The organism is Sphingobium sp. SA2 (assembly GCF_032227065.1).
Lineage (GTDB): Bacteria > Pseudomonadota > Alphaproteobacteria > Sphingomonadales > Sphingomonadaceae > Sphingobium.
The window spans coordinates 950,554-1,006,808 of sequence record NZ_JAPMXX010000001.1 but is presented as its reverse complement, the minus strand read 5'-3'; the positions used below and the strand labels follow the sequence as shown (position 1 = coordinate 1,006,808).

Here is a 56,255-nt window from a genome sequence, read left to right as displayed (position 1 = left end):
GACACGTCTTCGGTCGCCGAGAGCTTGACGGTCCCACCGGCGCCCGGCGCGCGCCGACGCAACCGGATGACGGAAGCGATGCGGCTGGAATTGATATAGTAGATTTGCCGCGCAGGATCGATCGCACCCGCCCCCCAGTTCGCGCCACCCGAAGCGGCGGGGTAGGTGATCGTCCCGCGTTCGCTGATCGGGGTAAACAGCCCTTCGCTGCGATAGCGGGCGATGAGGTCGCGACATTTCCCGCGGTCCCAGGCGGTAAAACCCCATGCGTCTTCCGGCTTTACGGATTGCGGTACGATCGGCTTGGGCAATCTTGGTCGCGGCTGCGTCGGTGACAGCCACTCGCCCGGCATGCCGCCTTGCGGCACCGGCACTTCGTCGATGGGAAATAAGGGCGCACCGGTGCGGCGGTCGAGGATGAAGACATAGCCTTGCTTGGTGGGCTGGACCAGTGCCGGGACCGCGCGACCATCGCGCTGGATGTCGACAAGGGTCGGTTGAGCGGGCGTATCATAATCCCAGATATCATGATGGATCAGCTGGCGCGCCCAGACGAGCGCACCGGTTCGGGCATTCAACGCCACGACGCTGTTGGCATGCCGGTTGTCACCCGGACGCTGGCCACCATAATAGTCGGGCGATGCACTGGACGTGGGCAGGAAGACCAGCCCGCGCTGCGTATCGGCAGATATGACCGACCAGACATTGGCAGCACCGGTTTTCAGGCGACTATCGCCCATCCAGTCGCGATCGCTGCCACCCGTCTGGGGAATAGGGTCGAATGTCCAGCGCGGCTGCCCCGTCCGAACATCATAGGCGCGAATGATGCCGCGCGGGGCGCTGGCGCGGACATTGTCCAGAACCGACGTGCCGACCACGATGCTGCCCGCCGCGATCGCTGCAGGTGCGGCCAGCTTGACCTCGCCAGGATGATGGAGTGGCCCCGGATCGATCCGCACCGTACCGTTTTGGCCAAATCCGGGGCAGGTCCGCCCGGTGCCGGCATCCAGCGCGATCAGGCGCATGTCGACTGTGGCTAGGATAATGCGCTCGGCGCACAGCGCGCCCGATGCCGCTTCGGGATCGCGCCATTGCGATACGCCACGACAGATATATTGATCGGGCAGCTTGAAATTCGGGTCGATCTTGGGATCGAATGTCCACTTCTCCCGTCCCGTGGCCGGATCAAGCGCGATGACGCGGGAAAAGGGGGTGCATGTCACCAGCGAACCCGCGGCCAGTATCGGCGTGGTCTCGCTGGTGCTGTTGGCCAGTATCGCCTCCGGGCGACGCGACAGTTCGCCCGTCGAATAGCGCCAGGCGACCTGGAGATGGCCGACATTGCCCGGTACGATCTGCGCCGCTTCCGTGTAGCGCGTGCCGGCCGCCGTAGCCCCCCATTGTGCCCAGGCGGTCTGGGCGGGCAGGCGGGTAGGAATGAACAAAGGCGGCAACGGCGGATGCGCAATGCGCCACCACAGGCCCGCACCTGCAAGGGCGACCAGCAAGATGAGGCCGCTAATGGCCCACCGCCGTTTGCGCCATGTCCTTGGCATGTCAGACCAGGATCGTCGCGATGTGGCTGCGGACATCGGCGGATTCGCCTTCCGCCACCAGAATGTCGGTCAGGGTTCCCGAACCGGGTGATGGCACTTCGACGGTTGCTTTGGCCGCTTCCACTTCGACCAAAGGCTCGCCTGCCTCGACCTTGTCGCCGACACCCTTGAGCCATCGGACGATATCGGCATCCTGCATTCCCATCCCGAACTGGGGGAGCAGCACCTTCATGTTGGCCATGATGACGTCCTCCTATGCCGGAACGGGTCGGGCCGCACCGACAAGGGTGCGAGCGGCCGCAACGATGCGGTCGACGGTGGGATAGAGCCCCTTTTCGATGGCGGGCGAGAAAGGCAGGTGCGTATCGGCTGTCGCGACCCGTAATACCGGGCCACGCAGCGCGTCGAACGCCTGCTCGACGATCAGGGCGGATATCTCGCTGGCGGCGCTGCATGTCTGATGGGCGGGATCGACCGTGATCGCGCGGCCGGTCTTGCGCACCGATCTCAAAATGAGGGCCTTGTCGAGTGGCACCAGACTGCGTGGATCGACGACTTCGATCGATATGCCCTCCTTCGCGAGCACTTGCGCGGCCTTGAGCGCTAACGGAACCGCGCCGGCAACGGCGATCACGGAAATGTCGGTGCCTTCCCGCTTGATGTCCCCCTTGCCCAACGGAATGATGAAATCTGGATCGTCGGGCATCTCGGACTTGCTGGTCCAGCAGGTGCTGTCTTCGAAACACAGGACCGGGTCATCATCACGGATTGCGGTCTTCAACATGCCTTTCATGTCATAGGCGTTGGACGGCACCATGATCTTGAGACCTGGAACGTTCATGAACATCGAATAGGGTCGGTCGCTATGCTGCGCCGCGTTGGAATTGCCGTAGAACAGGCATGTACGGATCACGAGCGGCAACGTCGCCTGTCCGCCGTAAATATAGCGGGACTTGGCGATAATGCTCATGATCTGATCCATGGCAGGATAGAGGAATGAGGCGATGGTCGCATCGACGATGGGTCGCATCCCCACCATGCTCGCACCGGCCGCCGCGCCGATGAATCCATTTTCTGAAATCGGCGTATCGCGCACGCGCTCCACACCGAAGGAATCGACGAAGCCGGTGGTGGTGCCGAACACGTTGCAGATGATGTCCTCACCCATGATGAAGACGCGTTTGTCGCGCGACATTTCCTCATGTTGTGCCTGGCGGATCGCTTCGAGATATGTGGCCTTGGTCATGAACTGGTCCTTGCCTTCAAGCGGTCAGGTAATCGGGGATGGGCAGACGATCGACGAACACATCGTCAAACGCATCGGCCTGTTCGGGATAGGCGCTGTCGCGCGCGAACTGCAGGGCGTCGGCGACTTCGTCGGCCACCTCCTGCTCCATGCTATCGAGTATGGCGGCGGTGACTCCCGCTTCCAGCAGGCGCGCACGATAGAGCGTGAGCGGATCGCGTTTGCGCCACTCGTCTACCTCCGTCCCCCGATCCAGCAGGATGCGGCCCATGTTCACGGCATGGTCGGCATAACGATAGGTCTTGGTCTCGACCAGGGTCGGCCCACCGCCGGTACGGGCACGCTCCACAGCTTCCGTCACGGCCGCTTCCACCGCATCGACATCCTGCCCATCGACGATGATTGCGGGCATGGCATAGGCTTTTGCCCGCTCGGCTATGTCCTTCACCGGCACTGCGGCGGAGGCTGGCGTGGAAACGGCATAGCCATTATTCTCGCACACGAAGATGGCTGGCAGTTTCCACACCGCCGCCAGGTTCATGCCTTCGTGGAAAGCCCCTTCGTTGGTTGCGCCATCGCCGAAAAAGCACAGCGCGACGCGATCGTTGCCTTGCAGCTTTGACCCCAGCGCCGCACCTGCTGCAACCGGTATGCCGGACCCGACAATGCTCGTTTCGCCCAGGCTGCCGACGGAAAAGTCGGACAGGTGCATCGAGCCACCCTTGCCTTTGCAGATGCCCGTCGCCTTGCCGAGCAGTTCGGCCATCAACGGGCGTAACTTGGCCCCTTTGGCGATGGGATGACCATGGCTGCGATGCGTACCCACCATATAATCGTCGTTACGCAGCGCGATGCAGGCACCGACGCCGGAGGCTTCCTGCCCGGCATAGGTGTGGAGTGCGCCAGGAATTTCGCCGGCAGCATGAATGGCTTCCGCCTTGTCTTCGAAATGGCGGATACGCAACATCCTGCGGTATTTTTCAAGGCTGCGATCGTTGGGTCTATCGGTCATGACTATTCCTTCAGGGGATAAGGACTTTCAGGCAAAGGCGGCTTCGGCGGAGGCAGAGCTGCGGTCGGCCACGAACAGTTCGAGTGGCGCGGCGTACATGGGTTCGGGTCCATCAGCGGTGATGGCGTAGACATTTTCCATGTGGCACGGGCCGAGCTTCGCGCCGAAGAACAGGCTATCGAGGCTGATGAGCATGCCCTCTTCCATCACGAACCCCTGCTTCACCCCCGCCAGCCCGGCAGCGGGATAGGGAAGCGGTATTTCGAGCGGCATCAGGCCGATGCCATGGGCGACAACCAGCAGCTTTTCCGGTGCAGCGACGCCGTGCGCCTTGAGATGGTCGTAGCCGATCGCAGGCAGGCTGTTGGTCGATACGCCTGGACGCAGCATGTCCACCATCTTGAGAAAGCCATCGCGCAAGATGTCGTGCAGCCGTTGATAGTCCTGTGGGGGCGTCCCGATGACGGCGGTCCGGTTGATATCGATCCAGAAGCCGTCGAGGACTCCCTGTGTTTCGAGAATGACAATGTCGCCCTTGCGCAGCGGGCGATTCCCTGCGGTGCGGAACAGGTCGGGGATAAAGTCATCGCCATCATAGCTTCCGCCAAAGAGCATCGCACCTTCATCGACGGGAATGACCTGGTTGCGGACCATGAAGTCGCAAATGCCCGCCTGGACATGGTTCCAGTCCGCCCCTTCGTGAAGCAGCGACCCGGCATGCGCGATGACGCGATCGGCCATCTTGCCCACCGTGCGATAGCGCGCCAGTTCCTCCGGCGTCTTCACCACGCGCACGCGCATCATCAGGTCGAGCGCGTCGCGATAGACATGCGGTGCCCCCGACATGGCGGCAGCGGAGAGGCGATGTTCGTCGAAGCCGATCGTACATCCGACCAGCCCATGATCGACCATCGCCGCCGTCACGGCCGCGGCTATGTCGGGCTGGCATGTGCCGCGGATGGCACCCGCAATCGCCATGGCATCATCGGCAAGGCGACTGCTTGCGCGATCAGGATCGACATAGCGGCTCACCTCGCAGAAGTTCAGCATGTCGAACGTGCGGATCTCGTCGAAAGTGCAGGTGGGCGCGTGACGGTTGAGGACCGCGACGATGCCCAGATTGGCTTCCGGGATCACTAATATGGTGGGCTTGGCCGGATCGGCGAATAGGATCGCTGCGGCAAACGGCTCCATCTGTGTCCAGCGTTCCAGCACCGAATGATAGCCGGTAGCGTATCGGACATCATGCGGGTGACTGAGGACGACGGCACTCAAACCTTCTGCGGCAAGCTGGGCGCGCAGGCGCGCAACGCGGGCGTTGGTCATGGTCAAGCCGCCGCCAGGGCAGCGTCGGTGCCCTCGTTCGAGATGTCGGAGACCAGCGCGCCTTGGGCGAGGTCGCGCAGAAATTCATGGTTCAGGATGAAGCGTACGTCGCCGTCCGGGCCGGTAAAGGCGACCGCGCCATGGCCCATGAACAGATATTCCGTCACTTGCTCGCACCGGGCTTCGTTGTGGCGCGACCCGATCGGTTCATAGCCGTAGGTTCCGGCTGGTGCCGACCCGACATCGTAGAGCAGTTCGCCCTTCGTGACGAAATATTGGCCATGCCCCAGATGCCAGTGCGGTGCGAATGTCGCGCCGGGCTGCATTTCGACCCACAGCACCCAATCGCCCGTCTCCTCGCTGTAGCGCAGCAGGCGAATGGTGGTCCCCTGTCCCAACTCATGTGCGCGGGCATCGGCGATGCTTACGATAAGATCGCCCGTTTTTCCGGCGTCATGCTCGATGGTCATCTTCAATCTCCTCGAATGGAATTACATGGTGGCGGTCAGGCCTTCGTCGGCGGCGATCACAGCGCCATGGACCGCGCTGGATTGGGGACTGGCCAGATAGAGAATGAGGTCGGCAATCTGCGTCGGGTCCATGAAGAACTGGCGCCGGGGGCTGGGAAGGTTTTCCATCAGCGCCGCGATCGCCTGCTCGCCCGCCGGTGTGCGCAGGCCAGCGGTCAGGGGCGTCGCGACGGCGCCGGGGCATACGCAATTGATGCGGATGCCTTTTGGTCCCTGTTCGGCCGCTAGGGTGCGGGCCAGCATGGCGACCCCGGCTTTCGATGCCGAATAGGCGCTATCGCCTGCACGACCCGCAATCCCGCTGACCGAGCTGACGAAGATGATGCGGCCTTCGCCCCGCGCGATCATCGCGGGAAGCACTGCTTGGGTGACGTAGAAGCTGCCTTTCAGATTGACGTCGATATGCCGGTCGAACAGCGCGATCGGACTGTCCGGCACCGGATTGGGCTGCCAGATGGCAGCGTTGTTGACCAATATGTCGGCGGCGCCGAGTTCGGTTTCGATCGATGCTACGGCGTGCGCCACCGCATCGGCATCGGCGATATCAACCTGCCGGGCTGCCGCGACGCTACCACTCGCTATCGCGGCGTCGAGTTCATCCTGGGGGGCGTTGGACAAAATGGCGACTTTCGCGCCCTGCGCCGCGAAAGACCGCACAACCGCTTCGCCGATCCCCGACGTGCCGCCGGTGACCAGCGCAATCTGTCCGGCAAAGCGGGTCATTGCGCGGTATATCCGCCATCGACCACCAGTTCGGAGCCATGCATGTAGCCGGACTCGTCGGAGGCCAGGAAGCGCACCGTCTTGGCGATGTCGATAGGATCGGCCATGCGCCCAATCGGATGGGCGGGGGCAAGGCCCTTGGCGGCCTCCTCCACCGACGCCGCGAACCCATTATCGACGATCCGTTGCAGGATGTGATCGACCATGGTGGTGTTCACACCGCTGGGGTGAACGCTGTTCACCCTAATCTTGTAGCCAAGCGCCGAGAACTCCATCGCGCAGGCTTTCGAAAATAGCCGCACGGCGCCCTTCGATGCGCAATAGCCGGTATGCAGCGGCGACCCGATCATGCCCGCTACCGACGAAATGATGATGATGGAGCTGCCGAAGGGACGTTGGGCACCGGTACGCTGCATCAGGTCGGCCGCGACTTTCGTGCCCAAAAACGGACCATCGACATTGACGGCCATCTGTTTGCGCCATTGTTCGATGCTGGTGTTCTGCATCTTTTCGACCACCACGATACCCGCGACATGCACCAGAATATCCAGCGCGCCATGGTCCGCCTCGACGGCGGCGACCACCCTCTGCCAGTCGTCCTCGTTGGTGACATCTAACGGGTGATATTGGCTGTTAGCTATGCCTTGGCTCCAGGCGGTTCCGTCGGCAGCGATATCAGCGCCGATAACGGTAGCGCCTACCTCGGCCAATGTGCGGCAGATTTCCGAACCGATGCCACCGGTGCAGCCTGTCACCAGTGCCACCCGTCCTTCGAGCGAAGCGATCATTATGCGTCTCCTTGAATGTGATGATCGGTCAATGGCGTGAACAGGCGGATGTCCGGATCACCCTCGACACAGGCCCAGCCTGCGACCGACATCGCCTTGTGATAGGGCATGTCCGCATGGGCACGCCGTGCCGCTTCATTCGCGAACACTTCGATGAAGACGAACAGCGCGGGGTCGTCCTGGCTGCGCATGACCTGAAAGATCGGGACATCGGGTTCATTCGCCCGCACGTCCTTTTGCAGTTGGGCGACGAGCGCGGCAAAGCTGTTTGACTTTTCCGGCTTCGTGCGGACATGCATGAGTACGCCAATCATCTGTGAGGCCTTTCGATCAATGTATTCGGATTTGCTGGATAAGGCGGTCAGGCTGGCGCAAGGGCCAGATCCGGCAGCGGCCCGGCCGCATATCGCGGCGCTGCTGGCTCAGCGCCATGATGATCCCGATGCTCTCACGCTGCTGGGACTGGTCGCCCAGCGCACGGGAGACGATGCCGCAGCGCTGGACGCCTTTGCGCGCGCGCGGGCCGGTGACCCGGACAATCCCGCTCGCCTCGGCAACCACGCCATTGCGCTCAAGAAGGCCGGGCGATTTGCGGAGGCGATCGAGACGTTGCAACGGTCGCTTGTCTTGCGCCCAGGATCGGCGGTGACGCTTGCCAATCTCGGTTCCTGCCTGATCGCCGCGGATCGCGCCGAAGAGGCCGAAACGCCATTGCGTCAGGCTATCGCTGCCAATCCTGCGCATTTCGAAGCATGGAACAATCTGGGTGTCGCGCTTGCGCGCACGAGGCGGCAGGGCGATGCGATCGCTGCCTATCGCAAGGCGCTCTCGATCCGCCCCGATCATGTCGAGGCGGCGCTTAATCTGGTCGACGCGCTGTCCGCAGAAGGGCGCATGAGCGAGGCCGAAGCAAGCGCGGTGCAGATGGTCCAGCGCCTGCCGGGACATACGCGCGCGGCCAATCAGCTCGGCGGACTGCTGGAAACGAAGGGCAATCTGCAAGAAGCGGTTGCTATTTATGCGACCGCATTCGCAACCGGGCCGATCAACCACCCCGTGGGCGTCAACCTGGCGCGCGCCTTGATCCGCATGGGCCGATATGATGACGCCGTCGGCGTGACGGATCGTCTTATTGCGGCATTGCCAACCGTGACGACCCCGCTGGCTCTCAAATCGGCTGCCCTCGATCATTTGGGTCATGCCGAAGAACGGCGCGAACTCATCGGACTTGATCGGTTCGTAAAGGTCGTGGATGTCGACAGCGCGCCAGGTTTCTCCACCATGGCCGCTTTCAACGCCGCCTTGGAAGGCGAACTGCGCAGCCACGCTTCGCTGACGTTCGAACCGGACGGTCTTGTGACCCGCAAAGGGCAGCAAAGCGACGACCTTGCGAAGGCCGACACACCGGCGTTGCAAGCCTTGGCGCAGATTGCGACGGGCGAGCTTGAGGCCTATCTGGCGGGTCTGGTCCGTAGCGCACACCCCTTCGTACAAGCGATGCCCGATCGTTGGACGCTGACGATGTGGGGAACGATATTGTCGCCGGGCGGCGCCGTGGAACCGCATATCCATGCGCCCAACTGGCTGTCGGGGGTCTATTATCCCGCCTTGCCGAAAGAAACGGTCGAAGGGCAGCAGGGTTGGTTCGCGATTGGGGCCTTGCCCGACAGTCTGGGCGGTGGTGGCACACGCCACGCCTACGAACCACGGGCGGGGCGGATGATCCTGTTCCCATCCTATCTGTGGCATACGACCTTGCCCTTCGGCGGTGCGCAAGACCGGATAAGTTTTGCGTTCGATCTTGTCCCTGAAGGCATCGGGCGCGCCCACAGCCTGAAAAATTTGCCGGGTCGGCCACGCTGACCCGGCAGGTATGTCCAGATCGCGTCGGACAATGACGGCGATCGGGAGGGGACAGGCTAAAGTCATCTTGTGGCTCAGAATTTCGCGGCAAATTCGACACCAAAGGAGCGCGGCGGCGCATAATTGGTGAAGTTGAACAGCCCTGCGACGGAATTGGCGGAAACACGGTAGACCTTGTCGAGCAGGTTGCGTCCGTAAACCGACACTCGGTATTTTTCCGACGGATCGGACCAGTGGATGCTGGCCCCGACCAGCGTTCGCGCCTGCCCCTGCGTGAAGGGTGCGTTGAGCGTCACCGATTCATATTCCGACTGGTAATTGGCATCTGCATTCAGGCTGATCTGCCCCCATGCTGCAGGTGGAAATTCATAGTTTGCGGTGACATTTGCCGTAATCTTCGGCACGTTGCGCAACTTGAGGAAAGACGCATCCTCGTTCGTGCCGTTGCCATCGATATCGGTAAAGAATTCGAGATATCTGGCTTTCTGATAGCCCATCGAAGCGCCCAGCGTCAGGCCATCGACCGGCACTGCACCCAGTTCCAGTTCCAGTCCGTAGACCTCGGCCCTACCGGCATTGGTCGTGCGTGTCTCCTGGCCGGGCAGACCCGTGATGGGGTCGATGAACGGCACGACCGTGTCACGCTGCAGATCATTATATTTCACGTAGAAGGCAGCGGCGTTGAAGCGCAGGCGACGATCGGGCGTTTCCGTTTTCAACCCCAGTTCGAAACTGTCCGCCGTCTCCTCCCGAAAGGGCAGGGCAGAGGTTGCCGACATCGCCTGCTCATTATAGCCGCCCGACTTATAGCCCTGGCTGTAGGTGAAATAATTGTTGATCCCGTCGGCAATTTCCCAGCGATAGCCTGCTCTGATCGTCGGCTTGGAGAATTTGGCACTATCGGAATATTCCGGCCAGAACCCCGTTGCGATCGTGGACCTGCGGACCTGCGGCCGGATGGAGAAGCTCTTTTCCTCCTTCGTATACCGTCCACCCAGGAACAGCGAGAAGGCGTCCGCCAGCTTATATTCGGCTTCGCCAAACACGGCATAGCTATCGACCTTATAGTCCGCCGTCGACTGGTTCGGATCGGTGAGCGCCGTGGGATCGCCAAGGAAACGCAGGAAGCCCAGCAGAGACGTCGCGTTGGCGTCCAGCGTCTGTCCCCAATACATGGCGCCTACCGTCATCTTCAGCCTGTCCGAAAAATCGGAGCTGAAGCGGGTTTCCAGACTATATTGCTCGCGCACATCGTCGCGGGTCGACACGAAGAGAAAGGCGTTCTCGCCGGTATAGTCAGACGGCAGGATCGATTTCACACGGCGGTATCCACCCACCATCGTTATCGCACCGACACCATCTATCCTGTGCTCGCCCCGCAGATATAGTCCATCGACATCGATGCGATGCCCCCGCAACGTGCCGGGGCAGGTCGGCGTGGTAGCATTGCCGACATTGTTCGCGTCACCCGCACATAATGTCGTGCCGGTCTCAAAAGGGCTTTTTCCGGTTGTCTGGATGCCTGGAAAACCAACGACGTCGAACAGAAACCCGGCGGGCGTCTCATTGACACTCGGCGGTGAATCGCCGCGATCGCGCAGCATTTCGTAGGTCAGCATTAAATCGGTGTCGGGCGTTGGTTCCCAGAGCAGTTTGGCCCGGCCGCTGAAATAGCGGCTGCCACTGCGACGCTTTCCCGTGTGTCAACGGCGGTCGGATTTTAGGCCAGCATGGCGGAGTAAAAGCAGGCCAGTGAATGTGGCGCGGATGATATGCAAAGGGCCCCGATCGGGGCCCTTTGCATATTGGCCGTTTTCGGCATTTCAGTCGGGCGTGGTGGCCTGGTTTTGGTCCGCCCCGGCGGTGCGGCGGCGGCGGGCAGACTGCTTGAGCCGGTAGCTGTCGCCATTCATGGCCAGGATGCTGACGTGGTGGGTAAGGCGATCAAGGAGCGCGCCAGTCAGCCGCTCAGAGCCCAGGACCTGGGTCCAGTCCTCGAAGGGTAGATTTGAGGTCACGATCGTGGAGCCGCGCTCGTAGCGCTGGGAGAAGGTTTCGAACAGCAGTTCGGCCCCCGTCGGCGAGAGCGGGACATAGCCCAGTTCATCGACAATCAGCAGTTTTACGGCGGCAAGTTCGCGCTGCATCCTCAGGAGCCGCTTTTCATCGCGGGCCTCCATCAACTGGTTCACCAGGGCGGCAGCGGTGGTGAACAGGACGCTGAAGCCCTTCTGGCAGGCGGCCAAGCCCAGGGCGAGCGCTACATGGGTTTTGCCTGTCCCGCTGTTGCCCAGCGCGATGATGTTTTCCCGCCGCAGGATATACTCGCAACGCGCCAGTTCGAGCACGAGCATCTTGTTGAGGCTGGGGATGGCCGTGAAGTCGAAGGTGTCCAGGCTCTTGACCGCCGGGAACCGGGCGGCGCGGATACGGCGCTCCACCGTGCGCCGCTCCCGGTCGATGAGTTCCAGCTCGATAAGGCGCAGAAGATAGCGGGTATGATCCACGCCATCGCGCGCACATTCCCGGGCCAGCTTCTCATACTCGCGCAGCACGGTGGGCAATTTGAGCTGCTTGAGATGATGCGCCAGCAGCACCTGCGGCGTGCCCGCCGTCGTGCCGATGGGCATCTTGTCATCCCCCGCCCGGCTCATGCAGCGATCCCCGGCAGCAGGCTGGCATAGTCGGCAGCGCGTGTGGTCTTGACCTCCATCCTGGGCAGGTGCGGATACGCTTCCAGGTCGAGCCGGGCGGGTCTACGCTCGATCCGCGCCAGTGCGATCTGCTTGACCGCATCGAAGCCGATAGCCCCGATGTGGATGGCCTCTTTCACCGCGAAGGTCACCACCTCCATCGGCATTGCCTCAAGCAGGCGCAGGACCTGAATGAACTCGCGCTTCCCCTTGTTGCCCATCCGCACCTCAAGGAGATGCCGCAGGTGCTGGAAGTCCTCCGGCAGGGTCCAGTCCTGAAGCGCGGCGGCCTGATCGAGCGCGCCTGGCTTGGTCTCGATCAGCGCTAGATAATGCAGCGGGTTTGCCACAAACATGGCCTCGCCATAACAGCGCGGATGACGGGCAATCTCCTCGCCCCCGCACAGGATGGCAACCCGGTCGACGAAGCCCTTCACTACAACGTCCTGGAAGCCATAGCAGGTCGGCACCGAGTAATCGTTGGTGCGGTAGCGCACGAGCGCGGTCGAGGAGACGCGTGCCCCCTTGGTCTCGCATGGTTCGAACGTGCCGGCGGGCAGCGGGCGCAAAGCCGCCAGATCTGCCGCCAGGCGCTCCCCGATCGTCTCGGTGTGGCGCCCGGCTCGCTCTTCCTGCCGGGCCCGGCACCGCCGTTCCAGCTCTGCGTTGAAGTCGTCATAGGTCGCCGCGCGCGGGATCGGCACCATGAAGTGCGAGCGCGCATACTTCACCAGCCCTTCGACCTTCCCCTTGTCGTTGCCCTTGCCTGGGCGGCCAAAGCGATCGGCAAACAGGTGGTGGCTGACCAGCCCCGTGAAGGCCTGGGTCCGCTCACGCTTGCCATCCCCGCAGATTTTGGCGACCGCGATCTTGGTATTGTCGTACAGGATCGAGAGCGGCACCCCGCCAAAGAAGGCGAACGCGCAAACATGTCCGTCCAGAAAGGCTTCCGTCGTCTCGGCAGGATAGGCCTTCACAAAACAGGCATCCGACTGCGGAAGGTCCATGCAGAAGAAATGCACCTTCTGCCGCACTCCACCGATCACGCCCACCGCTTCGCCAAAGTCCACCTGAGCGTGCCCTGGCGGATGCGCCAGCGGCACGAAGGTCTCGCGGCTGCGCACACGGCTCTGCCGCACGTAATCCTTCACCACCGTATAGCCACCGCCGTAGCCATGTTCATCGCGCAACCGCTCAAAAATCCGCTTGGCCGTATGCCGCTGCTTGACCGGCGCGACGTAATCCTCAGCCAGTATCCGGTCGATCACCGGCAGCAACAATCCTAGCTTCGGCTTGGCGACAGGCTTGGAGCGCGTGTAGCCAGGCGGCAGCGAGAAACGGCACATCTTCGCGATCGTCTCTCGGCTCAGGCCGAAAACCTTCGCTGCCTCCCGCTGGCTGTTCCCTTCAACAAACACAAAGCGGCGTACCGCTGCATAGCTCTCCACGGCAAACATCCCCGGCCGCTCCAAAAAGAGCAACCTTACCAATGGCTGGTTTTTACTCCGCCGCGCTCAGCAATTTGCCGGCGCTCCATTGGCCTGGTTTGTCACCGCCCTGCACACCCGTGCCCGGCAGCCCCTGTATGCCATCGACGCCATTATTCTTCGACAGGCGGTAATAGCCATCGCCTTCCTGGAAGGAGCCGGCGACGCGAAAGAACAGATTGTCCGCAAGCGGGATGTTGAGCGACGCCTTGATATCCTTGGTATTGAAGCTCGAATAACCCACACGCAACTCGCCGCCAAAGGTCCGTTCGGGGCGTTTGGTGAGGACATTGACGACACCGCCGACGGTGTTCTTCCCGAACAAAGTTCCCTGCGGGCCGCGCAGCACTTCGATGCGCTCTATGTCAAAAAGGTCGAACAATTGGGTCTGCACATGCGCCAGCACGAAATCGTCAACGACGACACCGATTGCAGGCTCGAAGGTCAGGATGATATCGCCTGTGGATTGCCCGCGGATGCCGATCGAGGCGGCGTTGAAGCCGGGCACATTGGTGATGACCACGTTCGGCACATCGCCGGCAAGTGCGCGAATATCCGTCGCGAACTTGCGATCGATGGCCTCCGATGAAAAAGCCGTGACGGCAATCGGCGTGTCCTGAAGCGATTCCGACACACGGCGGGCGGTAACGACGATATCTTCGAGACCCGACACCTGGCCGCGCTCTTGCGGCGCTGACGCTGGCGGTGGGTTTGAAGCGACTTGCCCTGCATCCGTTTGCGCCACGGCAATGGTGCTGACGCTTGAGAATAGCAGGCCTGCGGCTGCCCCGTAGACGTAATTCGACCGTTGGCGGAATCCACCCATAGCATCCTCCCTCTCAAATCCCGGTCGCTTGTGTTGCGACTCGGAATGGTGACCACTGCCAATGCAGCGACATCCATAAAAGAACATAGATGTTCGTTTATTGAAAGACCAAAAAGACAATCATGCTTGCTTTTTATATGAACACTGTCCTGACAATTATTTATCGATGAATTTGAACATGTTACATGTAGTACGGAAAGGTGACGGGTTTCGCCCACGCGCGGTATGCGGCCGCCAATTCCGGTTCCGCGCAAGCGAAGTACGCACGGGATCGCGCACCCTGGCTGTTCCGATGATCTTGGATGGCCCTAGTTTGCCGGGCGGCGCGCGCAGTCGCAAATAATGGTCGGATCGCTTGGCTGCGATCGTCATCGACTTCCGCTTACCCTGTGGCGCAGCGCGGAGGCGTCAAAGCCTTGGTCGCATTGGCTGCCCTTAGGCAGCAGTTCGACGAATATCAGTCGTCTGGAATGTCGGCGTATATTTCCTCACCGATCAATTCGGTTTCATACACGGCGATCGGCTTTTTCGTGAGCGTGCCGTTAGGTGTGCCGTCACGCATGTTGAAACGGATACCGTGCAGGGGGCAGAAGATATACGGTCCCTTTACCTTCCCACCCTCCAGCAGGGCATAGGCGTGGCTGCACATATTCTCGATCGCGAAAACACCGGCGCTGGATCGGCACACCAGGACCGAACGACCATCGACGTCGAACGCCTTGCTCCCTGTTTCGGGCACATCATCCAGAGTGGCGAGCCGATGTCGCGTCATACAATATCCTGTTCCATATCATCCGTAATGGCATGGTATAGCGGCCGTAAAAAAAGACAATCCTGAATGTTTTATCTGGACGCACGGATCGCCTGCGTTATCGTAGGCATCATACAGGGCGTGACAATGCACGCTGGATCAGGAGAGTGATATGGGCCGGGTAGAAGGCAAGGTTGCGTTGGTCACAGGCGGCGGTTCGGGCCTTGGTGCCGCGGATTGCGTCGCGCTGGCACGAGAAGGAGCCATGGTGGTCGTAACCGACGTCAAACTGGAAACCGCCCAACGCGTTGCGGACCAAATCGGCGGCGACGCAATGGCACTGGCACTCGACGTAGCGTCGGAAAAAGACTGGATTACCACCATGGAGGCCATCGAACAGCGGTTCGGGCGGCTCGACATATTGGTGAACAATGCTGGCGTCGTGTTGAGCGCCGATGTCGAGGGCACCACGCTGGAACAATATCGCTGGGTCAATGCGGTGATGAGCGAAGGCGTCTTTCTGGGATGCAAATATGCGATCCCGTTGATGAATCGGAATTATGGCGGGTCCATCATCAACATGTCATCCACGGGCGCGCTGCTCGGCTATCCGATCTTCTTCGCTTATTCCGCTGCCAAGGGCGCGGTGCGGTCGATGACCAAGTCGATTGCGGTGATGTGCCAGGAAAAAGGATATAAGATTCGCTGTAATTCGGTGCATCCCGGCTCGATCGAAACGCCGATGGTGCAACAGGCGGAGGGGCGGCCCGGTCATGAAAAGACCGTTCCCGCCGGTGTCTTGAAACCCGGCGAAAGCGGCGCGCCCGAAGATGTCGCGGCGATGATCATATTCCTGGCGTCGGATGAATCGCGCTTCGTCACTGGCGCGGAGATGGTGGTCGACAATGGCGTGACCATCCGGCCTTTCTGACCGGACGGCACGGGGCGCGTTGGACCCGCCCCGTGCCTGGGTTCAATCCGGCTTGCTCATCCACTGGTCGAGATGGTTGTGGAAGTGGCGCAGGCGCGCTTCCTGCTCTCCCCATAGCGGCCCGCGAAAACCGCGTGAGCGGGCACCGGCCTGAACGATAGGGAGAAGGTCGGAATCCTGATCGAGCACTTCGCCCATTCCCGGCGATTCCCCTAGGGCGGTATGCACCACGTCAGGCCGTGTCCCGCCCGACATATCGACATCGTCCGCCAATCCCATCCACAAGGGCGCACCATAACCGGGCACGTCGATGTGGCGATATAATATCGTGGTGTCGTAGGTGAACTGGTTCGGGTCGTCGGCATGCGGTTTGAACCGATGCAGGAACACCGCTTCGGGATGACAGCCGATCTGGGCATTGGGGAACACGCCGAATATGGTGGCGTCCGTCAGCTGCGCGTCGCTGAACCGGTCATAGTCGAGGCCCAGGCGCTTGGCCCGGTCCCGCTTGGCCATGGCGATGGCCGACCGGCTATCAGCGGCGGTGCCGTCAAAACGCTCCGGATCAAGCCCCGCATCCTGAAGCATGACGGCGATACCCGGATTGATCCCTTGTTGATCGGGGAAATGCGAATTGGGCTGGCCAAAGGGCACGAACTGGCGGCTCATGCCATTTTCAAACAGGTCGATATGAGTGCGGTCGTCCAGCATCCCCATGGTCTGCGGATGAATGGCGTGAAGGTGATAGCTTTCGTAAAAAGCATCTACCCCGCCTTTCCAATTGGCAGCCCAGTCGGACCGGCGATGCTGAACCACATACATCTGGTCCATTTCATAGGTTTCGAGCATGGGCAGGATGGTGCCCAGATAGTCGCGCAGCGGGGGCACATCGTCCGACATGGAAATGAAGACCAGCCCGGCCGCTTCCTCCACGCGCACCGACGACAGGTTGATGTCGTGGCATAACACTTCGGGCCGGAATGTCTCGGCGTCGGTCACGGCGATGTTGCGACCGTCGAGCGCGAATTTCCAGCTGTGGAATGGACAGGTGAAACTGCTCTGCGATCCGACATCGTCCATCACCAGTCGGCTGCCGCGATGGGGGCATACGTTATAATGAGCGGCCAGCGCCCCATCGTCACCGCGCACGATGATGAAGCTTTCGACGCCGATGTCGAACCGCATCCAGTCGCCTGGTTCGCGCACGTCGCTGACTGGCCCTGCCAGCAACCAGCATTTGGTGAAGACCCGGTCCCATTCCTTGGCGGCAAAATCGGCGTCGGTGTAGCGGGCCGGGTCGGGCACGGCTGTGCCATTATCGACATAGGGGGCAGGCGCATCAAAGGGATGCACCGACCCCTTATGCACGGCCCAGCTTCGGGGATCATAATTCATGACCGTGGCCCCTGTGCCATGCGCCGGTCCAGTTCGGCATGAAAATGGCGCAGCCTCGCTTCCTGTTCGCTCCACAAGGGACCGCGGAAGCCGCGTGAGCGTGCGCCCGCCTGGACGATGGGAAGAAGGTCGGAATCCTGATCCAGCACTTCGCCAAGGCCCGGCGGCTCGCCAAGGCCGGTGTGGACGATGTCGGGCCGGTCATCGCCGGTCAGGTCGATATCGTCGCCCAGCCCCATCCATGCAGGCGGGCAATAACCCGGTGCATCGACGTGGCGATACAGGATGCAGGTGTCATAAGTGAACTGGTTCGGATCGGTCGCGTGCGGGAGGAAGCGGTGCAGGAAGATTGCTTCGGGGTGGCAGCCGACCTGCGCGTTGGGAAACAGGCTATAGACCGTCGAGTCACTCAGTTGCGTATCGCTGAACCGGTCATAGTTCAGGCCGTGTCGCGCTGCGCGCTCCCGCTTGGCCTGCTGCACCGCTGCCCGCGTGTCATGGGCCGTCCCCTGATAGCTGGCGGGGTCGATCCCGGCGTCCTGCAACATCATGGCGATGCCTGGATTGACGCTATCCTGGTCAGGGAAACGAGGGCTGGGTTGGGCAAATGGCACGAACTGGCGGCTGAGGCCACCGGGATAGAGATCGATCTGGGTGCGGTCGTCCATCAGACACTGGGTCTGGGGATGGACGGCATGGAGATGATAGATTTCGGCAAAGGCATCGACGCCGCCCTTCCAGTTGGCACCCCAATCGGACTTGCGATGCTGGACGACATGCATCCTATCGATTTCATAAAGCTCCAGTTGCGGCAGCACGGGGCCGAGCCATTGCGCGACCGGCTCGATGTCGGGGTCCATGGAAATGAAGACCAGACCAGCGGCCACTTCGCAGCGGACAGAGGTCATGTTCAGATCATGGCATAAGACCTCCGGGCGGAATGTTTCAGGGTCGGTAACCGCGATATTATGCCCTTCCAGATCGAACTGCCAGCTATGGAAGGGGCAGGTGAATTGCGCTGCGCTACCCGTGTCGGCAAGCACCAGCCGACTGCCGCGATGGGGGCAGACATTATAATGCGCATAAACATCGCCATTATCGCCGCGCACGATGATGAAGCTTTCCGGCCCGATGTCGAACGTGGCAAAGTCGCCCGGTTCGCGGACGTCGGACAGGGGGCAGGCCAGCAACCAGCTTCGGGCGAATACCGTTTCCCATTCTGCGGCGGCGAATGCCTTGTCATGATAGCGCGCGCTGGTCGGGCGATCGGTGCCGTTGTCGATCGGCGGAGCTGGATCGTTAAAGGGGTGGGGTGTCCCGACATGGATATTCCACAGGCGGAAGTCGACCGTCATCGCATCTCTCCTTTGCGACCTTCATTGTCGCTGCGAGTCCGTTCTGAAGCGGCTCGACTTGCAATAAAAAACATGCATGATTGTTTTGCAAGCTTATTCGCTTTTTGGCCGGTGCGGCACAGGCGCAATGAGACAATATGAGAGGATGAAGCGATGAGCCAGACATTCGGGCCAGTGTTCCAGATCGCCTATGTGGTGCCGGACGCGATGGCAGCGATCGACCATATGGTCCGCACGATGGGCATTGGCCCCTTCTTTCTCTTTCCTCTGCCATTGCAGGCCGAATGGATCGAGGTGCGGGGCCAGCGCGTGGCGCCGGATTACGACCTACTGGGACAGGCGGCGATATCCTATAGTGGCGATACCATGATAGAGATCATCCAGCCTGGCAGCGCGCCATCCATCTATCGGGAATTTCTGGATGCAGGACGCAGCGGCGTGCATCATCTGGGCACGATCGCCACCGACTATGACGCACAGATGGCGGCGGCCCGCGCTGCAGGGATTGGCGTCGCCTTGGAAGGTGTGCTGCCCATATCGCGCTTCGCCTATCTGGATACCGACAGGCTGTTTCCCGGCACCATGGTCGAACTGATCGAAATGGGCGAACCAATGCGGGCATTATTCGCCGATGTGAAGGATGTGGCGGCACGATGGGATGGCAAGGATCCGGTTCGGTCGCTCTAAAAGGAGGGGCGGCCCATCAGGGCCGCCCGTTGCGCAAGTCGTCCGCTCGTGTCCGCATATAGTGGCGGATATTTTCACGGTCCTTGGCGCTTAATTCCTCGAACTGGGGCATGCCGTTGGAAACCAGCATCCCATCATGCAAGATCGCGGTCAGTGTCTCCGCCGACAGGATGACGCCCGATGTCCGCAGGTCAGGCGCAACGCCGCCTGCCACAGCCCCGCCGCCATGGCATACGGCACATCGCTGGTTGAATATGCCTTCGCCCGCTTTGGCCGCCGCCGCATCGGGGCGGAAATCCGGGTCCGCCGGCGCCGTGGGGGTGTAGGGGGTCTTGGGTGGCAATGTGCCCTTGCCATCCAGGGCAAAGGTCAGGACGCGGCGCGCCTGGGTGCGATAATCAATGCCGAACTTAGTCATCAAGGGACCGAACAGCCCGGCGCTCGTACCCATGCCTGCGATGACGGTGACATATTGCGTGCCATCGACCCAATAGCTGATCGGTGGCGCGACGATCGGCGCGCGCGCGTCGAAATCCCACAGCGTCTTGCCGGTCTTGGCGTCATAAGCGTTGAACCGGGAATCGGGATGCCCCTGAAACACCAGGCCGCCGCCCGTCGCCATCACGCCGCTGTTGAAATGGCCAGGTGTGGGAATGCGCCATGCTTCCTTCTGCGTCACCGGGTTCCAGGCGACCAGATAGCTCAGCACCGTTGCGCCTGCAGGAACGCGAATGTCCGGTCGCACGCCATAGTCGAGGGCCATGCCACCGGTGCGTTTCCAGTTCTTAGCCGTAATGCCGCTGTCGTCGAACGTGACTTCCAGGTCGATCGCCGGAATGTAAGTCAGGCCCGATTGCGGGCTGAACGCCATCGGCACCCAGCTATGCGCGCCGACGGGCGTCGGGCGGAAAGTCACCGGCCCATTTTCGTAGCGGACATTGGCGATTTCCACCGGCCGTCCGGTCTTCAGGTCGATGTTCTTGGCCCATGTCGTCGTAACGAAGGGCTTGGCCGAGATGAGTTTGCCGTTGGTCCGGTCGATGACGTAGAAGAAGCCGTTCTTCGGCGCCGTCATCACCACTTTGCGCAGCTTGCCGTCTATCGTCAGGTCGGCGAGCTGCATGTCCATCGCGGCGTTGAAGTCCCAGCTTTCGCCCGGATTGATCTGATAATGCCATTTATAGGCACCGGTCTTGGCATCGACCGCAACGATCGAGCAGAGAAACAGATTGTCGCCCTTGCCCGCGCTGCGGATCTTGCGATTCCATGGGCTGCCATTGCCAGTGCCCAGCAACAGCGTGTCGCTTTCCTCGTCATAGGTGATGGCGTTCCACACCGTACCGCCGCCGCCATGTTTCCACCATTCGCCGAACCATGTCTTGGCCGCCATTTCCATGGCTTTGTCTTCAAACCCGTTGGCGGGATTGCCCGGCACCGTGTAAAAACGCCATTTCTGCGCCCCGGTCTCCGCATCATAGGCCGTCGCATAGCCCCGAATGGCGGCTTCGTCCGCGCCGCCATTGCCGATAACGACCATGCCGTCGAACACACGAGGCGGGCCGCTGATGAAACGATAGTCGTCCTTGCCCATCGTCTGCGCGGTCCAGACCGGCTTGCCGGACTTTGCATCGATGGCGATCAGACGACCATCCTGTGTCCCGGTATAAACCTTGCCATTCCAATAGGCTATGCCACGGCTACCCCAGCCCTGGCGTAGCTTGTGCCCGGACGCTTCGGGTGCCTTGGGGTCATATTGCCATAGCAGCTTACCCGACCGCACATCGATGGCATGAACAATGCTGTAGCCCGATGCAAAATAGAGAATGCCGTCTATTTCGATCGGCCCGGTCGCAGGATTGCCCACCGGCAGATCATAGGACCAGGCAAGGCCAAGCCGCTTGACCGTGTCGGCGTTCACCTGATCCAGCGGGCTGTAATGTTGTTCGCCATAGGTGCGGCCAAATGCCGGCCAGTCGCGCCCGTCACTGCCATCGGTCAGTTGGGCGCGCCAGACGCTGGTCGCTTCCCTTGGCTCTGCGGTGGCATCTAGCGCTTCACCATCCGCTCGGCCGCACGCCGTCAATGACAGCGCGAGCGCGAGCGGAGCGAACAATATCGATTTCATCGGCCGAACTTCGTCCCGATTTCCAGACCGAAATAGCGTGGCGGACCAAATTGACTGTTGAGCCACAAGCCCGCGACATTTTGCGACGCGATGCGATAGCGCTTGTCGGACAGGTTGCGACCGATCAACCGAGCGAAATATTTGTCATTCACTTCCGCCAGCGTGATGGAAGCGTTGAACAACGTACGCGCATTCAGGAAGGTGTTGCCGCGCGGATCGTCGATCGCCTGCGTGGACAGGTTGCGCCCGCTATAGGCCGCATTGCCGTTCAGAACGACCTTCCAGTCCGCACCAACCGGCACCTCATAGGTGCCATCCACCGTCCATTGCCATTTGGGCGCGCGATCCAGCGGCGCGGTCGCCAGGTCATAGCCAGCACCGGGCGCATTATAGGTTCCGTATTTCGCGTCCTGATACCCCATCACACCGCGCAGAGTGAAACCCTGAAACGGCGTAGCCGATGTTTCCAGTTCCAAGCCGTTGACGGTCGCGCTTGCGGCATTGACGAATACCGTCACCTGATTGGGCTGCCCATTGACGGTGATCGGCACGTTTAGCTGCTTTTGCAGATCCTTATATTTCACATGGAAGCCGGTCAGGTTGAAGCGCAGGCGACTATCGAAAAATTCGCTCTTGATGCCGGCTTCGAAGCTGTCGGCGGTTTCCGGGCGGGTCGCTGCGGCCGCTGTCCGAAAGGCGTCGAGATCGCTGCCAAATGCCGCAAATCCGCCGATCTGATCGTTGAACCCGCCGCCCTTGAAGCCATGGGAGAATGTGCCGTACAGGAAGACATCACGCGTTGCCTGATAGCCCAAGCTGGCGCGGTAGGTCAGTTCGCGGGCGCGCGCATCGACGCTGACGACGCCTGCGGGATAGTTGAACACGCTGGCGTCCAGGGCGTTGCCGATTGTGATCGTCGGATCAAATCCGCCGCCAAGAGCTGGGATAAAGGTCTGCTGACGGCCAAACCAGGTTTTGTTTTCCCAGCTATAGCGCGCGCCGCCCGTCAATGTCAGACCGGGCATGATCTTGAACGTGCCTTCGGCAAACACGGCCTTGGACTCGGATTTTTGCGCGTTGCACAAAATATAGGGCGTGTCGTTCCAGTTGCCAAAGGGCAAGGGACCGCTGGTCAGGTCGAGAAAGCCCAGAACTTGCCCGACGCAGAAGTCGATCTTTTCCTTCTGATAAAAGCCGCCGAAAACCGCATCGAAAGGCCCGCCGGTGTCGGTCGCAAAGCGCAGTTCCTGCTGCCAGGTCTTGCGGTCATCGTCACGAGTCGCGTCGAAAAAGGACAGCGACTGGCCGTCGGCTGCAACGGGCGCAGCGCCTGCATAGCTGTTGGGCAGGCGCGATCGCTGGAACCGATAACCCGAAACCGATGTCAACGTGCCGATATTGAAGTCGAAGTCGAGATTGAGGTAGATCCCGTCCACGCTGATCCGCTGGCCTAGCCCCATTTTCAGAAGAGCGTCGCTGCGGCCGGTATAAGCAGCGTTATCGAGTGGATCATTGCTGTTGGGATTAGGGATGATGGTTTTAAGCAGGTCCGTCAGGAACGGCGCAGACCCCGTGTAGAGCGCATTTTCGTTGACGGAAGGCACGACGTCGGAGGTGTCGCGAATCCATTCATATTGCAGCAGGGCATGGACCCTATCCGTCGGCTCGAACAACAGCTTGGCTCGCGCCTGCCAGACATCCTTACCGCCCAGGCGTTCGCCACTAAGGCATCCGGCTGCGCCGTCGAATTTGCTGGGGACAAATCCCTGTACGGGGCCGTAGCAGGCGCCATTGCGATAATAGCCCTCGCTCTTTTCATAGCCGCCGACAAGGCGGAGGGCGAGAATATCGTCCACGATCGGCACATTGACCGCCGCCTGTATCTTGCGCGTGCCAAAGCTGCCCGCTTGCGCGCGCGTTTCGATGGACAGTTCATTCATGACCGGCCGTTTGCTGCGCACGGTGACGGCGCCGCCCGTCGTGTTCTTGCCAAACAACGTGCCTTGCGGTCCGCGCAAGACTTCAACCTGCGCGATGTCGAACGTATCGAGCAATTGAGTCTGGACGCTGGACACGACGAAGTCATCCATCAGCACCGCGACGGGCGGCTCGAAATAGACGATGATGGTCGTCTGGCCGACCCCACGCATGGCAAAGGATGCGGCGTTGAAATTGGTGATCGTCCCGGCCGAAAAATTCGGGACATAGGCCGCCAGGTCGCCAATATCGCGGGGGCTGGCCTGTTGGATCAGGGTCTGGTCGATCGCGCTGACGGCAATCGGCGTATCCTGAAGATTGGTGGCGCGACGGGTCGCGGTGACGACTATGTCCTGAAGGCCGACATTGTCGGTCTGCGCGGCCTGCGGCGCGGTTTGCGCATTGGTCGTCTGCGCCGATGCCGGTGCTGCGACGACAGCGGCAGCCAATGCCCCACAAGCGGAACTCACGAGCCAGATTCTGTTGATCATGTGTTTGTCCTCTCCCTGCGCCGAACCGTTATCGGTTTCGTTCCCCAGTTGCTGGCAGATTAAACGAGAAGTTGGAAAAGGCAATCAGGCATGTTTGTTTTTTATCATGGCCATTTTGACGCTGGGCTTGAACTTTGTTGCGATGCAGCAAAGTGATCGGCGCGTCTCTTTTTCCTTGTAGATACAGGCATGATTGTTTTTAATCGAATGGCGGGGCGCGCGCCGATCCGGTCGACCCGCTGCGGAAGGAACTGCACCATGGCCTATAGTTTTCTGTCGCGCTTTCAGGTTTTGCCTGAAAAGGAATCCGAGTTTGTAAGTCTCGCCCGCCAGATGGAAGGGCTCGTCGATCGTGAACCCGGAACGCTCGCCTTTCAATTTTTTCGCCTGGCGGGCGAAGGCATGTTCGCGGTCTTCGAATCCTTCATCGATGAAGCTGCGGATAAGGCGCATATGGAAACAGCGCATGGCAAACCGCTGATCGAAAAGATGATCGGTTGCATGGCGGGCGGCTACGAGCGCGAGATGCTCTATGACCTGGAAGGGGAAACGGTATGAGCGGCAAGAGCTTTATTGCGCAATTGCGCAGCAAGCCGGAAAAGCGCACCGAACTTATCGCGTTGCAGGGGGAACTCAAGGCGCTGGTCCACGCGCGGGAACCCGATGCGATCGTGTATGAACTGTTCCAGTCGGAGACGGACGCCGATCTGTTTCAGGTCGTGGCGACGTTCCGCGACGATGCAGCGTTCGACCATCACATGCAGATCGATTTTCATGAGCGGCTGGTGCCGTCGATCCTGGCGTGCGTCGATGGCGACATGCAGCTGGACTTTTATCGGTCGCTCGGCTGAGCAGTCAGGATCGGGGAGAGGGCGGTAGGTCGCGCAGCAATGTCGCAGGATCGCCGTCCCACCATTCGGCTGCCTTGCGCAACGCTTATGTGATGGCGGGTCGGAAGGATGGCGCTATCGTCAGTCTCTATCCCGTGGGTAGGGGACTGTCCGTTTTTCAGCGAAGGCCGCTATCCCTTCGCGGCTGCCCGCACTCGACAACGTCGCCATGCCAAAGGCATTGCCGACCCGCAGTCCCTGGGAGATCGGCATGTCGACCGCCATGTCATATAGCGCCTTGCCATTGGCAATCGCATCCCAGCTATGACCCAAAATGGTCTGGGCATAATCGATAACGTGGTCGCGTAGCCGATCGCCGGGCACGACATCGCTGACCAAGCCCAATTGCCACATGCGGGCCGCGGGTACCGGGTCACCGGTCAGGATCATCGACATGGCCATTGATCGGGGGATTTGACGGGCAAGCCGCTGAATGCCACCCGCAAAGGCGAATAGTCCACGCTTGACTTCGCTCAGACCGAAACAGGCATGTTCGGCGGCAATGATGATGTCGGCGGCCAGCGCCAGTTCCAGGCCACCGGCAACAGCTATGCCGTTGACCGCAGCGATCAGGGGCTTCGTCCGCTGGCGTTCGGTGATGCCGGCAAATCCGCGTCCGGGGATCAGGCCATGGCCGGGACCGATCCGGGCGGCTTCCTTCATGTCCATGCCGGCGCAAAAGGCGATGTCGCCTGCGCCAGTCAGAATGACGGCACCGATTGTCGGGTCGCTTTCAGCGAGGCTCATCTGTCCGTCGATGGCGGCGGATGTCGCCGCGTCGATGGCGTTGCGGCAATGGGCGCGGCTGATCGTCAGGATCAGGATAGAGTCAAGCCGTTCGACGATCAATCCGGGGGTAGCGGCGGTCATGCCCTATCCTCGCCCGCGCGATTTTTCATAGGCGATCCAGCTTGGCAGCGCTTCGGGGAAATCGGCCGGACGTGGGTCGGGATAGGCATGATTGCGCATGGGGGTACGCAGGATGTCGGGATAGTCGGCAACCGCGACATAATAGAGGAAGTTGATGACGCGATCGGCGAATTTCCAACCGTCATCGGTATTGCGATATACATCGTCATACCGGATGGCGGCGACCATCATGCGATTCATGCGCCACAATTCGGCATGGCCCGATACCCTGCCGATCGCCTCTGTTTGTCCGTCGCCGACAAAGTCTATCAGGACGTCATGCATGAAATGATGGCCTGGACCCAAAACATCGAAGCGGCCATCATATTGGTCGAGGATCGCATCCACCCCGGTCGCGTTCATCACGCCATCGGCGGATCGCAAAGTTGCATCGTCGGTGAACAATGTGCCGATCAAATCGCGCTGCCGATCGTCGATATAGAAGCAATAGCGGGCGACGAGCTGCCGGATTTGCGACTCCGCCTCCAGTCGCGCAATCCTGTGCGCCAGATCCTTCACATCACTCTCCCCAGGCATTTTCCTACGGCCCAAGCATAGGCCTGCTTTCTCGACAGCATCAAGAAAAAAGCATTCACGCTTGTTTGTATTGTGGCTATCATCCAGATGATAAGCCGCAGTCAGGCGTCTGAAAAAATCTCAAGGAGGATGTCGTTCAATGATATGCGGTGTGCATCATCTGGCGGTTTCCACGCCCGATCTGGAACGGTTCGTCGATCATTATCAGCGCTGGTATGGATTTGAACGAGTAGCTGACGGTGGCTGGGAAGCGGACAACGAACGGATCGGCCGGATGGTGCAATTACCCGGCTCCGCCGCCCATTATGCGATGATCCGGCTCGACCGCTTCTATATCGAAGTGTTCCAATATCTCGAACCCGTCGGCACGCGCACTGATCGCCGCATGTGCGATCATGGGCTGATCCACCTATGCCTTTATGTCGATGATATCGAAGCGGAATATGCCAGGCTTAGTGCGTTGGGCATGGACTTTCACTGTCCGCCCGGCGGGCCGGACACGATGCAGGCCACCTATGGTCGCGATTGCGATGGTAATGTCGTGGAATTGCTACAGGTCATCGCGCCCGACCACCCCTTTCCGTTCCTTGGCACCATGGATCAAGCTGCGCCACCTTCGTCGAAATAATCGGGTATGCCGCCGGGCCAAACGACGCCCCACTGTGCCTGGCCGCCATCCAGAATGATGAGGTCGCCGTTGATGAACCGCGCGGCGGGGGAGGCGAGATAGGCGATGGACTGGGCTACATCCCATGCGTCGCCGCGTTGCTTCATCGGGTTGGCCTTATGGAACCGCGCCAGCGCTTCTTCGGGATACATGGCAAAGCCTTCGGTCTCTATGACGCCGGGGCCAATGCAGTTCACGCGGATATTATGCGGTGCCCATTCGGTGGCCAGCGTCTTGGATAGATAGATGACGCCCGCCCGCGCGGCGCAGGTATGCGCGGCCTGCGGCATGCCGCGCTCGACATTGGCGACGATGTTAACGATATTGCCCGGCTTGCCGTCCGCGCGCCAGCGCTTGGCGGCTTCCTGCATCATCCACCATGTGCCGTTCAGATTGGTATCGATCACCGCCAGCCAGCCCTTGCGCGAAAAGTCGATCGCGTCCTGAGGGAATTGCCCTCCGGCATTGTTGACGACGGTGTCGATCCCGCCAAATCTGTCATGGACTGCGCCAATCAGCGCTTCTACCGCATCGGGATCGCGGATCGTGGTGCTTTGCGTGAAAATCTCGACGCCCGTGGCTTCCAGAATGACGTCGCGTGCCCGCAGCAATTTATCCTCGTCCCGCCCGCAGATCGCGACGTTGGCCCCCAGTCGCGCGGCGAGAAAGGCGGCTGCTTTTCCCATGCCGCTGCCACCGCCGGTAATCAGCAATGTCTGTCCAGCCAGCATGTCGGATCGATAGACTGTGTCACGCACGGCCAAATCGGCATCGGTCAACCCGCGCTTGGGGCGGGTGGGGTCGTTGAGGTCGGGCCTGAAAATCTTGGGTTCGCTCACGCCCCGCTACCTTTCTCGATCACGCATCCCATTTGGGGATGCATCACGCCATCATGCTTATATCCCTGCCTAGCAAGTCTGGAATAAAAAACAAACACGAATGTCTTTATTGTGGTCGTTCTTGGCGCATATTCACAACGTCGCCATACTGCCCAGTATCACTGTCGCCTGGCTGGATAGCGTTCCCCCATTCCCATGGGCCAGCGCGATGTCGACGGCGGGGATCTGGTTGGCGGCGATGCCCCTGACCTGGCGCGCTGCTTCGATGATCGCGAACAACCCGTACATGCCGGGATGGCAGCAGGACAGCCCGCCGCCATTGGTATTGACGGGCAATGCGCCGCCCGGCGCGATCCGGCCGTCGGACACGAACCGTCCGCCTTCCCCTTTTGGACAAAAGCCTAGATCTTCCAGAAACAGGATCGTGTTGATGGTGAAAGCATCATAGAGCTGGAGCACTTGCACATCGGCAGGTCCAACGCCTGCAGCCGCATAAGCCCGCGGACCCGACTCGGCCGCCGCCGTCGTCGTAATGTCGGGCAATTGCGCGATCGCGTTCGACCATGTCGCTGCCGCCGCGCCCAATAGCGGCACGGGCGATTGCACCAGCGTCGCCGCATGGTCGGTGCGCGTCATGACGATCGCCCCCGCGCCGTCGGTCACCAGGCAACAGTCGCGCGCGGACAGGGGGGAACTGATGATCCGGGCCGCCAGACAATCCTCGATGCTCAGCGGCCCCTTGGCAAAGGCTTCGGGGTTGCTATTCGCCCATAGCCGGGCCGACACGGCGACCTGTGCCATTTGTTCGCGGGTGGTGCCATAATCGTGCATGTGCCGGGCGGCCGCCAGCGCGTAGGAGGATAAAGGGAATAGGGGACGATAGGGCGCGTCCCAATTGTTGCTCTTGATCGGGGTCGAAAGTTTGCCGCCGCTGCTGCGCTGGTTCGATCCATAAGCGATCAGCGCCACGTCGATATAACCGGCATCGAGCGCCAGGGCGGCGGTGATCATGTGGCTCATGAACGACGATCCGCCGGTGCGGTTATTGTCGGTAAAGCGGGGGCTCAAGCCCAGATATTCGGCAAAGGACAGCCCCGCGAACAAATCGTCGGGCAGGCAGATGAACAGGCCATCGACATCGCTGAGCGACAGGTTGGCGTCCGCAATCGCGCCCATGCCGGCCTTGGCCGCCAGCTCCATGGCCGTATAGCCGGGCGCCTCGCCGATGCCGAACGTCGCCATGCCGGCAATGGCCGCTTCGCCGCGTGGGAATGTGCCGCCCATGTCAGTGCGCCACCGGCTTGAAGATGAGCAGCGGAGCGCCGTCTTCGTCGATGATATGGGCGCGCACGCGGCATCCAATCTGTAAGGTGTCGACGGTCGTCCCATCGACGCGGCTCATCAGGCGCACGCCTTCGTCAAGGTCGACCAGAACGACATTATAGGCCGAGGCAGGCGGCCGTTGCGATATCCATGTCAGCGAATAGACAGTGCCCATCCCCATCGATTCGATCCATTCGACATCGGTGTCGCCACTGCCAGGCTCTGCCAGACGGGGCGGAAAATAGACGGTGCCGCTCGATATGGCGCGCTGCAACAGGAAGCGCCCGTCGGCCAGCGCGGTGCGCCAATGCGCCTCAGGCCCGCTCATGCCGGTTGCGCCAGTTGGAGGGCGCCGCTGTCAACCAAGGCGTCGATCGCTGCATCCGACAGGCCCGTTTCGGCCAATATGGCACGCCCGTCGGCACCCAGCGCCGGGCCAGGATCGCCGATCGCACCGGGGGTACGCGAAAAACTCGTCGGTATGCCCGGAAAGCGCAACAGGCCTTCGTCCGTGTCGCGCTCTTCCCAAAATCCCGTCGCGACCAGATGCGGGTCGTGCAGCAAGTCACTCAGGCTGGCGATCGCCATCGCCGGGATTTGCGCCTTGCGCAGCAGGATGATCCATTCCTCGGTGCTGCGCTGTTCCATCACTTGGGCCACGCGCGCCAGCACGACACCGATATTTTCCGTCCGGCTACGCATGGACGCGAACATCGGGTCTTTGGACCAATCAGGATCGCCGATGGCCTGGAAGAAGGACCGCCAATGCTTGTCGTTGTAGATCATCACCCCGATGTAACCGTCGCTGGTTTTGTAGGGGCGGCGGGCCTCTGACGTTGCGCGGGGATATTCGGGCGGACCAAGAGGGGGCACGAATAGCGACCCGCACAGATGTTCGACGGTCGCGAACGACACCAGGGTTTCGAACATCGGCACCTCGATTTCCTGTCCCATGCCGTCGCGTTCGCGCGCAAACAGCGCGGCCATGACCGCATAGGCACCGGTCAACCCTGCCACCTTGTCCGCTACCACGGTGGCGAGGTAAGTCGGCTCGCCCTTCGAAAGGCGCGCCTGCAAGTCCACGATGCCGGATGCCGCCTGAACGATATCGTCATAGGCCGGATAGTCGCGATAGGGGCCGGAGCGGGCAAAACCATAGAGATTGGCGTAGATGATGCGAGGATTCGCCGCATTCAGCGCGGCATAGTCCAGGCCCAGCCGGGCGATCGCCTGCGCCCGCATCGAGTGGATGAAAACGTCCGCCGTCTTCGCCAGCGTCAGCAGCACGTCGCGCGCCGCGGGTTGCTTGAGGTCAAGGACAATGCTGCGCTTGCCCCGATTGACGTTCATGAACATGCCGCCCCGCGCCGGGTCGTTTCCCGGCGGCAAGTAGCGAGTGGTGTCGCCATCGGGGCTTTCCACCTTGATGACATCGGCACCTAGGTCGGCAAAGATCTGGGTCGCATATGGGCCCATCAACACGCTCGTCAGGTCCAATATCCTGACGCCCGCCAACGGTCCCTGGCCACGCCCGCTCATGCCGGTGCGCCCGCGCTTGCAAAGCCCATCCCCGGTCCTACCATCGCGCGTGCATGTGCGAGGGAGAGACGAGAATGAAGGTTCATCTGGTTGCGGCAGGCAAGTTCCACGATATCGATTTCGCGCGGCTGGAACTGCTCAAATTGCTGGCTGAACATGCTGAAATCCGTGCCTCCGTGTCTTCGGACTATGCCGATGTCGACCGCATCACGGCGGCCGATCTTTTGATAACCTATACTTGCGACCTCATGCCCACCCCGGACCAGACCGCCATGCTACGTAGCTGGGTAGAGCAGGGAGGGCGCTGGCTGGCACTCCATGGCACCAATTCAGTGCTGCGCTTTGCTCAGGATGGTGTTGTCGACACACCCGATGAACAGCCCGCCTTCACCCAGTTGCTGGGCACCCGCTTTGCCGGACATCCCCCGATAGCGCCGTTCAAGGTCGCCGTGACGCGCGGTGATCATGTCATGACGCAAGGACTGCGCGATTTTCGGATAGAGGATGAATTGTATCTGACCCATCGCACGGCCGATATCGACGTGCTGCTGCACACCAGCTTCACCGGCACCTGCGAGGAATTTCGCGACGCCCAGTGGGACGATCCCCAGGTGCCGGTCCTGTATGAACGGACGCTGGGCAAAGGCGCGATATTGTATCTGACGCTGGGCCATTGCCGGGGCCATTACGACCTGCAACCCATCGCCGGATTCTGGCCGCACCCACAGCGTTGCGCCTGGAACTACCCGGTTTTCTACGACCTGCTCCGCCGCGGGATAGGCTGGGGCCGGCCTCATTTGGGCTGATCCTTCGGCCCCGGACGCATCAGACGGATTTGCTGTTCCAGCAGGCGCAGCATGGGCTGGACCATGCTTTCCTCGATCGCCCCGGTCAGCAGGTTGATGGCCATGCCCTCCAACATCGTTTGCGACAGCGTCATGGCAAGGTCGAAGCTGACGGGATCGCTTTGCCATTCGGGGAAAAGCTGCACAGCCTGAGAATTGAATTTCTGCCGGAATTCGATCTGGAGCGGTTGGAGTATGCGCGCAAGGTCGGCGTTGGTGCGTGCGGCCAGAGCCAGCTCATGAAAGGCGACGAAGGCGGGTTTCTGCAACTGTCGCCAATAGGTGCTGACCATCGTCGATGCGTCATGGTCGGTCGTTTCCGCCGCCCGGCGAAAGGCGCGCAGCCGCTTTTCATGCAGTTCGACGATGGTCGCCTTGATCATCGCCGCGCCATTTTCGAAATGGTGCAACATCGCACCACGCGACAGGCCTGCTTCGGCGGCGACTTGCGGCGTTGTCGTATTGGCATAGCCAAATTTGACAATACATCTTATGGTCGCATCAATCAGCCGCGCACGTGTCTGTGCGCTTTTGAGCGATTGCTGCGTTGGTCCGGTGGCCGACTGCGCCTTGATCCCGCGGCGTGCAGTGGCTGGGCGCGCAGAGGCGAGAGCCATATATTTCGTCCTTTCAAAAAACAATCATGACTGTTTTTTCTCGTCGAAGTCAAGCCTGTTTGCGCGGGATTGTCTATGATGACGCCGTCAGAAGCCTATCGCCAGACCGATAAAAAACAGTCATGATTGTTTCCTGCTTGCGTCCGTCCGGCCGCTCGTTCATGAATAAGGGATGGAGAAACGGACAGCCTTGATAATTGGCGCATCCAGCGTTGGAGGTTTGGGCGAAGCTGCGGCTCGCCGACTCGCGCAGGATGGATGTGCGATCATTCTGGCGGGGCGGGCGGTTGAACGGTTGGCGCCTCTGGCGCAGGCGCTCGATGCCGATGTGGTTTCGTGCGACATATTGGACGAAGCCGCCATCGCGGCCCTTGCGGAACGCGCTGGCCCCGTGGACGTGCTGGTCAACGCATCGGGCACAACGTTGGGGCGATCGATCCTGAAAACCACCCGCGCCGACATCGAGGCGCAGTTGGCCATGCATGTCACGGCAAACATCCTGTTGCTCAAGCATTTCGGTGCCATCATGCCGCGCGGCGCGAGCATCATCCTCTTTTCATCGGTCGTCTCGCGCCTGGCGGGTCAAGGCTTGGTCGCTTACTCGGCGGCCAAGGCAGCGCTGGATCATGTCGTGCGGATTGCAGCGCTGGAATTCGGGCCGCTCGGCATCAGGGTCAATGCCGTTGCGCCAGGCTTTGCGCTCACACCAATGACAGAAGCATTTTTGAGCAATGCGCGGCTGGATGCGCTGTACCGCCGCGAAACGGCGCTCGGCGAACTGACGCAGCCCGACCAGGTCGCCGCCGCCATATCCTATCTGGCGGCGATCGATTGCTACACGACCGGCGACATCATGCAGATCAGCGGCGGCGCGCAGTTATGCCGTCTGCCACGTATCGAAGAACTCAAGGCATAGCAGGGAGCGGAAGATGGACCTTGGATTACAGGGCAAGAAAGCCATTCTGGTCGGCGCCGCACGGGGCATCGGCATGGCGGTTGCTGAAATACTGGCGCGCGAAGGCTGCGATCTCGCGATTACCGCCCGGTCTGAGGATAGCGTCAAGGACGCGATCGCGTCGCTTGGCCGTTATGGCACCCGCGTCATCGGAAAGCCGGTGAACGTCAAGAAAGCCGACGATTATAAGAGTTGGCTGCAATGGGCGATCGAGGAACTGGGTGGGTGCGACATATTGATTCCCATCAGCTCGGCGGGCGGCGGCATGGGCAGCGAGAAATATTGGAACAACGCCTTCGAAGTCGATGTGATGGGACCGGTCCGTGCCGTGGAGGCGGTGATCCCCGTGATGACCGAGCAACAGTCCGGCTCCATCATCCTGATTGCTTCCACCTCGACCGGCGAAGCCATGGGTGGTCCCCAGGCCTATAATGCGATGAAGGCCTCGCTCGTGACATGGGGCAAGCAGTTGGCGTTGTTCCATGGCAAGGATGGCATTCGCGTCAATGTCGTGTCGCCCGGCCCGATCGAGTTCGAAGGCGGCAATTGGGACATGATAAAGGGCACGATGGAGAAATTCTACAACAGCCAGTTGCGCCAACAACCCAGCGGCCGATTGGGCACGCCTGAAGAAGTGGCGCGGTGCATCGTTTTCCTGGCCAGCCCCGCGGCCAGCTGGTGCAACGGATCGCATCTGGTGGTCGATGGCGGTTTTACCAACCGCACCCATTTCTAACCATCCATTCCGGGCTTCACGCCCAAGGAAAGCAGCAATGGACGTCAAACGCAAAGTCGATGTCATCCGGGTTAACCCGCAGGACTGGCCCAATGGGACGCCTACCCAGAAGGAGGAAGACCCGGATCTGGGCTATGACATCATTCCGGCCGAACGCTATACCAGCCGCGCATTCATGCAGCTGGAATGGGATCGGATCTGGACGAAGGTGTGGCTGCTGGGCGGGCGGTCCGGCGATATTGCGGAGCCGGGCGACTATATCTGCACCGAAATCGGCAAGGAATCCGTCCTGATCGTGCGGCAGCAGGATGGCTCCATCCGGGCTTTCCCCAATGTCTGCCTGCACCGCGGCAATAAGTTGCGACCCGAAGGGCTAGGCAATGCCGAGCATTTCCAGTGCATGTATCATCACTGGACCTATGATCTCGGCGGCGCGATCACGCGCATTCCTGATCTGGATACCTTTCCGCAAGGGTGCCCGCCTGGTGCGGCCCTGCCCAGCTACCCCTGTGCGGAATGGGAGGGGTTCGTGTGGTTTTCGCTCAACCCCGATGTCGAGCCGCTGGACGAATATCTCGCGCCGATGCAGCAGCATATCGCGCCTTATCATGCTGACCGGATGGCGTGGACGCGCGACATTACGGTCGAATGGGACTGCAACTGGAAAGCCAGCGTCGATGCGTTCAACGAAACCTATCATGTCCAGGGCATCCATCCGCAGCTCTTATGGTATCTCGACGATATCCATGTGCAGATCGACTGTTACGACAAGCATAACCGCTATCTGATCCCGTTCGCGACGGTCAGCCCGCGCGTCGCGCTGCCGTCACAAATCCCACCAGCCATCCACGAGATCATGGTCAGTGCGGGGATGGACCCGGCTGAATATGAAGGACGTGTGAGCGACATCCGCCGCGACGTGCAACTGTTTAAACGCAAGCACGGTCCATCGCAGGGCAAGGATTATTCCGACCTCAACGACGATCAGCTGACCGACGATTATCATTATACCATCTTTCCCAACGTCTCGATGAACGTTCATGCCGACGACATCATGATGTTTCGTCAGCGCCCGCATGCGACCGACCCGGACAAGATGTATTATGATATCTGGATGTTCGAACTGGTGCCCGAAGGAGAACCCTGGCCCGAACGTCCCAAGCATAAATATTTCAAGCATGGCGACAAGTCGATCGGCCAGGTGCTGGACCAGGATGCCTTCAACCTGCCGACCGTTCAGAAAGGCATGCATTCCGACGCCTTCAAGGGTCTGTGGATCGGCGATCAGGAACTGCGCATCCGCCATTTTCACAGTGTGATCGACCGCTACGTCTATGGCCCCGATGGCAAGCGTCCGGGCGATGTCTGACATAGTGCGTCTTCAAGGAGTATAGTGATGCAGCTTTCCAGGGACGACCTGCTGGGCGCCTATCGCCGGATGGTCACGATCCGCAGCTTCGAGGAGCGGCTGCACGAAGAGATCAAAACCGGCGAGATTTTGGGTTTCACCCATCTCTACTGCGGTCAGGAAGCGGCGGCCGTGGGCGTATGCGACCATTTGACCAATGAAGATCTGATCGTGTCGACCCATCGCGGCCATGGCCATTGCATTGCCAAGGGATGCGATGTGAAGGGCATGATGAAGGAGATTTACGGCAAGCGTGACGGCCTGTGCAAAGGGCGTGGCGGGTCCATGCATATTGCGGACCTCTCGGTCGGGATGCTGGGCGCAAACGGTATCGTAGGTGCCGGCGCGCCGCAGGCGGTGGGCGCAGCGATCGCGGCGAAGCTGGACGGCAACGGGCGCGTAGCCATCGCCTTTTCCGGCGACGGCGCATGCAATCAGGGCACGACCTTCGAAGCCATGAACATGGCCGTCGTGGTCAAGGCACCGGCGATCTTCGTCTTTGAAAATAATCATTATTCCGAACATACCGGCGTCGATTATGCGGTCGGTACGAACAAGGATATTGCCAGCCGCGCCGAGGCGTTCGGCATGCGGGCCTGGCGTGCAGACGGGTGCGATTATTTCGACACCTATGAAGTCATGCGCGAATTGCTGGACTATGTTCGCGCGGGGAACGGCCCGGCGGCGATCGAACTCGATACCGAACGCTTTTACGGCCATTTCGAAGGCGACCCGCAACGCTATCGGGGGCCGGGCGAAATCGATCGCATTCGCGAGACACGCGATTGCCTCAAATCGTTTCGCGCGCGTGTGGGCGAAGCGAAGCTGATCGACATGGCGCAACTGGACGCGATCGACGCGGAAGTCGCGCAACTGATCGACGAGGCGACGGCGGAGGCCCGCGCGGCCGAGGTGCCCGACCCGGCGAGTGTCGCCGAAGATGTCTACGTCACATATTGAAGGGAAGCGGACACATGGCCATCATGAATATCCGCGAGGCGATCAGCAGCACGCTGATGTCCGAAATGGAGCGGGATTCCAGCATCATCGTGCTGGGTGAAGATGTCGTTGGCGGCGCGGGAACGGCCGGCGGTCAGGAAGCGATCGGCGGTATATGGGGTACGACCCCCGGCCTCTTCGCCAAATTCGGTGCCAATCGCGTGATCGACACGCCGATTTCCGAAAGCGCGATCATCGGCGCGGCGGCGGGCGCGGCGCTGGCCGGGAAACGCCCTGTCGCCGAATTGATGTTCGCCGATTTCGTCGGCGTCAGCCTGGACCAGCTATGGAATCAGATGGCGAAGTTTCGTTACATGTTCGGGGGCAAGACCAAATGCCCGGCCGTCGTGCGGCTGATCTACGGCGCGGGCATGAACACGGCGGCGCAGCATAGCCAGTCGGTCTATGCCATGTTGACCGCCATGCCGGGGCTGAAGGTTGTGCTGCCCACAACGCCGGCCGATGCCAAGGGGCTGCTGACCGAAGCCTTGCGCGGCGACGATCCTGTGATGTTCTTCGAACATAAGACGCTCTACGGCGTGAAGGGCGAAGTGCCCGACGGCGATTATCGCCAACCATTCGGCCAGGCGCGGATGGTGCGGGAGGGCGGCGACGTGACGGTCGTCGCCTGTGGCCGGATGGTCGGCTTTGGCGAGAAAGCGGCGGACAAACTGGCCAAGGACGGCATCGGCGTCGACCTCATCGACCTGCGCACCACCAGTCCGCTGGACGAGGAAGCGATATTGGACTCGGTGGAAACGACCGGACGGCTGGTGGTCGTGGACGAAAGCCCGCCAAGATGCAGCCTCGCCGCAGACATTTCCGCGATCGTAGCGTCCAAGGCCTTTACCAGCCTGCGCGCGCCACCGGTCATGGTCACCGGGCCGCATTCGCCCATCCCCTTTGCCCGCGAGCTGGAGCGGGCCTGGGTGCCTTCCCCCCAGAAGATCGAGGATGCAGTCCGCTCCGTCCTCGCTTTCCGATAAAGGGTAGGATGATGGCGATACTCAAGCCCTTCACCATGCCCAAATGGGGCATCGAAATGAGCGAAGGCACCATTGCCGAATGGATGGTCGCGGAAAATGCGCCGTTCGAACGGGGTACGACGCTGACGCTGATCGAAACCGACAAGATCACCAACGAGGTCGAGGCGGAGGCGCCCGGACGGTTCGTGCGGATCATCGCAAAGGCTGGGGAAACCTGTCCGGTCGGCGCGTTGCTGGCGGTCTTGAGCGATGGCGGCGAAGCAAGTGAAGCGGAGATCGACGCCGTCATCGCCGCCTTCAGGCCGGTCGATTCGAGTTTTGATGTGGCAGGCGAAGAGAATGCTGCGCCCGCCATGGTGGCAGAGCCAACCAAGCCGGTCGCGATCCCCATTCCCGACAACTTATTCATCAGCCCGGCAGCCCGGCAGAAGGTACTGGAGTCCGACATCGATGTGGCGGCCATCGCCGGGTCTGGTCGGGGCGGGCGGATCACGGCGCAGGATGTGGATCAGGCCATACGCCCGGCACCATCGACCAGCCTCGCTGGACCCTATCCGATGTCGCCCGACACCGGAGCCTTCGCTTCGCCCATGGCGCGGCGATTGTCGGCCATCCACAATGTCTCGCTCGACGGGATCGAAGGGTCGGGACCGCGAGGACGCATATGCAAGGCGGACGTACTGGCCAAGGCCGCGCGCGAGACAAAGATCGATACGCCTGTCGAAGCCGCCGCGCAGGCCCCCTCGGTCGCGGATGGCGATGGCATGACGATAACGCCCATGTCGTCCATGCGCCGCACCATCGCCCGCAGGTTGACCGAGGCGAAGGCAACCATCCCGCATTTTTACGTCCGGCGACGGGTGCGTGCCGACCGGCTGCTGGCGCTGCGCGCGGCGGTTACGGGGCAGAAGCCCAGCGTGAACGACTATCTGATCAAGGCCTGCGCATTGGCCTTGATGGAGGTGCCGCGCATGAACATCCAGGTGCATGGCACCGACATATATATGTTCGATGCCGCCGATATCGCGGTGGCCGTGGCGACGGACAAAGGACTGGTGACGCCCATCGTCACCCATGCCGACAATCGCAGCGTGGCGGACATATCGACCACCATGGTCGCCCTGGCGCAACGGGCGAAGGCCGGAAAGCTGCAGCCCCATGAATTTAGCGGCGGCAGCTTTTCCCTGTCCAATCTGGGCGGTTTCGGGGTTGAGCAGTTCGACGCCATCATCAATCCGCCGCAGGGCGCGATCCTGGCCGTGGGCACGGCGCGGCCCGAACCCATTGACGACGATGGTGCCTTGCGAATCGTGCCGGTGTTCCACCTGTCCCTGTCGTGCGATCATCGCGCGATCGACGGCGGGGACGGCGGACGGTTCATGGCTGCGCTCGCCAATCTGATCGAACATCCTGAACTGCTTTAACCATCGAGCGGGCGCAGCGACGCCGCCAAGGGAGGATAGCTTGAACTTTACATTGTCACCCGACCAGATCGAATTGCAGTCGGCCGCGCGCGATTTCGCCCGCGCCGAATTGCCCGGCATCGCGGCGGAACTGGAGCGGGACAACCGCCCGCCCAGCCATGATCTGATCAAGCGCTTTGCCGAAATGGGCTTTCTGGGCATCAACGTGTCATCCGACCTTGGCGGGCTGGGCCTAGGCAATATCGAAGCGTTGATCGTGCTGGAGGAATTTGCCAAGATTTCCTCGGCGGTCGCCTTTCCCATTTTTGAATCGTCGGTCGGCCCGGTGCGCGCCATCGAATATTTCGGCAGCGACAGCCTCAAGCGTCGGGTCGTCCCCGCCGTGTGCGCTGGCGAGATGGTGGTGGCGGTGTCGATGTCGGAGCCCGACGCAGGCAGCGCGCTGACCGACCTGAAAACCAAGGGTGTCGTCAAAGGCGACCGGGTTATCATCAACGGCACGAAGCGATGGTGTTCGGGCGGCGGACATGCCGACGCCTATGTCGTCTATTGCCGTTTGTCGGACGATCCGGGGGCCAAGGCGATTGGCGCGGTGCTGGTGGAAAAGGACCGGCCCGGCTTGAGCTTTGGTCCCAACGAACAGTTGATGGGCTTTCGCGGCGTGCCATCGTCGGACCTTAATTTCGACGATTGCGAAGTACCGGTCGAAAATATCATCGTGCCCGCCGGGGGCTTCAAGCAATTGATGGAAGCGTTCGATCTGGAACGGTGCGGCAATGCGACGATGGCGCTGGGCCAGGCCTCCGGCGCGCTGGAGGACGTGTCCGCCTATGTTCAGGAGCGCAAACAGTTCGGCAAACCCATCGTGGAGTTTCAGGCGGTCCAGTTGAAGCTCGCCGAAATGTATATGAAGTGCGAGGCGGCGCGGTTGCTGATCTGGCGTGCGGCGGCCAATGCGCAGGATGGCCTGCCGTCCATCCTGCATAGTTCGACGGGCAAATGCTTCGCCAACACCATCGCGCGCGAGGTGACCGGCGACGCCATGCAGTTGATGGGTGCCTATGGCTATTCCAAGGATTTCCCGATGGAACGCCGTTTGCGCGACAGTTGGGGCTGGGGCATTGCAGGCGGCGCGATCGACATTCAGAAGGTCAATATCGCCGGCGCCATGCTGGGCCGCCGGTTCGACCAGCGACGCTGAAGACGGGGCAGGGGGTCAGCCAGCTTGACGCTGCGCTACCCCTTCGCGGGTGTAGACTAAGTTGATGCTGGTGAAGGTCACCGCTTCCTCTTCAGATCCGACCAATACGGCATAGCGGGTCAGCGCTGTGCCCCGGTCGGCGCGCGTGGTCGATGGGCGCAGGTCGATGATCTCTGACGTGACATGGATGATGTCGCCTGCGCGGATGGCACGTTTCAGGCGCAATTCGTCCCAGCCAACACCGCAGACGAAATCAATGTCGCTGTTGATCTCATGATCGAGTTGCCGCCACATCGCCAGCACATGAATGCCGCTTGCCACCAGTTCGCCGAACACCGACTGTTTGGCCATGTCGGCATCGCTGTGGAACCATTGCGGGTCATAGGCGCGGGCAAAGGTCAAAATGGCGTCCTGCGTCACCAGCATGTCACGCGACTGACGGCGTTCGCCGACCACCAGATCCTCGAACGTGCGATGGGGCCGCGCTGGTACGAAGGTCGTCGGTTCGGACATGGTTAGCCTTTGTGTCAGATCATATCGAGGCGCGGCGTGGGCAGCAGGCGGATCAACCCTTCCTGCGCCACGGTGGCGATCAGTCGCCCGTCGGCGGTAAACATTTTGCCATGCCCGACCGACCGCGCATTCCCCGAAAAAGGGCTTTCGACGGCATATAGCAGCCATTCGTCGACGCGGAACGCCGGGTCATGAAACCAGAGGGCATGGTCGAGGCTCGCGGTTTGCAGATGGTCGTCGGCCCAATTCACCCCCAACGGTGCAAGCCCGGCATGCAGGATGTGCAGGTCCGACGCATAGGCGAGAAAGCATTGATGTTCGGCCAGGTCGTCGCCCAGCGGCGCCTTGAGCTTCACCCAAAATTGCCGATGCGAGGATTCGACCGGCACCGCGCCCAGGCGAAAGGGTTGAACCGGGCGCCACTCGAACAAGGCTTCGCGCCGCCAGAAGGGCCAGTGCCGACTCGGCAGAGCGTCGCCAAAGGACGCGATATGATCAGCCAGCGAAGGCAGGTCGTCGGGCGGCGGCACGTCGGGCATCGCGACATGCTGGCGCGGTCCTTCCTCGCGATCATGGAGCGAGGCTGACAGGCTGAGGATCAGCTTGCCATCCTGTTCCACCGCGACGCGACGCGCCGAAAAGCTGCGTCCGTCACGGTCGCGGGTCACGATGATGTCGATCGGGCGGTGAATGTCGCCGGGGCGCACGAAATAGGCGTGGCAACTATGCACTGCGCGTCCAGCGGGCGCTGTGCGTTGAACCGCTGCCAATGCCTGCGCCACCACCTGTCCGCCATAAAGGCGCAGCAGGTTGCTGGGGAAAGGCGTCGTGCGGAAATGGTCGGGCCGCACCCCGTCAAAGGCAAACAGCAGCGCCCGTTCGCTCGCCGCACTTTCCTGATCGTCACGCCGTGCCCCGTTCAGGGCGTCGCCCTGCGTCCTTATGTCGCTATCTGCCATGCCTCACCATGGCAGCGATCGGACGATATCGCGAGGGCGAAAATCTCATTCCCGAACGACGCAATCATGCAGCACCTGCTCGACCCGCGCCTCCGGCGGTACTTGGTTCAAACCGATGCGACGGTCCAGTTCCTCATGCCAATGATAGATGCGCCGTTCCTGATAGTTGAGCGGCATGCCACGAAAGCCTTTGCTCTCCAGCGATTCCTGGATCTGCGGTGCGAATTGCAGATCTTCGTATAGGATGCGTTCCCAATTGTTGATCCGCGTTTCCCACAACGGGCTGGGATTTTCGGGATCATGATCCGGCGCGATCCAACTCGACACGACCCGGCATGTCGTGTCCGACGTGGGCCAGAATTGCAGCAGCGGAATGCCGCTGTCGGAGGCGGGCATCACGAAATTGGGATAGATATGGTAGCTCACATTATTGTTGGCGGGGACTTCGGTCACCGACGGTATCTTCGGCATCCCGATGGTGCCGGGGTCGCGCCAGTCGGGGCGGCGGTTGGGGGTCAGCATCCGGCTATGGCCATTGGGCCAGAGCGTCACGAACATGCCGCGATGATCGAGGAAGCGATCCACCGTATTCTGGTGAATGGATTTGAGGTGATAGACTTCCAAAAAGGCGTCGAGCAGGATTTTGACGTTGCAGCCGACGTCATAGCTGCGCGAATCCACCCAGCGCAGCGAGTCGAGCGCATATTGGTCAAGTTCGCCCGCCATCGGGCCTAGATGGTCCATCAGCGGTTGCGCCTCGGCATCCTCGTTGACGAAGATGAGGTTGCCCAGCCGTTCGCACCGCACCGGGACAAGCGAGCGGCAGGCAAAGTCGAGGTCGACGAAATCGCGCTTGTCGCGGACCGCCGTCAGCTTGCCCTCCAGCGTGTAGCTCCACCCATGATAGCCACATACAAAGCCGCGTGATTCGCCCGCATCGGCGGTGACCAGCGGCGCGCCGCGATGCTGGCAAGTATTGTAGAAGGCCTGCACCTCGCCACTCAGGTCACGCACGATCAGGATGGGCGAACCGGTGTTGCGGGTCAGGAACCAACTACCCGGATTGGGCAACTGATCGGTATGTCCCGCAAACAGCCACGCACGGTTCCACATGCGTTCGCGCTCCAGCGTCAGGAAATCCTTGTCGACATAACGTGCGCCGGGAATATCGGGCAAATGCGGGAAATCTTCGGGCGGCGCCTTGCGCCCGCGTTCGAATTCCATCGTGTCGGCAACCTTGGCCGTGGCGAGGGCATTGAGTTCCATGATCACGCTCCTGATTGACTTGCCCTATCACAATCCAGCATAAAAACAATCATGAATGATTTTTATATTGGATGTTGAAGATGGAAAACCGGCTCCTGTCGCTGCACCACCTGACCGCGCTCGACGTGACGCCGGTGGAATGGATCGCGATCGCGGGCCGCCTTGGCTGCGGATATGTGACATTGTTCAGTCATGTGCCGGAACAGGCGCGCCATATATATCCGATGGTGAAGGCCGATGATGTCGCTTCCGTGCGCGATGCGTTGGCGCGGGCAAATGTAGCGGTGTGCAACCTGGAGGTGTTTCCGCTCGACCAGGACGGGGATCTGGACCGCTTTGCCGACGGCTTGCGCACCGGTGCGGCGATCGGTGCGACGCGCGCCACGGCGCATTTGCACGCTATTGCGGACGAGGCGCAAGGGATGGCATGCTTTGCCGCCTTTTGCGCCATGGCGGCTGACCATGGCATTGTCGCTGGCCTGGAATTCAACGGATTTTCGGCCGTGCGCGATATCGAATCGGCCGCGCGGATCGTGCGTGGCGCGCAATCCGGCACGCTGGTCCTCGACGTGCTGCATCTGATGCGCAACGATGGCAATGCAGCGGCCGTGGCGCGGCATGCCGACCTGATCACCTATGCGCAACTCTGCGACGGTCCTCTGGACATCGCGCCCGACGCAGCCTGGCATGAAGCGGTGCGGGAACGGGGATTGCCGGGGGCAGGCGCGTTTCCGCTCGGCGCGATCAAGGCTGCTCTTCACCCCGATACCATCATCGAAGCCGAAGTCCCGCAAACCGCAGCGCGCAAGGCGGGCGTCCCGGCGGAAGAGCGCGCGCGCAACGCGATAGCCGGGATATTGCGCCTTTAACCAACGCGGGCTGCCCGAACCGCAGCACCGATTTCCGCATTGGTCGGATTGCGACGCAGCGTCAGCCCGCCATTCACCTGAAGCACTTGTCCGGTCATGAAGCAGGCATCGGACGATAACCAGACCGCCGCCTCTGCTATGTCCTCGCTGGTGCCGACGCGCCCCAGCGGATATTCGCGGGTGAACGTGTCGATGATCGCCTGATTCCGGGCGGCACGTGCGGTCATGGGTGTTGCGGTAAAGCCCGGCGCGATCGAGTTGGCGCGGATGCCGCGCTGACCAAATTCATTGGCGATGCATCGGATGACATGGTCGGTCCCTGCCTTCGTGCCCATATAGGCGGCGTGATCTTCCAGCATGATCGACGCGGTGGCGGATGATATCTGGATCAGCGACCCGCCGTCGCGCATCCCCCGCAACATGGCCTGGTAGAACAGGATCGCGCCGGTGAACTGCAGGGCGGTGATCTTCTCGATGTCGGCCTTGGTCGTATCCAGAAAGGGTTTCAGCAGCCCCCATCCGGTCGCATTCAGCGCGATATCGATGCCGCCCAGTTGCGCCGTCGCAACATCGGCCAAGGCGGCGAGATCGGCTTCATTGGTGATGTCGCACGCAACGGCGATGCCGTCCAATTCCTGGGCCAGTTCCGCAAGCGCCTCTGCGTCGCGTCCTGCCACCACTACCCTTGCGCCTTCGGCCGCAAAGCGCCGCGCGATGACTTGACCCATATTGTCTGGACCCGCTGCGCCGATGACGACCGCGACCTTGCCTGCCAATTGTCCCATAACCCTCTCCTCTTATGCGGCGATGATAGCCCGTTCGCTTTCATCGCCAAATAAAAAAGACATGATAGATTGTTTTTATTTATCCACCTGACTACACTTTCCCCAAGGCGGAGAACCGCCAGCGAAAGAACCGCGCCCGATCCTCGATTGAGAGCGCAATCGCACAGTGGAATGTGAATTTCCGGGAGAGTGATGGTGGCCCAAGAACCGATTTATACGATGGGGGCGATGTTGCGGGCCACGGCCGGGCGCGTGCCCGATGCCGATGCCCTGATATTTCCCGATCGCAAGCTGAGTTACGCCGCGCTCCAGGCGTCGGCACGCGCATGGGCCAAAAGCTTCATCGCCATGGGCGTGCAGCCTGGCCAGAATATCGGCATATTGCTGACCACACGGCCCGATTTCGTCGAGATATTCTATGGCATCGTCATGATTGGCGCGGTCGCGGTGCCGGTCAACGCCCGCTATCAGGCGTCGGAACTGAGCTTCCTGTTGAAGGATGCCGATCTCGTAGCGCTGGTCACAACCGGAAAAGTCGCCGACAATCTCGATTTCGGGCAAAGACTGGTCGCGGCGCTCCCCACCTTGACGCAGGCGCAGGACGCAGCGGCTCTGGCGCTGGACGAAGCGCCGATGCTGCGCACGATCATCTGCCTCGACCCGCCCTGCGCGCCTTATCTGATGAGCGGTAGCCAGGCGCTGGCGCTTGGTGCCGATGTCCCCGAACAAGCGGTCGATGATGCGATCGACGCGGTCGACGCCGATGATGTGGCGATGATTCTCTATACATCGGGCACGACCGCCACGCCCAAGGGCGCGATGATTGCCCACCGGGCGCAGGTCGGCAACAGCCGCAATCTGGGCAAACGCTATCAGGTCACCGGGCGGGACAAAGTGTGGTCGCCGCTCCCCATATTCCACATCGCAGGCATTCTGCCGATGACGATGATCCTCGATCTGGGCGGCGCCTATATGACCGTGCCCTATTTCGACGCGGGCGTAGCGCTCGAAATGCTGGGCCGGGAAAAGGCGACGATCGCCTATCCAAGCTTCGTCACGATCATGCAGGATCTGATAACTCATCCGACATTCGGGGACACCGACCTGTCGAGCCTGCGGATCATGAATTCCAATTTCGCGGTGCAGCCCGCCTGGATCAAGGATGCGGTGACCGCGGCGATGCCGCACACGATCCAAGTCGGCACCTACGGCCTGACCGAAGGCGCCGGGACGGTTTCGACCAGCAGGCTGGACAATAGTTTCGAACAGCGCACCGGCCGATGCGGCGAAGTGCTGGACGAATGGGAAATGCGCATCGTCGATGTCGAAAGCGGGCGGGATTGCGCGCCGGGCGAGCATGGCGAAATCGTGATACGAGGTCCCAACATGCTCAAAGGCTATTACAACGCGCCGGAAAAGACGGCGGAAGTCATCCGCGATGGCTGGTTCCACACCGGCGATATCGGGTCGATGGATGCCGATGGGCAGGTGATGTTCCGCGGCCGGACCAAGGATATGCTGAAGGTCGGCGGCGAAAATGTCGCGGCGGCGGAAATCGAGGCGATGCTGCAAAGCCACCCGGCGGTGAAGCTGGCGCAGGTCGTGGGCATACCCGACGACCGCTATAGCGAAGTGCCCGCCGCCTTCGTCGAACTGGTCGATGGCAGCCAGACGACCACGCAGGAATTGATCGATCATTGCAAGGGCAAGGTGGCGAGTTTCAAGGTGCCGCGCCATGTCCGCATCGTCGATCAATGGCCGATGTCGACGTCCAAGATTCAGAAATTCCGCCTGCAAAAGGCGCTTGTCGCGGAACTGGGTTTGGCATGAAGCTCGATCAGCTGAAATAGCCCCGGCGCACGGCGACCGTCACCGCATGGGTGCGGTCGTCCACGCCCAGCTTCTCGAATATCGATTTGAGGTGCGACTTGACGGTCTCGATCGAGACCGACAATTGCCAGGCGATCTGCTTGTTCGGCTGTCCTTCGGCAACCAGGCGCAGGACATCGACTTCGCGGTTGGTCAACCGATCCTGCGGGTCGTGCAGCGCCAGCTGTTGCGCAACTGCGGGTGAAATGACGCGGCGGTGCGCATGCACGGCGCGCACCGTATCGACCAGTTCCTTGCGCAGGCAGGATTTGAGCAGATAGCCCGCCGCGCCCGCCTGCAGCGCGCGATGCGCCTGCACGTCGCCCGGATAGGTGGTCAGGATGAGGACGGTGGCATCGGCCCGCGCGGCGCGGATCGCCTGCAGCGCCTCTATGCCATCCATCTGGGGCATCTGAATGTCCATCAGCACGACATCGGGGCGAAGATCGCGGAACAGGGCCAATGCTTCGACCCCGTCTTCGGCCTCGCCGACGATGACCATGTCGTCCTGCCTGGCCAGCGTGGCGCAAATCCCTTCGCGCACCATCGGGTGATCATCGACGACCAGCAGACGGATCGGCCTGTCGCGCTCGGATGGGTCGTTCACACCGCTCATGCCTGCCCACCTGCCGCTATCGCTTTCTGCTGCTGCCATATACCATGGCGGCGGGCACTGTCACGGTCACTTCGGTTCCGCCCTCGCGCCGTCTTTCGATGCGAAAATGGCCGCCGATCCGGGCGGCCCGTTCGCGCATGCCCGCTATGCCGAAATGGCCCTGCCGTCCCTCCTTGGCCATATGGGGCGGGATGCCGATGCCATCGTCGGTGATGCGCAAGGTCAGGCCGGTGCTGCGATACTGGATTTCGGCGACCATCGCGGAGGCATGGGCATGGCGCGCCGCGTTGAACAGGACTTCGGCCGCGATGCTGGCGAGTTCGTCCCAGGCCACGGCATCGATCGGCCGGACCGTGCCGGAAGAGCGTATCGTGATCGCGATCGCCGTCCCCGCCAATTGATGCCCGGCAATCTCGCGCAGCGCCGCTTCGGGATCTTCCAGGCCCTCCGTCCGGCGCAGGTCGCTCAGCCGGTCCCGCCCTTCGGCGATCACATCATCGGCGCGGTCCATCGCTTCCTCCAGTGCCCCGCGCGCCGGATGCCCCGCAGGCAGGCCATCGGCCGCGAGTTGAAAGCGCAGCATCAGCGCCTGGATCGATTGCAACAGCGTATCGTGGATATCGCGCGCGACCCGCTCCCGCTCGCGCAGCCGGTCGAGCAGGCGCGAGCGGATTTCGCGCGCCAGAAAGCGCAGCCGGATGCGATAGGCCACCCACAGCAAAGCGAGGCCCAGCGCCATGCAGAGCAGCTTGAAGGTCCAGCTTTGCAGGAAGGTCGGTGGAATAGTGATCGCAAGTGTCTGGCCACGGCGGTTCCAGACGCCATCGGCACTGACCGCGATCACCTGGAACCGGTAGCGACCCGGTCCCAAATTGGTATAGGTCGCCTCGCGCCGTCCGCCCGCCGCCGTCCACCCGCCGCTCTGACCTTCGAGGCGATAAAAGGCCCGGTTGCGGCTGGGCACGGCGAGGCTGTTGACCGCAAAGCCGATCCGAACCGTGTGCGTGCCCGCTGGCAGCGTCAGACTGGCCGGTGGATCGCGCCGGACCAGCGATCCGGCTGTAATGCTGCGGATGCTGACCGGTGGCGACAGCGTACTGCGGACCGCATCGGCCGGATCGACCAGAAGCGGGCCAGCGCGAGTCGCGAAGATAAGGCGGCCATCGCCGGTCGCGGCAACCTGCGGCGTGCGGAAGCTGATCGCCTGGCCGCGCGTCGCATAGCCATCATGGCTGTCGAACAGACGATGGGGAAGGGCGGTCGTGGGCGCCGCAAAGCCCCGTGCCAGATCGCGGACAGCGACCCGGACAATGCCTAGGCGTACCAGGAACCAGGCGGCACCGTCCCTGCCCAGCGCCATGCCGCGCACGCCGACGAGCCAGGGATTGTTCGTCGCCTCGATCCGCTGCACGCGGCCACCGGCAATGCGCGCTATGCCCTTTGCGCCACTGGCATAGACGCCATCCTCGCTTGTCCACAGGGCGGCGAGCGCGCCGATGGCGAGCGGCGGGCCAGGCACGCCGCGGCTGGTGACGGCATCGAGCTTCAGCAGGTCGGCATGGCCTGTATTGACCAGCACCCCGTTGCCATCGGGATCGGCGACGATGTCCAGCGCGCCGCCACCCTGAAGATCAGCGGCGGCCCGCTGCCAGCGTGCCTTCGTGCCGACCCAGATCGTGCCCGCGCCATCGATCCACAGCCGTCCGCGCCGGTCCTGCGCGCAACTGGTCGGGGCTACGGGGTCGGGTGGCAGGGCGAAGCTGGTCGTCAATGAGCCGGTGGCATCATATCGTGTCATCGACCCGCCATGGGCGATCCATATGCCGCCGTCGGAAGCCGGGCAGAGCGTTGCGATGCGACCCAGGCCATCGGCGATGCGCCGCGCGGGGCCGACGGGTGCGAGGGCATAAAGAGTGTGGCTTCCCGCGACGAAGACCGTGCCGTCGCTGGCGCGGGCCAGTTTCAGGCCGTCCTGCACATCGGGCGGGATAGCTGACAGCCGGGCTATGGCGGCGGGTCGATAGCGATCCAGCCCGACATCGGTCGCGACCCAGATGCTCCCTTCGCGATCGGTGAAGGCATCGATCGTGGCATCGGATGAGAGCATGCGGCCGACTTCCAGCCGCTCGACACCCGTGCCCGTCGCCGGATCGAGCCGGAACAGCCCCACACCGCGCGTCGTGCCCCAGATGCCGCCGCGCCGGTCGAAGGCCAGGGTAGGGACGGCGGCGCCCGCGACCGGCGGAAACAGGCGCGGGCGAATGGGCGGCGCGCCTTTGGCATCGCGTATCATGCGGGTGGCATTGCGATCCGAAATCCACAGCGCGCCGTCGGGCGCGCGGGCGAGCATGGTAAAGCCTATGCGGTCGGCCTCTGTCTGGAATCGGGCGGCACCGGGCGACAGCCGGGCGAGCGTGCCATCCGCGCGACTGTTGCCCAGCGTCACCCAAAGGCTGCCATCCGCTGTCGAGGCCATCGCCGCAATCTCGCCCGGCGGCAGGTTCAAGCGCCGATCCATGACCTGCCAATTATCATTACGATACCGAAACAACCTGTCTCCCTGGCCGCCCCAGGACGCCCAAAGGGCACCGTCGGCGGTCTGGGTGAATTTCAGGATGGAGGGCGGGGGAGACGGCATGGACAAGGCGTGCAAGCGACCGGCGCGATAGACGGCTGCGCCAGCATTCTGATTGAAGCCCACCCATAAGCGGCCATCCCGATCGGCAAAGACAGAGGTCGGGATCGCGTTGGCGAAACGCGCCTCGCGCGGGGCCGGTATGGATTCAAAGCTCAACCCATCGAAGCGGAAGACGCCCTCGGCCGACGCGATCCACAGATAGCCGTCGGGCGTCTGGGCGATGCCGACGACATTGCTGGGCGCGCCTTGTTCGGGCGTCCAGCTGCTATGCTTGAATCCCTCGATGCCCGTGGCGGCGAGTGGCGTCGCGACCAGCGCTGCCGCAATCAGCAAGCATGACCTGATATGGCGCAAAGATAGTCCCCCTGGTGCGCTTTGCCGCAACCTATCGAATGGGGTCGGGCGTGGCCATAGCGCGCGCTCCCCCAAATGGGGGAGCCGCCTCTCCCCCTTGCCAGTGTGGGGACAAGCGGTCGTCGGGTGTAATCATTGCCCCTGCCGATCGTCGCCGTGACGATCGCCTTGCAGGAAGCGCCTATTGCTGCCCCCCATTCCTGTCCTCGTCGAAAGGATATTGTCCATGCCTACCGCAACCGCCACACCGGCAACCGCCTTGCTGTCGCCATCCGATCATGCGCTCGTGCTGATCGATTTCCAGTCGCAAATGGCCTTCGCCACCAAGTCGATCGCGCCCGAACTGCTGCGCAACAATGCCGCGCTGGTTGCCAGTTCCGCAGCCGGGTTCAACGTCCCCACCATACTGACCACGGTTGCCGAAAAGAGCTTTTCCGGCCCGATGTTCACCGAGATTACCGATCCCTTTCCGGGCCAGGCGATGCTCGACCGCACGTCGATGAACACATGGGAAGATGCCGCCGTGATCGAAGAGATCAACCGCATTGGGAAAGGCCGGATCGTGCTGGCGGGCCTGTGGACCAGCGTCTGCATCGTCGGCCCGGCCCTGTCCGCGCTGGAGCAAGGATTTGAAGTCTATGTCATCACCGACGCCTGCGGCGACATTTCTGAAGAAGCGCATGAGCGTGCTGTCGCGCGGATGATCCAGGCAGGTGCCCGCCCAATCACGGCGCTGCAATATCTGCTCGAACTCCAGCGCGACTGGGCGCGGGGCGAAACCTATGATCTCACGACCGGCATCGCCCGCAAATGGGGCGGCGGCTACGGCATCGGCATCACCTATGCCAAGACCATGTTCGGCGCGTCCGAAGGCGGTCACTGATACCGGCACCCTGACCGGATCACGCTCGATCCGGTCATGGCTCTAACCCAATTTCTTCCACCGGAGATTTCCCATGAGCAGTTTCATCACCACCACGGACGGCGTCGATATCTTCTACAAGGATTGGGGCAGCAAGGATGCCCAGCCGATCATGTTCCACCATGGCTGGCCGCTCTCGTCGGACGACTGGGACGCGCAAATGCTATTCTTCCTGGCCAAGGGTTATCGCGTCGTCGCGCATGACCGTCGCGGTCATGGACGCTCCGCCCAGGTCGATTTCGGCCATGACATGGCGCATTATGCTGCCGACGCGGCAGCGGTCGCGGATCATCTCGACCTGCGCAACGCCGTCCATATCGGCCATTCGACTGGCGGCGGCGAAGTGGCGGCCTATGTCGCGCGCCATGGCCTGCCCAATGGGCGCGTTGCCAAGGCGGTGCTGGTGAGCGCCGTGCCGCCGATCATGCTGGCGACCGATCGCTATCCCGGCGGCCTGCCGATCGCGACGTTCGATGGGTTCCGCGCTGCGCTGGCCGCCAATCGCACGCAATTTTTCCGCGATGTCGCGGCCGGGCCTTTCTATGGCTTCAATCGCGACGGGGCGACCGTGCTGCCCGCCGTGATCGACAATTGGTGGCGGCAGGGGATGATGGGCAGCGCGCTTGCCCATTATGCGGGCATCAAGGCCTTTTCCGAAACCGACCAGACCGATGACCTCAAGGCGATCACCGTGCCGACCCTCGTCCTGCATGGCGATGATGACCAGATCGTGCCGTATGAAAATGCGGCCGTGCTGCAGGCGCAATTGCTGCCCGACGCGACGCTGAAACTTTACGAAGGCTATCCGCACGGCATGCTCACGGTGAATGCCGACGTGCTGAACGCCGACATCCTCGCCTTCATCAAGGCCTGACGCCAGAACGGGAGAACGACGCCATGAAAGCCTATTGTCTTGCGCTGGGTGCCGGGCTGCTGGTCGGTATCGTCTACAGCCTCTTGGGTGTTCGTTCTCCCGCCCCGCCGCTCATCGCGCTGGTCGGGTTGGCGGGGATATTGGTGGGGGAGCAGCTGATCCCCATCGCCAAGCGCCTCGCCAGCCTACCCGAACTGACCCGCTTCGTCGCCACCGACTGCGCCCATCATGTGCTGGGCAAATTGCCTGCCAATTCAGGGCGCGACGCATGATCACCCGTCGACAGGCGCTGGCCAGTGCCGCCTCGACCGCCCTGATGACCGCCACGGAGAGTTTCGCCATGACCGCCAAAGACATGATCCTGATCAATGCGAAAGTGACGACGCTGGACCGCGAAAATCCGGTGGCGGAAGCGGTCGCTATCCGCGACGGCAAATTCCTGGCCGTGGGCCGCGAACAGGATGTCCGCGCCGCCGCCGGGCCGGACGCCACCGTCATCGACGCGCAGGGCCGTCGCCTGATCCCCGGCCTGATTGACAGCCATATTCACGTCATCCGGGGTGGCCTCAATTATAATATGGAATTGCGCTGGGAAGGCGTGCCGAGCCTGTCCGAAGCCATGGCCATGCTCAAACGGCAGGCTGAAAATACGCCGCCACCGCAATGGGTGCGCGTGGTCGGCGGCTTTACCGAACATCAGTTCGCCGAAAAACGCCTGCCCACCATATCGGAGATCAATGCGGCCGCGCCTGACACGCCCGTTTTCATCCTGCATCTCTATGACCGCGCGCTGCTGAACGCGGCTGCGTTGCGCGCCGTGGGCTATACCAGGGATACGCCCAATCCGCCGGGTGGCGAGATCGTTCGTGATGCGCAGGGCAACCCGACCGGCCTGCTGCTGGCCCAGCCCAATGCCATGATCCTCTATGCGACGCTGGCCAAGGGACCGAAGCTGCCGCCCGACTATCAACTCAACAGCACGAAGCATTTCATGCGTGAGCTGAATTCGCTCGGCGTCACCAGCGTCATCGACGCGGGCGGGGGATCGCAAAACTACCCGGACGATTATGCGATCGTTGAGAAGCTGCATCAGGATGGCGAACTGACGCTGCGCATCGCCTATAATCTCTTCACCCAAAAACCCAAGGAAGAGCTGAAGGATTTCGCGAGCTGGTCGACTCAGATCAAGCCGGGCGATGGCGACGACAGCTATCGCCACAATGGCGCGGGCGAGATGCTGGTCTATTCCGCCGCCGATTTCGAGGATTTCCGTGTCGCCCGCCCCGATATGGCGCCGGAGATGGAGGGCGACCTGGAGCCGGTCATCCGCCTGCTCGCTGAGCGCCGCTGGCCCTGGCGGCTGCATGCGACCTATGACCAGACGATCGGCCGCGCGCTCGATGTGTTCGAAAAGGTGAACAAGGATATTCCGCTCACCGGCCTCAACTGGTTCTTCGACCATGCCGAAACGATCAGCGACCGGAATATCGACCGGGTCGCGGCCTTGGGCGGCGGGATCGCGGTGCAGCATCGCATGGCCTTCCAGGGCGAATATTTCGTCGAACGCTATGGTGCCAAGGCGGCAGAAGCGACGCCGCCGATCGCCAAGATGATGGCGGCGGGCATTCCGGTCGGCGCCGGCACGGACGCGACCCGCGTCGCGAGCTACAACCCCTGGGTATCGCTTAGCTGGCTGGTGACGTCGAAGACGGTCGGGGGCTTGCGGCTCTATCCCGTCCGCAACCGGCTCGACCGCGAAACCGCGCTGCGGCTGTGGACGGAAAGGAACACATGGTTCTCGAACGAGGTCGGCAAGAAGGGGCAGATCAAAGCCGGGCAACTGGCCGATCTCGCCTTGCTGTCGGACGATTATTTCAGCGTGCCGGAAGATGACATCGCCCTGCTGCGATCCGTGCTGACGGTGCTGGGTGGTAGAATCGTCTATGGCGAAGGAGAGTTCGGCCCACTCGCACCGACCGCACCCAAGGCTATGCCCGACTGGTCGCCGGTCGCGACCTTCGGCGGCCATTATCGCCGTGACGACATGGCGGCTAAGCTGGCCTCGGCCTGCGGCTGCGCATCTGGCTGCGCCGTCCATGGCCATGACCATGCCGCTGCCCTTGGCGCGCAAGTGCCCGCCGCTGACGTCCAGAGCTTCTGGGGTGCGGTCGGCTGCGGCTGCTGGGCGGTTTAAGTCATGGCCCCGCGTCCCATCGCCGCCTTGCTGGCCGATCGCCGTTTCGCGACCGGCGCGGCCATTCTGCTGACCCTGCCTTATTGGACCAGCGGCATCGCCAAGCTGATCGACTGGAACGGCGCGCTGGCCGAAGCGGCACATTTCGGGTTGCAGCCCCCGGCCGGGGTGGCGGCGCTGACGATCCTGGTCCAGATCGGCGCATCGCTGCTGATCATCATGGGGCGGCAGGCGTGGCTGGGGGCCGGTGCGCTCGGCCTGTTCACGGCCTTGGCGACGGGAATCGCGCATCCCTTCTGGCAGATGGCTGATCCGGTCGCGCGCTTTCATGAGCGGGTGACTTTCTTGGAGCATATCGGCCTGATCGGCGGGCTGATGATGGCCGCGATCCTACGAGAGCGCGGCCAATGACCGCCACAGACGACAAGCCGCTCGCGTGTCCTGTCTTTCGCGCTTTGTGGATCGCGACGATCGTGTCGAACATCGGCACATGGATGCATGATGTCGGCGCGGGCTGGCTCATGACGTCGCTGTCCAACGACCCGCTGATGGTGGCGCTCGTCCAAGCCGCGACGACCCTGCCCATGTTTCTCTTCGCGCTCCCCGCCGGGGCGCTCGCCGATATCGTGGACCGACGCAAGCTGCTGATCGGCGCGCAACTGTTCGGCCTGGTCGCGACCATCATCCTCGCGATCGCGACCGCGAGCGGGCTCACGACGCCATGGGTGCTGCTGACGCTGACCGCCGCGATTGCTGTTGGGGCGGCGCTGTCGGCCCCGACCTTTCAGGCGATCGTGCCCGAACTGGTGCCTGGCCCCGCCTTGCAACAGGCAGTCGCGCTCAACAGCCTGGGCGTCAACATCGCCCGTGCGATCGGCCCCGCCATGGGCGGCCTCATCATCGCCATCGCCGGGAGCGCCGCTGTTTTCGCGCTCAATGCGGTGTCAGTGCTGGGCGTGATCATCGTCATGCTCCGCTGGCGTCGGGAGGGTGCGACGCGGCATCTGCCTGCCGAACATTTTGTCGGCGCGATGCGGGCCGGCCTGCGCTACGCCCTGCGCGCGCCGGAATTGCAGGTCGTGCTGATCCGTTCGGTCGGCTTCTTCCTGTTCGCGAGCGGCCTATGGGCGCTGTTGCCGATTGTCGCGCGGCGCGACCTCGCGCTGGGACCAGCGGGCTATGGCGGGTTGCTGGCCTTCATGGGGCTGGGCGCGGTCGCTGGTGCGATCCTCATGCCCCGATTGCGCGCGCGCCTGGGGGCCAATCGCACGACGGTAGCGGCATCCGTGCTGCTGGCGGCGGCGATGGCGGGCCTTTCCTGGTCGAGCAATTTCCTGGCGGCGGCGATGGCGGTAGGGGCGGGCGGCTTCGCATGGATCGCGATGATGGCCGCGCTGAACGGCGGGGCGCAGGCCCGCTCGCCGGGCTGGGTGAAGGCGCGCGCGCTGGCCATCTACCTGCTGGTCTTTCAGGGGTCGATGACCGCTGGCGCTATGATGTGGGGTAGCATTGCGGGGCAAATCGGGGTTCCGGCGACCTTGATGCTGGCGGCCGCGGCGCTGGTCCTCGCGTCGCTGCTGCTCGCCTGGCGCTATCCGCTCGACAGCGCGGCCCGGTTCGACCTTTCGCCCTCGCTCCACTGGCCCGCGCCCATGATCGAAGCGGTGATCGAGCAGGATCGCGGCCCCGTGCTGGTGACGATCGAATATCGCATCGACCCGGTCCTGGTGCCCGACTTCTTCGCCGCGATGCAGGACATGCGCCGCATCCGTCGCCGCGATGGCGCGATCCATTGGGGCGTCTATGAGGATGTCGCGCAGCCCGGCCGGGTGGTTGAAACCTTCACCGTCGAAAGCTGGCTCGAACATCTGCGCCAGCATGAGCGGGTGACCAATGCCGACCGGGTGCAGCAGGACGCGGTGCGGGCATTTCAGGTGGATGCCGTGCCGCCTTTGGTCCGCCACCTCGTCGCGCGATGATCCGGGCGCTGCTGCTGGCGGCTTTGCTAGGCCTGCCGTCGGTTGCCGAGGCACAGGTCGCGCAGACCAACCTGCGCTATGACGAGGACTGGACGCCGTTGCGCGGAACCCCCGACCGCCGCGCCGACTGGTGGGCGCCGTTGGACCGGCCGCTGGATGAAGACGGTCGTTTCACGCTGACCTTGGGCGCGGAAGCGCGGGTCCGCTATGAGGGCTTTGCCGACAATCTTTGGGGCGCGCCGCCCGCTCCGGACGATGGCTATCTCTGGTTGCGTGTCATGCCCCTTGCCGACCTGCATGCCGGCCCCGTGCGTGTCTTCGTCCAGGGGATTGGCGGCTATGCCAGAGGCGTGGGCGCGGGAGCAGGACCGGCGGATGAAACCGGCCTGGACCTGCTTCAAGGCTTTGCCGATATCCAGCTACCCATCGGCGATCAAGCGTCGCTGACGCTGCGCGCTGGGCGCGAATTGATTGCGCTTGGATCGGAGCGGCTGGTCGGTTTGCGCTATGGCCCCAACATCCCGCAGCCTTTCGACGGCGTTCGGCTGATGCTGGAGCGGGGCAACAGCCGGATCGAAGCCTTCCAGGGAAAGCCCGTCGCGGTGCAGTCCGGCAATTTTGATGACCGCCGTTCGCCGACCAAACAGCTTGACGGCTTTTATGTCACCACACCCCTGGCGACAGGCGTGAAAGTCGATCTTTACGCCCTCCGTTACAGCGACGCCGCCGCCCGCTATGCCAATATGATCGCGCGCGAACGACGGCAAACCTATGGCGTCA

General features: G+C 61.9%; 54 protein-coding genes (2 of these 54 only partly in view). 23 read left to right on the top strand and 31 right to left on the bottom strand.

The features are described from left to right. The 9 genes in view from OVY48_RS04865 to OVY48_RS04825 are tightly spaced (at most 27 nt apart) and all read right to left on the bottom strand, a layout consistent with a single transcriptional unit that may run on beyond the window. A protein-coding gene (locus OVY48_RS04865; RefSeq protein WP_313921952.1) for a pyrroloquinoline quinone-dependent dehydrogenase crosses the window boundary here: on the bottom strand, nucleotides 1-1,556 show its 5' portion. The gene continues 454 nt to the left of window position 1, outside the view; the window shows 1,556 of its 2,010 coding nt (coding positions 1-1,556); its start codon is at nucleotides 1,554-1,556; its stop codon lies beyond the left edge, outside the window. 1 nt (nucleotide 1,557) lies between these two features. Further along, on the bottom strand, nucleotides 1,558-1,797 hold the full coding sequence (locus OVY48_RS04860; RefSeq protein WP_313921951.1) for a biotin/lipoyl-containing protein: 240 nt from the start codon (nucleotides 1,795-1,797) through the stop codon (nucleotides 1,558-1,560). Nucleotides 1,798-1,809: 12 nt separating this feature from the next. Continuing rightward, a complete protein-coding gene (locus OVY48_RS04855) occupies nucleotides 1,810-2,802 on the bottom strand; it encodes a transketolase C-terminal domain-containing protein (RefSeq protein ID WP_313921950.1) in 993 nt (330 codons plus the stop codon). A 16-nt stretch (nucleotides 2,803-2,818) separates the two neighbouring features. Then, nucleotides 2,819-3,814: a thiamine pyrophosphate-dependent dehydrogenase E1 component subunit alpha gene (locus OVY48_RS04850; RefSeq protein WP_069064418.1), complete on the bottom strand. Its 996-nt coding sequence runs from the start codon at nucleotides 3,812-3,814 to the stop codon at nucleotides 2,819-2,821. Nucleotides 3,815-3,841: 27 nt separating this feature from the next. Further along, nucleotides 3,842-5,140, bottom strand: coding sequence for a M24 family metallopeptidase (locus OVY48_RS04845; RefSeq protein ID WP_313921949.1), 1,299 nt, complete (start codon nucleotides 5,138-5,140; stop codon nucleotides 3,842-3,844). Between the two features lie 2 nt (nucleotides 5,141-5,142). Then, nucleotides 5,143-5,610 carry a cupin domain-containing protein gene (locus OVY48_RS04840; protein ID WP_313921948.1) on the bottom strand — a complete coding sequence of 156 codons (468 nt, stop codon included), beginning with the start codon at nucleotides 5,608-5,610 and terminating at the stop codon, nucleotides 5,143-5,145. 21 nt (nucleotides 5,611-5,631) lie between these two features. Then, nucleotides 5,632-6,393 (bottom strand): SDR family oxidoreductase, encoded by a 762-nt coding sequence (locus OVY48_RS04835; RefSeq protein WP_313921947.1) that lies wholly within the window; start codon nucleotides 6,391-6,393, stop codon nucleotides 5,632-5,634. Further along, nucleotides 6,390-7,181 carry an SDR family oxidoreductase gene (locus OVY48_RS04830; protein ID WP_069064414.1) on the bottom strand — a complete coding sequence of 264 codons (792 nt, stop codon included), beginning with the start codon at nucleotides 7,179-7,181 and terminating at the stop codon, nucleotides 6,390-6,392. Before OVY48_RS04830 ends, OVY48_RS04835 begins: the two co-directional genes overlap by 4 nt. Next, nucleotides 7,181-7,495, bottom strand: coding sequence for a putative quinol monooxygenase (locus tag OVY48_RS04825; protein WP_069064413.1), 315 nt, complete (start codon nucleotides 7,493-7,495; stop codon nucleotides 7,181-7,183). Before OVY48_RS04825 ends, OVY48_RS04830 begins: the two co-directional genes overlap by 1 nt. Nucleotides 7,496-7,514: 19 nt before the next feature. Here OVY48_RS04825 and OVY48_RS04820 point away from each other — a divergent pair, with 19 nt between their 5' ends. Next, complete coding sequence (locus OVY48_RS04820; protein WP_313921946.1) at nucleotides 7,515-9,044, top strand: tetratricopeptide repeat protein; 1,530 nt, start codon at nucleotides 7,515-7,517, stop codon at nucleotides 9,042-9,044. 74 nt (nucleotides 9,045-9,118) lie between these two features. Here the strand turns inward: OVY48_RS04820 and OVY48_RS04815 are convergent, their stop codons facing one another. The 5 genes from OVY48_RS04815 to OVY48_RS04795 form a co-directional block, all read right to left on the bottom strand. After that, nucleotides 9,119-10,663: a TonB-dependent receptor gene (locus OVY48_RS04815; protein ID WP_313921945.1), complete on the bottom strand. Its 1,545-nt coding sequence runs from the start codon at nucleotides 10,661-10,663 to the stop codon at nucleotides 9,119-9,121. 204 nt (nucleotides 10,664-10,867) lie between these two features. Beyond that, nucleotides 10,868-11,698 (bottom strand): IS21-like element helper ATPase IstB, encoded by an 831-nt coding sequence (gene istB, locus OVY48_RS04810; RefSeq protein WP_125946501.1) that lies wholly within the window; start codon nucleotides 11,696-11,698, stop codon nucleotides 10,868-10,870. Then, complete coding sequence (istA, locus tag OVY48_RS04805) at nucleotides 11,695-13,194, bottom strand: IS21 family transposase (protein ID WP_313921745.1); 1,500 nt, start codon at nucleotides 13,192-13,194, stop codon at nucleotides 11,695-11,697. Before istA ends, istB begins: the two co-directional genes overlap by 4 nt. Before the next feature lie 43 nt (nucleotides 13,195-13,237). Beyond that, nucleotides 13,238-14,170, bottom strand: a complete 933-nt coding sequence (locus tag OVY48_RS04800; RefSeq protein WP_313921944.1) for a TonB-dependent receptor plug domain-containing protein — start codon at nucleotides 14,168-14,170, stop codon at nucleotides 13,238-13,240. Between the two features lie 337 nt (nucleotides 14,171-14,507). Further along, entirely contained in the window at nucleotides 14,508-14,822 is a 315-nt protein-coding gene (locus OVY48_RS04795) for a Rieske (2Fe-2S) protein (protein ID WP_313921943.1), read from the bottom strand. Between the two features lie 151 nt (nucleotides 14,823-14,973). On the opposite strand from OVY48_RS04795, the gene OVY48_RS04790 reads away from it, so the two are divergent. Then, nucleotides 14,974-15,732: an SDR family oxidoreductase gene (locus tag OVY48_RS04790; RefSeq protein WP_313921942.1), complete on the top strand. Its 759-nt coding sequence runs from the start codon at nucleotides 14,974-14,976 to the stop codon at nucleotides 15,730-15,732. Nucleotides 15,733-15,774: 42 nt separating this feature from the next. Here the strand turns inward: OVY48_RS04790 and OVY48_RS04785 are convergent, their stop codons facing one another. Together OVY48_RS04785 and OVY48_RS04780 are read right to left on the bottom strand one after the other, a co-directional pair. Continuing rightward, nucleotides 15,775-17,127 carry an aromatic ring-hydroxylating dioxygenase subunit alpha gene (locus OVY48_RS04785; RefSeq protein ID WP_313921941.1) on the bottom strand — a complete coding sequence of 451 codons (1,353 nt, stop codon included), beginning with the start codon at nucleotides 17,125-17,127 and terminating at the stop codon, nucleotides 15,775-15,777. After that, nucleotides 17,124-18,482: an aromatic ring-hydroxylating dioxygenase subunit alpha gene (locus OVY48_RS04780; RefSeq protein ID WP_313921940.1), complete on the bottom strand. Its 1,359-nt coding sequence runs from the start codon at nucleotides 18,480-18,482 to the stop codon at nucleotides 17,124-17,126. The genes OVY48_RS04785 and OVY48_RS04780 overlap by 4 nt, the downstream gene beginning before the upstream one ends. A gap of 153 nt (nucleotides 18,483-18,635) precedes the next feature. Between OVY48_RS04780 and OVY48_RS04775 the strand changes: the two genes are divergently transcribed. Then, the gene (locus OVY48_RS04775; RefSeq protein WP_313921939.1) at nucleotides 18,636-19,169 is read left to right on the top strand and encodes a VOC family protein; all 534 of its coding nucleotides are present in this window, start codon (nucleotides 18,636-18,638) and stop codon (nucleotides 19,167-19,169) included. Nucleotides 19,170-19,185: 16 nt separating this feature from the next. Here OVY48_RS04775 and OVY48_RS04770 read toward each other — a convergent pair whose 3' ends face one another. Beyond that, complete coding sequence (locus OVY48_RS04770; protein ID WP_313921938.1) at nucleotides 19,186-21,294, bottom strand: PQQ-dependent dehydrogenase, methanol/ethanol family; 2,109 nt, start codon at nucleotides 21,292-21,294, stop codon at nucleotides 19,186-19,188. After that, nucleotides 21,291-23,762: a TonB-dependent receptor gene (locus OVY48_RS04765; RefSeq protein ID WP_313921937.1), complete on the bottom strand. Its 2,472-nt coding sequence runs from the start codon at nucleotides 23,760-23,762 to the stop codon at nucleotides 21,291-21,293. Before OVY48_RS04765 ends, OVY48_RS04770 begins: the two co-directional genes overlap by 4 nt. Before the next feature lie 207 nt (nucleotides 23,763-23,969). Between OVY48_RS04765 and OVY48_RS04760 the strand changes: the two genes are divergently transcribed. After that, entirely contained in the window at nucleotides 23,970-24,320 is a 351-nt protein-coding gene (locus tag OVY48_RS04760; RefSeq protein WP_313921936.1) for an antibiotic biosynthesis monooxygenase, read from the top strand. After that, nucleotides 24,317-24,613, top strand: coding sequence for a putative quinol monooxygenase (locus OVY48_RS04755; RefSeq protein WP_313921935.1), 297 nt, complete (start codon nucleotides 24,317-24,319; stop codon nucleotides 24,611-24,613). Before OVY48_RS04760 ends, OVY48_RS04755 begins: the two co-directional genes overlap by 4 nt. Nucleotides 24,614-24,733: 120 nt before the next feature. Here the strand turns inward: OVY48_RS04755 and OVY48_RS04750 are convergent, their stop codons facing one another. Beyond that, on the bottom strand, nucleotides 24,734-25,522 hold the full coding sequence (locus OVY48_RS04750) for an enoyl-CoA hydratase-related protein (protein WP_313921934.1): 789 nt from the start codon (nucleotides 25,520-25,522) through the stop codon (nucleotides 24,734-24,736). Between the two features lie 3 nt (nucleotides 25,523-25,525). Continuing rightward, nucleotides 25,526-26,080 carry a nuclear transport factor 2 family protein gene (locus OVY48_RS04745; protein ID WP_313921933.1) on the bottom strand — a complete coding sequence of 185 codons (555 nt, stop codon included), beginning with the start codon at nucleotides 26,078-26,080 and terminating at the stop codon, nucleotides 25,526-25,528. Nucleotides 26,081-26,237: 157 nt separating this feature from the next. Here OVY48_RS04745 and OVY48_RS04740 point away from each other — a divergent pair, with 157 nt between their 5' ends. Then, nucleotides 26,238-26,726 carry a VOC family protein gene (locus OVY48_RS04740; RefSeq protein WP_313921932.1) on the top strand — a complete coding sequence of 163 codons (489 nt, stop codon included), beginning with the start codon at nucleotides 26,238-26,240 and terminating at the stop codon, nucleotides 26,724-26,726. Here the strand turns inward: OVY48_RS04740 and OVY48_RS04735 are convergent. The 4 genes from OVY48_RS04735 to OVY48_RS04720 all read right to left on the bottom strand — a co-directional run bounded on the left by OVY48_RS04735 (nucleotide 26,699) and on the right by OVY48_RS04720 (nucleotide 30,466). Then, nucleotides 26,699-27,604: an SDR family oxidoreductase gene (locus OVY48_RS04735; RefSeq protein ID WP_069064398.1), complete on the bottom strand. Its 906-nt coding sequence runs from the start codon at nucleotides 27,602-27,604 to the stop codon at nucleotides 26,699-26,701. The two genes, OVY48_RS04740 and OVY48_RS04735, sit on opposite strands and share 28 nt — an antisense overlap. 132 nt (nucleotides 27,605-27,736) lie before the next feature. Continuing rightward, nucleotides 27,737-28,888, bottom strand: coding sequence for a thiolase (locus OVY48_RS04730; RefSeq protein WP_313921931.1), 1,152 nt, complete (start codon nucleotides 28,886-28,888; stop codon nucleotides 27,737-27,739). Nucleotide 28,889: 1 nt separating this feature from the next. Next, entirely contained in the window at nucleotides 28,890-29,255 is a 366-nt protein-coding gene (locus OVY48_RS04725) for a Zn-ribbon domain-containing OB-fold protein (RefSeq protein WP_069064396.1), read from the bottom strand. Beyond that, nucleotides 29,252-30,466: a CoA transferase gene (locus OVY48_RS04720; RefSeq protein ID WP_313921930.1), complete on the bottom strand. Its 1,215-nt coding sequence runs from the start codon at nucleotides 30,464-30,466 to the stop codon at nucleotides 29,252-29,254. Before OVY48_RS04720 ends, OVY48_RS04725 begins: the two co-directional genes overlap by 4 nt. Before the next feature lie 74 nt (nucleotides 30,467-30,540). Here OVY48_RS04720 and OVY48_RS04715 point away from each other — a divergent pair, with 74 nt between their 5' ends. Beyond that, nucleotides 30,541-31,272 (top strand): ThuA domain-containing protein, encoded by a 732-nt coding sequence (locus OVY48_RS04715; RefSeq protein ID WP_313921929.1) that lies wholly within the window; start codon nucleotides 30,541-30,543, stop codon nucleotides 31,270-31,272. Here the strand turns inward: OVY48_RS04715 and OVY48_RS04710 are convergent. Then, entirely contained in the window at nucleotides 31,260-31,928 is a 669-nt protein-coding gene (locus OVY48_RS04710; protein ID WP_313921928.1) for a TetR/AcrR family transcriptional regulator, read from the bottom strand. The two genes, OVY48_RS04715 and OVY48_RS04710, sit on opposite strands and share 13 nt — an antisense overlap. 172 nt (nucleotides 31,929-32,100) lie before the next feature. Between OVY48_RS04710 and OVY48_RS04705 the strand changes: the two genes are divergently transcribed. Genes OVY48_RS04705 through OVY48_RS04675 form a run of 7 tightly spaced genes read left to right on the top strand, consistent with a single transcriptional unit; the run spans nucleotide 32,101 to nucleotide 39,637 of the window. Beyond that, nucleotides 32,101-32,844: an SDR family NAD(P)-dependent oxidoreductase gene (locus OVY48_RS04705; protein WP_313921927.1), complete on the top strand. Its 744-nt coding sequence runs from the start codon at nucleotides 32,101-32,103 to the stop codon at nucleotides 32,842-32,844. A gap of 13 nt (nucleotides 32,845-32,857) precedes the next feature. Further along, nucleotides 32,858-33,619: an SDR family NAD(P)-dependent oxidoreductase gene (locus OVY48_RS04700; protein ID WP_069064391.1), complete on the top strand. Its 762-nt coding sequence runs from the start codon at nucleotides 32,858-32,860 to the stop codon at nucleotides 33,617-33,619. Between the two features lie 37 nt (nucleotides 33,620-33,656). After that, nucleotides 33,657-34,988, top strand: coding sequence for an aromatic ring-hydroxylating dioxygenase subunit alpha (locus OVY48_RS04695; protein ID WP_313921926.1), 1,332 nt, complete (start codon nucleotides 33,657-33,659; stop codon nucleotides 34,986-34,988). 27 nt (nucleotides 34,989-35,015) lie between these two features. Further along, entirely contained in the window at nucleotides 35,016-35,987 is a 972-nt protein-coding gene (locus tag OVY48_RS04690) for a thiamine pyrophosphate-dependent dehydrogenase E1 component subunit alpha (protein WP_069064389.1), read from the top strand. Between the two features lie 14 nt (nucleotides 35,988-36,001). Further along, entirely contained in the window at nucleotides 36,002-37,012 is a 1,011-nt protein-coding gene (locus OVY48_RS04685; RefSeq protein WP_069064388.1) for an alpha-ketoacid dehydrogenase subunit beta, read from the top strand. 11 nt (nucleotides 37,013-37,023) lie between these two features. Beyond that, complete coding sequence (locus tag OVY48_RS04680) at nucleotides 37,024-38,436, top strand: 2-oxo acid dehydrogenase subunit E2 (protein WP_409592960.1); 1,413 nt, start codon at nucleotides 37,024-37,026, stop codon at nucleotides 38,434-38,436. A 40-nt stretch (nucleotides 38,437-38,476) separates the two neighbouring features. Then, entirely contained in the window at nucleotides 38,477-39,637 is a 1,161-nt protein-coding gene (locus tag OVY48_RS04675; protein ID WP_313921924.1) for an acyl-CoA dehydrogenase family protein, read from the top strand. Nucleotides 39,638-39,652: 15 nt separating this feature from the next. On the opposite strand, the gene OVY48_RS04670 is transcribed toward OVY48_RS04675, so the two are convergent. The 3 genes from OVY48_RS04670 to OVY48_RS04660 are packed head-to-tail and all read right to left on the bottom strand — an operon-like array spanning nucleotide 39,653 to nucleotide 42,375. Then, a complete protein-coding gene (locus OVY48_RS04670) occupies nucleotides 39,653-40,150 on the bottom strand; it encodes a MaoC/PaaZ C-terminal domain-containing protein (RefSeq protein WP_313921923.1) in 498 nt (165 codons plus the stop codon). A gap of 14 nt (nucleotides 40,151-40,164) precedes the next feature. Further along, a complete protein-coding gene (locus OVY48_RS04665; protein WP_313921922.1) occupies nucleotides 40,165-41,109 on the bottom strand; it encodes an acyl-CoA thioesterase II in 945 nt (314 codons plus the stop codon). 45 nt (nucleotides 41,110-41,154) lie between these two features. Continuing rightward, the gene (locus OVY48_RS04660) at nucleotides 41,155-42,375 is read right to left on the bottom strand and encodes an aromatic ring-hydroxylating dioxygenase subunit alpha (RefSeq protein ID WP_313921921.1); all 1,221 of its coding nucleotides are present in this window, start codon (nucleotides 42,373-42,375) and stop codon (nucleotides 41,155-41,157) included. Between the two features lie 80 nt (nucleotides 42,376-42,455). Here OVY48_RS04660 and OVY48_RS04655 point away from each other — a divergent pair, with 80 nt between their 5' ends. After that, nucleotides 42,456-43,244, top strand: a complete 789-nt coding sequence (locus OVY48_RS04655; protein ID WP_313921920.1) for a sugar phosphate isomerase/epimerase family protein — start codon at nucleotides 42,456-42,458, stop codon at nucleotides 43,242-43,244. On the opposite strand, the gene OVY48_RS04650 is transcribed toward OVY48_RS04655, so the two are convergent. Continuing rightward, nucleotides 43,241-44,029 carry an SDR family oxidoreductase gene (locus tag OVY48_RS04650; protein WP_313921919.1) on the bottom strand — a complete coding sequence of 263 codons (789 nt, stop codon included), beginning with the start codon at nucleotides 44,027-44,029 and terminating at the stop codon, nucleotides 43,241-43,243. The genes OVY48_RS04655 and OVY48_RS04650 overlap by 4 nt on opposite strands. 228 nt (nucleotides 44,030-44,257) lie before the next feature. Between OVY48_RS04650 and OVY48_RS04645 the strand changes: the two genes are divergently transcribed. Next, the gene (locus OVY48_RS04645) at nucleotides 44,258-45,859 is read left to right on the top strand and encodes a class I adenylate-forming enzyme family protein (protein WP_237236147.1); all 1,602 of its coding nucleotides are present in this window, start codon (nucleotides 44,258-44,260) and stop codon (nucleotides 45,857-45,859) included. 7 nt (nucleotides 45,860-45,866) lie between these two features. On the opposite strand, the gene OVY48_RS04640 is transcribed toward OVY48_RS04645, so the two are convergent. Together OVY48_RS04640 and OVY48_RS04635 are read right to left on the bottom strand one after the other, a co-directional pair. Continuing rightward, on the bottom strand, nucleotides 45,867-46,514 hold the full coding sequence (locus OVY48_RS04640) for a response regulator (RefSeq protein ID WP_069064382.1): 648 nt from the start codon (nucleotides 46,512-46,514) through the stop codon (nucleotides 45,867-45,869). Nucleotides 46,515-46,530: 16 nt separating this feature from the next. After that, nucleotides 46,531-49,485, bottom strand: coding sequence for a sensor histidine kinase (locus OVY48_RS04635; RefSeq protein WP_069064381.1), 2,955 nt, complete (start codon nucleotides 49,483-49,485; stop codon nucleotides 46,531-46,533). 247 nt (nucleotides 49,486-49,732) lie between these two features. Between OVY48_RS04635 and OVY48_RS04630 the strand changes: the two genes are divergently transcribed. The 7 genes from OVY48_RS04630 to OVY48_RS04600 form a co-directional block, all read left to right on the top strand. Continuing rightward, a complete protein-coding gene (locus tag OVY48_RS04630; RefSeq protein WP_069064380.1) occupies nucleotides 49,733-50,389 on the top strand; it encodes a hydrolase in 657 nt (218 codons plus the stop codon). A gap of 73 nt (nucleotides 50,390-50,462) precedes the next feature. Next, entirely contained in the window at nucleotides 50,463-51,302 is an 840-nt protein-coding gene (locus OVY48_RS04625) for an alpha/beta fold hydrolase (protein ID WP_037472719.1), read from the top strand. A gap of 23 nt (nucleotides 51,303-51,325) precedes the next feature. Continuing rightward, entirely contained in the window at nucleotides 51,326-51,574 is a 249-nt protein-coding gene (locus tag OVY48_RS04620; protein WP_037472716.1) for a DUF1427 family protein, read from the top strand. After that, on the top strand, nucleotides 51,571-53,496 hold the full coding sequence (locus OVY48_RS04615) for an amidohydrolase (RefSeq protein WP_069064379.1): 1,926 nt from the start codon (nucleotides 51,571-51,573) through the stop codon (nucleotides 53,494-53,496). The genes OVY48_RS04620 and OVY48_RS04615 overlap by 4 nt, the downstream gene beginning before the upstream one ends. A gap of 3 nt (nucleotides 53,497-53,499) precedes the next feature. Beyond that, the gene (locus OVY48_RS04610; RefSeq protein ID WP_069064378.1) at nucleotides 53,500-53,907 is read left to right on the top strand and encodes a DoxX family protein; all 408 of its coding nucleotides are present in this window, start codon (nucleotides 53,500-53,502) and stop codon (nucleotides 53,905-53,907) included. Next, entirely contained in the window at nucleotides 53,904-55,475 is a 1,572-nt protein-coding gene (locus OVY48_RS04605) for an MFS transporter (RefSeq protein ID WP_069064377.1), read from the top strand. Before OVY48_RS04610 ends, OVY48_RS04605 begins: the two co-directional genes overlap by 4 nt. Further along, nucleotides 55,472-56,255, top strand: the 5' portion of a protein-coding gene (locus OVY48_RS04600) for an alginate export family protein (RefSeq protein ID WP_037480265.1). 584 nt of this gene lie beyond the right edge of the window; only the first 784 of its 1,368 coding nucleotides appear in the window; it begins with the start codon at nucleotides 55,472-55,474; its stop codon lies beyond the right edge, outside the window. The genes OVY48_RS04605 and OVY48_RS04600 overlap by 4 nt, the downstream gene beginning before the upstream one ends.

What these genes read in the sequence shown, in the direction of transcription:
- OVY48_RS04860 (WP_313921951.1), bottom strand. Translation starts at nt 1,797, where the DNA reads ATGGCCAACATGAAGGTGCTGCTCCCCCAGTTCGGGATGGGAATGCAG.
- OVY48_RS04855 (WP_313921950.1), bottom strand. Translation starts at nt 2,802, where the DNA reads ATGACCAAGGCCACATATCTCGAAGCGATCCGCCAGGCACAACATGAG.
- OVY48_RS04850 (WP_069064418.1), bottom strand. Translation starts at nt 3,814, where the DNA reads ATGACCGATAGACCCAACGATCGCAGCCTTGAAAAATACCGCAGGATG.
- OVY48_RS04845 (WP_313921949.1), bottom strand. Translation starts at nt 5,140, where the DNA reads ATGACCAACGCCCGCGTTGCGCGCCTGCGCGCCCAGCTTGCCGCAGAA.
- OVY48_RS04840 (WP_313921948.1), bottom strand. Translation starts at nt 5,610, where the DNA reads ATGACCATCGAGCATGACGCCGGAAAAACGGGCGATCTTATCGTAAGC.
- OVY48_RS04835 (WP_313921947.1), bottom strand. Translation starts at nt 6,393, where the DNA reads ATGACCCGCTTTGCCGGACAGATTGCGCTGGTCACCGGCGGCACGTCG.
- OVY48_RS04830 (WP_069064414.1), bottom strand. Translation starts at nt 7,181, where the DNA reads ATGATCGCTTCGCTCGAAGGACGGGTGGCACTGGTGACAGGCTGCACC.
- OVY48_RS04825 (WP_069064413.1), bottom strand. Translation starts at nt 7,495, where the DNA reads ATGATTGGCGTACTCATGCATGTCCGCACGAAGCCGGAAAAGTCAAAC.
- OVY48_RS04820 (WP_313921946.1), top strand. Translation starts at nt 7,515, where the DNA reads ATGTATTCGGATTTGCTGGATAAGGCGGTCAGGCTGGCGCAAGGGCCA.
- OVY48_RS04815 (WP_313921945.1), bottom strand. Translation starts at nt 10,663, where the DNA reads ATGCTGACCTACGAAATGCTGCGCGATCGCGGCGATTCACCGCCGAGT.
- istB (WP_125946501.1), bottom strand. Translation starts at nt 11,698, where the DNA reads ATGAGCCGGGCGGGGGATGACAAGATGCCCATCGGCACGACGGCGGGC.
- istA (WP_313921745.1), bottom strand. Translation starts at nt 13,194, where the DNA reads ATGTTTGCCGTGGAGAGCTATGCAGCGGTACGCCGCTTTGTGTTTGTT.
- OVY48_RS04795 (WP_313921943.1), bottom strand. Translation starts at nt 14,822, where the DNA reads ATGACGCGACATCGGCTCGCCACTCTGGATGATGTGCCCGAAACAGGG.
- OVY48_RS04790 (WP_313921942.1), top strand. Translation starts at nt 14,974, where the DNA reads ATGGGCCGGGTAGAAGGCAAGGTTGCGTTGGTCACAGGCGGCGGTTCG.
- OVY48_RS04785 (WP_313921941.1), bottom strand. Translation starts at nt 17,127, where the DNA reads ATGAATTATGATCCCCGAAGCTGGGCCGTGCATAAGGGGTCGGTGCAT.
- OVY48_RS04780 (WP_313921940.1), bottom strand. Translation starts at nt 18,482, where the DNA reads ATGACGGTCGACTTCCGCCTGTGGAATATCCATGTCGGGACACCCCAC.
- OVY48_RS04775 (WP_313921939.1), top strand. Translation starts at nt 18,636, where the DNA reads ATGAGCCAGACATTCGGGCCAGTGTTCCAGATCGCCTATGTGGTGCCG.
- OVY48_RS04770 (WP_313921938.1), bottom strand. Translation starts at nt 21,294, where the DNA reads ATGAAATCGATATTGTTCGCTCCGCTCGCGCTCGCGCTGTCATTGACG.
- OVY48_RS04765 (WP_313921937.1), bottom strand. Translation starts at nt 23,762, where the DNA reads ATGATCAACAGAATCTGGCTCGTGAGTTCCGCTTGTGGGGCATTGGCT.
- OVY48_RS04760 (WP_313921936.1), top strand. Translation starts at nt 23,970, where the DNA reads ATGGCGGGGCGCGCGCCGATCCGGTCGACCCGCTGCGGAAGGAACTGC.
- OVY48_RS04755 (WP_313921935.1), top strand. Translation starts at nt 24,317, where the DNA reads ATGAGCGGCAAGAGCTTTATTGCGCAATTGCGCAGCAAGCCGGAAAAG.
- OVY48_RS04750 (WP_313921934.1), bottom strand. Translation starts at nt 25,522, where the DNA reads ATGACCGCCGCTACCCCCGGATTGATCGTCGAACGGCTTGACTCTATC.
- OVY48_RS04740 (WP_313921932.1), top strand. Translation starts at nt 26,238, where the DNA reads ATGATATGCGGTGTGCATCATCTGGCGGTTTCCACGCCCGATCTGGAA.
- OVY48_RS04730 (WP_313921931.1), bottom strand. Translation starts at nt 28,888, where the DNA reads ATGGGCGGCACATTCCCACGCGGCGAAGCGGCCATTGCCGGCATGGCG.
- OVY48_RS04725 (WP_069064396.1), bottom strand. Translation starts at nt 29,255, where the DNA reads ATGAGCGGGCCTGAGGCGCATTGGCGCACCGCGCTGGCCGACGGGCGC.
- OVY48_RS04720 (WP_313921930.1), bottom strand. Translation starts at nt 30,466, where the DNA reads ATGAGCGGGCGTGGCCAGGGACCGTTGGCGGGCGTCAGGATATTGGAC.
- OVY48_RS04715 (WP_313921929.1), top strand. Translation starts at nt 30,541, where the DNA reads ATGAAGGTTCATCTGGTTGCGGCAGGCAAGTTCCACGATATCGATTTC.
- OVY48_RS04710 (WP_313921928.1), bottom strand. Translation starts at nt 31,928, where the DNA reads ATGGCTCTCGCCTCTGCGCGCCCAGCCACTGCACGCCGCGGGATCAAG.
- OVY48_RS04705 (WP_313921927.1), top strand. Translation starts at nt 32,101, where the DNA reads ATGGAGAAACGGACAGCCTTGATAATTGGCGCATCCAGCGTTGGAGGT.
- OVY48_RS04700 (WP_069064391.1), top strand. Translation starts at nt 32,858, where the DNA reads ATGGACCTTGGATTACAGGGCAAGAAAGCCATTCTGGTCGGCGCCGCA.
- OVY48_RS04695 (WP_313921926.1), top strand. Translation starts at nt 33,657, where the DNA reads ATGGACGTCAAACGCAAAGTCGATGTCATCCGGGTTAACCCGCAGGAC.
- OVY48_RS04690 (WP_069064389.1), top strand. Translation starts at nt 35,016, where the DNA reads ATGCAGCTTTCCAGGGACGACCTGCTGGGCGCCTATCGCCGGATGGTC.
- OVY48_RS04685 (WP_069064388.1), top strand. Translation starts at nt 36,002, where the DNA reads ATGGCCATCATGAATATCCGCGAGGCGATCAGCAGCACGCTGATGTCC.
- OVY48_RS04680 (WP_409592960.1), top strand. Translation starts at nt 37,024, where the DNA reads ATGGCGATACTCAAGCCCTTCACCATGCCCAAATGGGGCATCGAAATG.
- OVY48_RS04670 (WP_313921923.1), bottom strand. Translation starts at nt 40,150, where the DNA reads ATGTCCGAACCGACGACCTTCGTACCAGCGCGGCCCCATCGCACGTTC.
- OVY48_RS04665 (WP_313921922.1), bottom strand. Translation starts at nt 41,109, where the DNA reads ATGGCAGATAGCGACATAAGGACGCAGGGCGACGCCCTGAACGGGGCA.
- OVY48_RS04660 (WP_313921921.1), bottom strand. Translation starts at nt 42,375, where the DNA reads ATGGAACTCAATGCCCTCGCCACGGCCAAGGTTGCCGACACGATGGAA.
- OVY48_RS04655 (WP_313921920.1), top strand. Translation starts at nt 42,456, where the DNA reads ATGGAAAACCGGCTCCTGTCGCTGCACCACCTGACCGCGCTCGACGTG.
- OVY48_RS04650 (WP_313921919.1), bottom strand. Translation starts at nt 44,029, where the DNA reads ATGGGACAATTGGCAGGCAAGGTCGCGGTCGTCATCGGCGCAGCGGGT.
- OVY48_RS04645 (WP_237236147.1), top strand. Translation starts at nt 44,258, where the DNA reads ATGTTGCGGGCCACGGCCGGGCGCGTGCCCGATGCCGATGCCCTGATA.
- OVY48_RS04640 (WP_069064382.1), bottom strand. Translation starts at nt 46,514, where the DNA reads ATGAGCGGTGTGAACGACCCATCCGAGCGCGACAGGCCGATCCGTCTG.
- OVY48_RS04630 (WP_069064380.1), top strand. Translation starts at nt 49,733, where the DNA reads ATGCCTACCGCAACCGCCACACCGGCAACCGCCTTGCTGTCGCCATCC.
- OVY48_RS04625 (WP_037472719.1), top strand. Translation starts at nt 50,463, where the DNA reads ATGAGCAGTTTCATCACCACCACGGACGGCGTCGATATCTTCTACAAG.
- OVY48_RS04620 (WP_037472716.1), top strand. Translation starts at nt 51,326, where the DNA reads ATGAAAGCCTATTGTCTTGCGCTGGGTGCCGGGCTGCTGGTCGGTATC.
- OVY48_RS04615 (WP_069064379.1), top strand. Translation starts at nt 51,571, where the DNA reads ATGATCACCCGTCGACAGGCGCTGGCCAGTGCCGCCTCGACCGCCCTG.
- OVY48_RS04610 (WP_069064378.1), top strand. Translation starts at nt 53,500, where the DNA reads ATGGCCCCGCGTCCCATCGCCGCCTTGCTGGCCGATCGCCGTTTCGCG.
- OVY48_RS04605 (WP_069064377.1), top strand. Translation starts at nt 53,904, where the DNA reads ATGACCGCCACAGACGACAAGCCGCTCGCGTGTCCTGTCTTTCGCGCT.